At 38.6% G+C, this 57,671-nt stretch carries 49 protein-coding genes, 2 rRNA genes and 1 pseudogene (2 of these 52 only partly in view); 19 read left to right on the top strand and 33 right to left on the bottom strand.

Features of this window, described 5'->3' with window-relative positions; translation table 11 throughout:
• Both RCC89_02955 and RCC89_02950 read right to left on the bottom strand, forming a co-directional pair.
• Positions 1–653 carry the 5' portion of an AAA family ATPase gene (locus RCC89_02955; GenBank protein WMJ72132.1) on the bottom strand. It extends 457 nt beyond the left edge of the window, so 653 of the gene's 1,110 nt are visible here — the first part of the coding sequence; it begins with the start codon at positions 651–653; the stop codon falls past the left edge of the window.
• A gap of 170 nt (positions 654–823) precedes the next feature.
• Entirely contained in the window at positions 824–1,912 is a 1,089-nt protein-coding gene (locus RCC89_02950; protein ID WMJ72131.1) for a hypothetical protein, read from the bottom strand.
• Positions 1,913–2,154: 242 nt separating this feature from the next.
• Between RCC89_02950 and RCC89_02945 the strand changes: the two genes are divergently transcribed.
• The 4 genes from RCC89_02945 to RCC89_02930 all read left to right on the top strand — a co-directional run bounded on the left by RCC89_02945 (position 2,155) and on the right by RCC89_02930 (position 4,612).
• Positions 2,155–2,442 carry an STAS-like domain-containing protein gene (locus RCC89_02945; protein ID WMJ72130.1) on the top strand — a complete coding sequence of 96 codons (288 nt, stop codon included), beginning with the start codon at positions 2,155–2,157 and terminating at the stop codon, positions 2,440–2,442.
• Between the two features lie 310 nt (positions 2,443–2,752).
• Entirely contained in the window at positions 2,753–3,364 is a 612-nt protein-coding gene (locus tag RCC89_02940) for a M23 family metallopeptidase (GenBank protein ID WMJ72129.1), read from the top strand.
• A 66-nt stretch (positions 3,365–3,430) separates the two neighbouring features.
• On the top strand, positions 3,431–3,907 hold the full coding sequence (locus RCC89_02935) for a hypothetical protein (GenBank protein WMJ72128.1): 477 nt from the start codon (positions 3,431–3,433) through the stop codon (positions 3,905–3,907).
• A gap of 3 nt (positions 3,908–3,910) precedes the next feature.
• The gene (locus tag RCC89_02930) at positions 3,911–4,612 is read left to right on the top strand and encodes a hypothetical protein (protein WMJ72127.1); all 702 of its coding nucleotides are present in this window, start codon (positions 3,911–3,913) and stop codon (positions 4,610–4,612) included.
• A 109-nt stretch (positions 4,613–4,721) separates the two neighbouring features.
• Here the strand turns inward: RCC89_02930 and RCC89_02925 are convergent, their stop codons facing one another.
• Positions 4,722–5,156: a hypothetical protein gene (locus tag RCC89_02925; GenBank protein ID WMJ72126.1), complete on the bottom strand. Its 435-nt coding sequence runs from the start codon at positions 5,154–5,156 to the stop codon at positions 4,722–4,724.
• Positions 5,157–5,265: 109 nt separating this feature from the next.
• Between RCC89_02925 and RCC89_02920 the strand changes: the two genes are divergently transcribed.
• Entirely contained in the window at positions 5,266–7,323 is a 2,058-nt protein-coding gene (locus tag RCC89_02920) for a M48 family metallopeptidase (GenBank protein ID WMJ72125.1), read from the top strand.
• Between the two features lie 348 nt (positions 7,324–7,671).
• Here the strand turns inward: RCC89_02920 and RCC89_02915 are convergent.
• From RCC89_02915 to RCC89_02890, 6 genes and pseudogenes are all read right to left on the bottom strand, one after another.
• Positions 7,672–7,985: pseudogene (locus RCC89_02915) on the bottom strand (PDDEXK nuclease domain-containing protein).
• A 158-nt stretch (positions 7,986–8,143) separates the two neighbouring features.
• A complete protein-coding gene (locus RCC89_02910) occupies positions 8,144–8,950 on the bottom strand; it encodes an IS3 family transposase (GenBank protein WMJ72124.1) in 807 nt (268 codons plus the stop codon).
• A gap of 14 nt (positions 8,951–8,964) precedes the next feature.
• Positions 8,965–9,258: a transposase gene (locus RCC89_02905; GenBank protein WMJ72123.1), complete on the bottom strand. Its 294-nt coding sequence runs from the start codon at positions 9,256–9,258 to the stop codon at positions 8,965–8,967.
• Between the two features lie 59 nt (positions 9,259–9,317).
• Positions 9,318–10,367, bottom strand: a complete 1,050-nt coding sequence (locus tag RCC89_02900) for a PDDEXK nuclease domain-containing protein (GenBank protein ID WMJ72122.1) — start codon at positions 10,365–10,367, stop codon at positions 9,318–9,320.
• Between the two features lie 457 nt (positions 10,368–10,824).
• Complete coding sequence (locus tag RCC89_02895) at positions 10,825–11,463, bottom strand: hypothetical protein (protein WMJ72121.1); 639 nt, start codon at positions 11,461–11,463, stop codon at positions 10,825–10,827.
• Between the two features lie 151 nt (positions 11,464–11,614).
• A complete protein-coding gene (locus RCC89_02890) occupies positions 11,615–11,884 on the bottom strand; it encodes a hypothetical protein (GenBank protein WMJ72120.1) in 270 nt (89 codons plus the stop codon).
• A 32-nt stretch (positions 11,885–11,916) separates the two neighbouring features.
• Between RCC89_02890 and RCC89_02885 the strand changes: the two genes are divergently transcribed.
• Genes RCC89_02885 through RCC89_02875 form a run of 3 tightly spaced genes read left to right on the top strand, consistent with a single transcriptional unit; the run spans position 11,917 to position 14,089 of the window.
• Positions 11,917–12,216 (top strand): hypothetical protein, encoded by a 300-nt coding sequence (locus tag RCC89_02885; GenBank protein WMJ72119.1) that lies wholly within the window; start codon positions 11,917–11,919, stop codon positions 12,214–12,216.
• A gap of 2 nt (positions 12,217–12,218) precedes the next feature.
• Positions 12,219–12,578, top strand: a complete 360-nt coding sequence (gene tnpB / locus RCC89_02880) for an IS66 family insertion sequence element accessory protein TnpB (protein ID WMJ72118.1) — start codon at positions 12,219–12,221, stop codon at positions 12,576–12,578.
• 56 nt (positions 12,579–12,634) lie between these two features.
• Entirely contained in the window at positions 12,635–14,089 is a 1,455-nt protein-coding gene (locus RCC89_02875; protein ID WMJ72117.1) for an IS66 family transposase, read from the top strand.
• Here RCC89_02875 and RCC89_02870 read toward each other — a convergent pair.
• The 6 genes from RCC89_02870 to RCC89_02845 form a co-directional block, all read right to left on the bottom strand.
• Positions 14,084–14,572, bottom strand: coding sequence for a tetratricopeptide repeat protein (locus RCC89_02870; protein ID WMJ72116.1), 489 nt, complete (start codon positions 14,570–14,572; stop codon positions 14,084–14,086). The genes RCC89_02875 and RCC89_02870 overlap by 6 nt on opposite strands.
• Before the next feature lie 357 nt (positions 14,573–14,929).
• Positions 14,930–15,655, bottom strand: coding sequence for a PspA/IM30 family protein (locus RCC89_02865; GenBank protein ID WMJ72115.1), 726 nt, complete (start codon positions 15,653–15,655; stop codon positions 14,930–14,932).
• 50 nt (positions 15,656–15,705) lie between these two features.
• The gene (locus RCC89_02860; protein ID WMJ72114.1) at positions 15,706–16,059 is read right to left on the bottom strand and encodes a J domain-containing protein; all 354 of its coding nucleotides are present in this window, start codon (positions 16,057–16,059) and stop codon (positions 15,706–15,708) included.
• Positions 16,060–16,172: 113 nt separating this feature from the next.
• Positions 16,173–21,089, bottom strand: coding sequence for a DNA repair ATPase (locus RCC89_02855; GenBank protein ID WMJ72113.1), 4,917 nt, complete (start codon positions 21,087–21,089; stop codon positions 16,173–16,175).
• A 452-nt stretch (positions 21,090–21,541) separates the two neighbouring features.
• On the bottom strand, positions 21,542–23,635 hold the full coding sequence (locus tag RCC89_02850) for a flotillin family protein (GenBank protein WMJ72112.1): 2,094 nt from the start codon (positions 23,633–23,635) through the stop codon (positions 21,542–21,544).
• Positions 23,636–23,670: 35 nt separating this feature from the next.
• Positions 23,671–24,306 (bottom strand): DUF1449 family protein, encoded by a 636-nt coding sequence (locus RCC89_02845; GenBank protein WMJ72111.1) that lies wholly within the window; start codon positions 24,304–24,306, stop codon positions 23,671–23,673.
• 942 nt (positions 24,307–25,248) lie between these two features.
• Here RCC89_02845 and RCC89_02840 point away from each other — a divergent pair.
• Together RCC89_02840 and RCC89_02835 are read left to right on the top strand one after the other, a co-directional pair.
• The gene (locus RCC89_02840; protein WMJ72110.1) at positions 25,249–25,488 is read left to right on the top strand and encodes a copper chaperone; all 240 of its coding nucleotides are present in this window, start codon (positions 25,249–25,251) and stop codon (positions 25,486–25,488) included.
• Between the two features lie 443 nt (positions 25,489–25,931).
• Complete coding sequence (locus tag RCC89_02835; protein WMJ72109.1) at positions 25,932–26,843, top strand: HAEPLYID family protein; 912 nt, start codon at positions 25,932–25,934, stop codon at positions 26,841–26,843.
• A 200-nt stretch (positions 26,844–27,043) separates the two neighbouring features.
• Here the strand turns inward: RCC89_02835 and RCC89_02830 are convergent, their stop codons facing one another.
• A complete protein-coding gene (locus RCC89_02830) occupies positions 27,044–28,561 on the bottom strand; it encodes a PAS domain S-box protein (GenBank protein WMJ72108.1) in 1,518 nt (505 codons plus the stop codon).
• Between the two features lie 405 nt (positions 28,562–28,966).
• On the opposite strand from RCC89_02830, the gene RCC89_02825 reads away from it, so the two are divergent.
• Positions 28,967–29,971, top strand: a complete 1,005-nt coding sequence (locus RCC89_02825; protein ID WMJ72107.1) for an NAD(P)/FAD-dependent oxidoreductase — start codon at positions 28,967–28,969, stop codon at positions 29,969–29,971.
• A gap of 11 nt (positions 29,972–29,982) precedes the next feature.
• A complete protein-coding gene (locus RCC89_02820) occupies positions 29,983–30,303 on the top strand; it encodes a 2Fe-2S iron-sulfur cluster-binding protein (GenBank protein WMJ72106.1) in 321 nt (106 codons plus the stop codon).
• Positions 30,304–30,497: 194 nt separating this feature from the next.
• On the opposite strand, the gene RCC89_02815 is transcribed toward RCC89_02820, so the two are convergent.
• The 3 genes from RCC89_02815 to RCC89_02805 form a co-directional block, all read right to left on the bottom strand.
• Positions 30,498–30,848 carry a hypothetical protein gene (locus RCC89_02815; protein ID WMJ72105.1) on the bottom strand — a complete coding sequence of 117 codons (351 nt, stop codon included), beginning with the start codon at positions 30,846–30,848 and terminating at the stop codon, positions 30,498–30,500.
• A gap of 164 nt (positions 30,849–31,012) precedes the next feature.
• Entirely contained in the window at positions 31,013–32,506 is a 1,494-nt protein-coding gene (locus RCC89_02810; protein ID WMJ72104.1) for an IMP dehydrogenase, read from the bottom strand.
• Positions 32,507–32,833: 327 nt separating this feature from the next.
• Positions 32,834–33,448 carry a hypothetical protein gene (locus tag RCC89_02805; protein ID WMJ72103.1) on the bottom strand — a complete coding sequence of 205 codons (615 nt, stop codon included), beginning with the start codon at positions 33,446–33,448 and terminating at the stop codon, positions 32,834–32,836.
• A 140-nt stretch (positions 33,449–33,588) separates the two neighbouring features.
• Between RCC89_02805 and RCC89_02800 the strand changes: the two genes are divergently transcribed.
• Positions 33,589–33,813, top strand: a complete 225-nt coding sequence (locus RCC89_02800; protein WMJ72102.1) for a hypothetical protein — start codon at positions 33,589–33,591, stop codon at positions 33,811–33,813.
• A gap of 353 nt (positions 33,814–34,166) precedes the next feature.
• Positions 34,167–34,715, top strand: coding sequence for a DUF4136 domain-containing protein (locus RCC89_02795; protein WMJ72101.1), 549 nt, complete (start codon positions 34,167–34,169; stop codon positions 34,713–34,715).
• A gap of 58 nt (positions 34,716–34,773) precedes the next feature.
• Here the strand turns inward: RCC89_02795 and RCC89_02790 are convergent, their stop codons facing one another.
• From RCC89_02790 to RCC89_02775, 4 genes are all read right to left on the bottom strand, one after another.
• Entirely contained in the window at positions 34,774–35,073 is a 300-nt protein-coding gene (locus tag RCC89_02790) for a hypothetical protein (GenBank protein ID WMJ72100.1), read from the bottom strand.
• A gap of 32 nt (positions 35,074–35,105) precedes the next feature.
• A complete protein-coding gene (locus tag RCC89_02785) occupies positions 35,106–36,074 on the bottom strand; it encodes a TIGR03885 family FMN-dependent LLM class oxidoreductase (protein ID WMJ72099.1) in 969 nt (322 codons plus the stop codon).
• A gap of 3 nt (positions 36,075–36,077) precedes the next feature.
• Positions 36,078–37,733, bottom strand: a complete 1,656-nt coding sequence (locus RCC89_02780) for an alpha-amylase family protein (protein WMJ72098.1) — start codon at positions 37,731–37,733, stop codon at positions 36,078–36,080.
• A gap of 63 nt (positions 37,734–37,796) precedes the next feature.
• Positions 37,797–38,174, bottom strand: a complete 378-nt coding sequence (locus tag RCC89_02775; protein WMJ72097.1) for a sensory rhodopsin transducer — start codon at positions 38,172–38,174, stop codon at positions 37,797–37,799.
• A gap of 310 nt (positions 38,175–38,484) precedes the next feature.
• Here RCC89_02775 and RCC89_02770 point away from each other — a divergent pair, with 310 nt between their 5' ends.
• Positions 38,485–39,462 (top strand): deoxyhypusine synthase family protein, encoded by a 978-nt coding sequence (locus RCC89_02770; GenBank protein WMJ72096.1) that lies wholly within the window; start codon positions 38,485–38,487, stop codon positions 39,460–39,462.
• Between the two features lie 337 nt (positions 39,463–39,799).
• Positions 39,800–40,300 (top strand): hypothetical protein, encoded by a 501-nt coding sequence (locus RCC89_02765; protein ID WMJ72095.1) that lies wholly within the window; start codon positions 39,800–39,802, stop codon positions 40,298–40,300.
• Between the two features lie 94 nt (positions 40,301–40,394).
• Here RCC89_02765 and RCC89_02760 read toward each other — a convergent pair whose 3' ends face one another.
• Positions 40,395–41,801: an Nramp family divalent metal transporter gene (locus tag RCC89_02760; protein ID WMJ72094.1), complete on the bottom strand. Its 1,407-nt coding sequence runs from the start codon at positions 41,799–41,801 to the stop codon at positions 40,395–40,397.
• Positions 41,802–41,989: 188 nt separating this feature from the next.
• Here RCC89_02760 and RCC89_02755 point away from each other — a divergent pair, with 188 nt between their 5' ends.
• Positions 41,990–42,973: an SDR family oxidoreductase gene (locus tag RCC89_02755; protein ID WMJ72093.1), complete on the top strand. Its 984-nt coding sequence runs from the start codon at positions 41,990–41,992 to the stop codon at positions 42,971–42,973.
• A 47-nt stretch (positions 42,974–43,020) separates the two neighbouring features.
• Here the strand turns inward: RCC89_02755 and RCC89_02750 are convergent, their stop codons facing one another.
• The gene (locus RCC89_02750) at positions 43,021–44,133 is read right to left on the bottom strand and encodes a hypothetical protein (protein WMJ72092.1); all 1,113 of its coding nucleotides are present in this window, start codon (positions 44,131–44,133) and stop codon (positions 43,021–43,023) included.
• A 782-nt stretch (positions 44,134–44,915) separates the two neighbouring features.
• On the opposite strand from RCC89_02750, the gene RCC89_02745 reads away from it, so the two are divergent.
• Both RCC89_02745 and RCC89_02740 read left to right on the top strand, forming a co-directional pair.
• Positions 44,916–48,893 (top strand): glycosyltransferase, encoded by a 3,978-nt coding sequence (locus tag RCC89_02745; protein ID WMJ72091.1) that lies wholly within the window; start codon positions 44,916–44,918, stop codon positions 48,891–48,893.
• A gap of 28 nt (positions 48,894–48,921) precedes the next feature.
• Positions 48,922–49,656, top strand: a complete 735-nt coding sequence (locus RCC89_02740; GenBank protein ID WMJ75628.1) for a methyltransferase domain-containing protein — start codon at positions 48,922–48,924, stop codon at positions 49,654–49,656.
• An 11-nt stretch (positions 49,657–49,667) separates the two neighbouring features.
• Here RCC89_02740 and RCC89_02735 read toward each other — a convergent pair whose 3' ends face one another.
• From RCC89_02735 to RCC89_02700, 8 genes are all read right to left on the bottom strand, one after another.
• On the bottom strand, positions 49,668–50,471 hold the full coding sequence (locus tag RCC89_02735; protein ID WMJ72090.1) for a glycosyltransferase family 2 protein: 804 nt from the start codon (positions 50,469–50,471) through the stop codon (positions 49,668–49,670).
• Positions 50,458–52,665 (bottom strand): glycosyltransferase, encoded by a 2,208-nt coding sequence (locus RCC89_02730; GenBank protein WMJ72089.1) that lies wholly within the window; start codon positions 52,663–52,665, stop codon positions 50,458–50,460. The genes RCC89_02735 and RCC89_02730 overlap by 14 nt, the downstream gene beginning before the upstream one ends.
• 281 nt (positions 52,666–52,946) lie before the next feature.
• Positions 52,947–54,695, bottom strand: coding sequence for a hypothetical protein (locus RCC89_02725; GenBank protein WMJ72088.1), 1,749 nt, complete (start codon positions 54,693–54,695; stop codon positions 52,947–52,949).
• The gene (locus RCC89_02720) at positions 54,676–55,416 is read right to left on the bottom strand and encodes a glycosyltransferase family 2 protein (GenBank protein WMJ72087.1); all 741 of its coding nucleotides are present in this window, start codon (positions 55,414–55,416) and stop codon (positions 54,676–54,678) included. Before RCC89_02720 ends, RCC89_02725 begins: the two co-directional genes overlap by 20 nt.
• 2 nt (positions 55,417–55,418) lie before the next feature.
• Entirely contained in the window at positions 55,419–56,153 is a 735-nt protein-coding gene (locus RCC89_02715) for an ABC transporter ATP-binding protein (protein ID WMJ72086.1), read from the bottom strand.
• 7 nt (positions 56,154–56,160) lie between these two features.
• Positions 56,161–56,919, bottom strand: a complete 759-nt coding sequence (locus tag RCC89_02710) for an ABC transporter permease (protein WMJ72085.1) — start codon at positions 56,917–56,919, stop codon at positions 56,161–56,163.
• 271 nt (positions 56,920–57,190) lie between these two features.
• Positions 57,191–57,302, bottom strand: a 5S ribosomal RNA gene (rrf, locus tag RCC89_02705).
• Positions 57,303–57,490: 188 nt separating this feature from the next.
• Positions 57,491–57,671, bottom strand: a 23S ribosomal RNA gene (locus tag RCC89_02700); it runs 2,721 nt beyond the window's last position.

The raw sequence follows: 57,671 nt of genomic DNA, 5'->3' as shown, positions 1-57,671 counted from the left end.
ATCAAATCATATATATAAGGCGCTACAGATTGAACAGTTTTAATAATCCTCTTATAAATAACAGGATGCTTTATCTTAAGGTCGTATAGAAAAGCTGGAAGGTTTCTGCCATCTGGCTTTAAAACTTTATTATCTGTAATATCACAACTCCTTCTTAAATAGGAGGTAGAAGAGGTGTCATGAAAATGATAAACGAGGACATTCTTTACATAGTCAAAAACGAGGGTTCTATCTTTAACAGATGTCGCGTTCTGAATTTTGCTTTCATATCCTGCTTGACTGTGATAAAACCACTTCTTGGGACTTTCACTAGGGTTATAACCGACCCCCTCTTCTTGAATAACCAAACCACCTTCCTTGTCTTGGTCAAGCCTAAATGAGTAAGAAAATGTATTTACCTTACCGTAGCAAAACTCCAATCTGCCAAAAAGGCTTTCAGTAGTCTTTCTCCCAAAATATAAAATATTGTCGGTCTTGTGTTCTATAATAAACCTCTGCAACTGGCCTTTGAAGACTGCAGAAAGGAACTTAAAAAAGGAAATAAAGTTGCTTTTGCCAGATCCATTACTGCCAATAAGAACATTTACTGGTTTTAATTCCAAGCGCATTTCCTTTATCGACTTATAACCTTTTATTTCCAAAGAAGTAATCATGCCAATTATATATTATTTGCTAACGATGCATAGCGCATAAAGATAATGATATTGCCATAGCCTATAAAGTTATTTTTATGTGTTTAATTGTAAGCAAAGCGTGGGCAAGCATACGCAAGGCAACTGGCATAACCCCCTTTTGCAATTTTGACCTTAAACTTCCCAGGCTTTCAATCCACTACTTCCACATCTGTATCATCATAGTGACCGGGTCCTGATGTAAGCTGCTTTAGGCCAGAGCCATCTTTACTAACTTTATAAATCCTGAAACCTGGAGCCCCAAAATTTAATTTATGGAAATATAAGACTTCTGAACTTTTATTCCAGCGAGGAACGGTATTGATATGTCCATCATGCAAAATAACCCTTAAGTTGCTACCATCCGGCTCCACGCTTCTCAATGCCCATTTGCCAACATCAAGATATTCTGGCTCCATCGCAGATTCAAAAGCAATTTCCTTTCCATCTGGGGCCCAATAAGGGTCGTGGTCTCTTATGTCGTCAAAGGTAAGTCTTGTCTCTTCAGAGCCATCTGTGTTCATCGTATAAATCTCAAGCTTTGCCAGGTCTGTACCATTATAACCGAGAGGAAAAGAGGAGAACACTATTTTTGACCCATCAGGCGAAAAGGACGGGTCAAGATAAATACTTGTTCTGGATGATACTTTCTTAGCATTTTTACCATTACTATCTGTTATAAACAAATGCCACCTATTGGAAGCGCCTTCTATTGCTGCCATTACCAGTTGGGTGCCGTCGGGAGACCAGTCGGCAACTCCTTGGGCTTTCCACTGATTGTCGTCCAAAGCAATTAGTTTTTTAGCGTCTGAGCCATCGAGGTTCATGGACCAAAGGGTTGCATCTTCATAGTTATTGTTTTTATTGATTGCACGGGAACGATAGCATATTAAGGTTTTCCCATCCGGCGAAACCCGGAGCCACCAACTGTCCAGGTTTTTATCATCTGTTACCTGTACTAACGAACCATCTTTTTTTACATAAATCTCATAGTTTCCTGTCCTATTAGAAGAAAAAAACAAAGAAACACCCTTATCCCCTTCCAGAGACACTTCTTCCTCTGGCTCCTTCTTACAAGAAAGGAGCACAAAAAAAATAGCTGATAATATTAAAAATTGAGCTTTCATAATCACTGTTCTAAAGTAAATATCAAATCCGGCTTGCAAAAGGCTCCTGTCCCGTGACAAAACACCAGCACTCAGATGCATTGCAAAAGCAGGCAGTTTTACCATATCTCTCATACTAGCTGCCTTTATATAATTAACCATAAATATAATCTAAAACTCAATAAATCAATAAGAAATAAAGCACCTTTGCAATAGATAACACTGGTTACTCTGACCCAAAATATTTCAGCCAGTGTTTTAAAGCATATTGAATACGCAACAACAGAGTACTTGAAGGCCTACTATATTTCTGAAATATAAGCAGATATAGAATTTAATTTATAATTTTCGTAAATTTGAATATAAAGCCCATTCATATGAAAAAGATAAACCTTTACGATATAGTCAAAGGCACATCTACTAACGCTGATGGCCATTTGCTTTATTTAGCTATAGAAAAAGAATTAAGGCAAGGAAGTGACGTCAGATTATCTTTAAGTGGATGCACACCTATGTCTTCATCTTTTCTTAACTCTTCCTTCGGAGAGCTGCTGACGGTATTCGGACATAATGTGGTAAGACAAAAGGTAAAACTGGTAAACTTCAAGCCTTCAGACGCACAAAGGATCAAAGAGTATATTCTGAAAGTGCCCCAAACTGTATAAGCACAAGATATGAACATACATCAAAAACCGCCCTGGTAATACAGGGCTGGTTTTTCCCAAACACCGTATGTTACACAGTAGACACTCCTTTATTCAAGCCTGCATTTACTCCCTACCAAAGAACAAGATCTTCATCCCCCCTGTTTAACGCCCATATATCACAAAAATCATGACGCCCTTTTAAAACACTACCTTTTTCATACACCTGCTGCTGACCTAGATTAAAACTAGTTTTTCTCCCTGTAGTATTTTCTTTACTCTGGATCATGCTTATATTCAAAACAACTTTAGGCAGAGGATCGGAATACAAGTGGAACGAACATTTATTTTAGAAACCGGGGGAAACAGAAATGATCCGGACGAAATAAAACCTGCCAGCACTAATAACAAAATGACTAAAAAGAAAAAAGCTGTAATAACGCTGCTCATTATCATTATAGCAGGGCTGGCCATACCCCAGCACTTACATATGCCCGTAGCCGGTGCAACCAAAGCAGACTATCATCCACAATCATTCTGGTACTACCCATGGGGAAAGTCGGTAACGCACAAGGGGGTAGATATTTTTGCCAGAGAAGGCACTGAAATTTTTTCTGCCACCACTGGCTTAGTGCTCTTTGCCGGAGATGTGCCAATGGGCGGAAAAGTAGTGTTTGTCATTGGTCCTAAATGGCGACTGCACTATTATGCACACCTGAAAGAAATAAGCACTTCTCCGTTCACTTTTGTAAGCCATAAGGCATTGCTAGGAACTGTCGGCACTACGGGAAACGCTAGAGGGAAAGCTCCACATCTACACTATTCTATAGTTACACCTATTCCTTACCCATGGCGGATAGACAGTGACAGGCAAGGCTGGAAAAAGGCTTTCTACCTCAACCCCATAGATTACTTCCAAAAACCCTGCTGCAGCCATACTTAAAGTTAACTATGTCAATTCCGGTATTTAATCATGAAAGGCTTATCTTTAAGGTAAATTGCAGAAAATTTGAAAACCGCAACTTTAACTACCATAAAAAAAGAATTGGCAGGACTGCCTACCGAAGAGCTGCAAAAAATACTGATCAGGCTTGCCCGCTATAAGCAGGAAAATAAAGAACTGCTCAGCTACCTTTTATTTGAATCTGGCGATGAGCATGCTTTCATTCAGTCAGTTAGTGAGCAGATAGAGGCAGAACTAAGCAAGGTAAACAAATCTTCACTTTACCTGGCGAAAAAAACCATCAGAAAGGTTCTGAAAATGACCAAAAAATATATCCGATATTCCGGGAAAAAAGAAACGGAAGTGGAATTGCTGATATTCTTTTGCAAGAAGCTTCAGGAAACGAATCTCCCCTTCCAAGACTCTAAGGTGCTGCTCAACTTATACCAACGGCAGGTTGAAAACATTGAAAAAGCCTTAGCGGGCTTGCATGAAGATTTGCAATATGATTATGAAAGTGAAGTGGATGCGCTAAAAATTTAAACTATGGAACACTCCCATAACTCAAACACGCCCGAACATATACAAGCATTACAAAAAGAAATAGCACTGCTAACACAAGAGTTGAAAAAAGTGCAAAAGCAACTTGCCCCGTTGGAAAACGAAGTCCATAACCGTTTGCACAAAGAAATAGAACGGGTACAGGAGCTTACCAATATCTACAAGAAACAGCAAGAACAAACCAAAACAGAACAGCCTGAACAAGAACAAAACAACCCACAGCCCAACGATAAAAAAGCAAGCAAAAAGGCAACATTCATTCTCAATGAGGAGGAGAAAAAGGTGCTCAAAAGGATTTATAAAGAAGCAATAAGACAGGTACACCCAGATAAGCTGATTCAAACGGGTTGCCAGGATGCAGAAAAAACTGCAACAAAGTTAACCGCAGAACTCAACCGAATCTATAAGCACGAAGACCTTGAAGAGCTCATAAAGTTTTATGAAAGGGTAATTGCTTCTACCTTCATAGGCGGCACTTCGGCAAAAGTTGACATTGACCCTGAACTTAGACGAGGGTTCCTTGAAAAGAAAAAACAGGTTATAGCCTCAGGCATAAAAGAACTGAAAAGTTCTTATTTATATACGGTCATGGCTACCTATAAAAACCCGCTTTCCTTTGTTGATGAACTGAGAAAACACTTTACCAGAAAAATAGAAGTGCTGGAAAAAAGGACAGGGGGAAAATGAAATAAGGTTACCCAATGTTATAATAGCTTACATAGGCTCGCTTAGTTATTTTTTGCCTCGCCGGCAGGGCCTTACTTTTTTTCTTGGACAAAAAAAGTAAGCAAAAAAGTCAAGGCCTGTTTTTAACCATAGAACCACTATGCTTTGCAAACCAAATACGATGATTTTTTGTTCTTTTACCCCTCATAACAAATTCTAATCCATAATCCAGGTTTAAGGTCGTACTTACAAAATAGCCACAGGCTATTTCTCCTTTTCCAGGTACATCTGTATGTCCTTCAAAATCCCACTTTGTGCCGTACCAGTAAGGAATGAGTTTATTGACAAGGTAATCTGAAAAAACTCTTCCAACAGAATCCTCCGAAATCCTTCCGCTGTCATATTTTTCCTTAAGGGAAACCTGAAGCTTATAAGCATCTTCTTTTCGGACACGATAGGGAGCATCTCTGGTAGGTTTAACAAAAGGTAACTGACCATTCTGTGCATAGCCGAGGGAGCAGGGTATGATTAAAAGTATAAGAAGGGAAGCGAAAAAGGCTTTCATAACATTAATTTACTAAAGCATGACTAAACATGGCATCAAGTTATTGAAAAACCCAATATCTTTATCACAATTCTTACGTATTTTATCTTCACTAGAAACAAAACATCACATGAATATAAAAGTATCTAATACCTTTAAGAAAAAGGCAACTCAGGCAATTGCAGCAATTTTGATTTTTACCGTCACCTATATTATTATGGCAGGACTTGCTGTTGCCCTGACACTAGCTTGTGCGGCGGCTGGAATAGTTATAATAGCAGCAAAACCCAATTTCCTTACCGTTGGCGTCGGTGCCGGACTAATAAGCCTGGGCTTTCTGATACTTATATTTCTAATAAAGTTCATTTTCAAAAAACACAAAACCGACCGCACGCATCTGACAGAAATTACACGGGAAGAGGAACCCCGCCTTTTTTCTTTTATAGAGGAAATAGTTCGCGAAACCAATACAACCTTCCCTAAAAAAGTATATCTATCACCTGAAGTAAATGCAAGTGTTTTCTACGACTCTGGTTTCTGGAGTATGTTTCTTCCCGTCAAAAAGAACCTGCAAATCGGGATGGGTCTTGTTAATACGGTATCTGAAAATGAGCTTAAAGCAATCATCGCCCATGAGTTGGGGCATTTTTCGCAGAAAAGCATGAAGGTAGGAAGCTATGTATATAATGTGAATCAGGTAATTTATAACATGCTCTATGAAAATGAATCGTTTGAAAAAATGATTGAGAAATGGGCCAACTTCATCGGATACTTTGCAATTTTTGTTTACATCTCGGTTCAAATCATTAAGGGTATTCAGTGGATACTGAAAAAACTATACGACTTCATTAACTTGAGTTATATGGGGCTATCGAGGGAAATGGAGTTTCATGCAGATGAAGTTGCAGCCAATGTTGCAGGTTCAGAAGCATTGAAAACAGCTTTACTAAGATTAGACCTTGCAGATTATTCTTACAGCGCTGTCTTATCCTTTTATGATCAAAAAGTACCTTCATGTATCAGAAGCCAAAATATCTTCAAAGAGCAAACACTGGTAATGAACTTCCAAGCAAAAGAAAGCAATCTAAAGTTCAATGTGGGCTTCCCCACTGTAAAACCTGAAGACCTAAGTAGGTACAACAAATCCAAGCTTTCAATAAAAGACCAGTGGGCTTCACACCCTCCTGTGGAGGAACGAGCTTTAGCGCTGGACAAGCTGAACATTCAGAAAAAAGGCAGCAACTCTCCTGCTAACAACCTTTTGACAAATCCTGAAAAAGTTCAGGTACTGCAAACCGAAAAAATATTCGCTAATGTAGAATATGAAAAAGAGCCTGAAAGTTATAGCACCGAGGACTTCTTTAAAGCGTACCATCAAGAGGTTCTAGCCTTAAGTTTCGACAAGACATTTAACGGGTATTATGACAATAAAAACCCTGTTTACTATGAGCCATCCGTCTGCAATGAACCATTCCAAGAAGATTCGGAAAAGTTTTTCAGTCCGGCCAGAACAGATATGGTATACGTCTCCATTGCCCTTGAGAATGACCTAGCTGTTATCAAACAAATTGCCTCCAAAAAAATCAAGATAAAGAGTTTTGCCTATGACGGACAAAAATACAAGTCCCAGGAAGCCCCAAAGCTAATCCCGAAACTCACAGAAAACCTGATGAAACTGCAAGCCAATATTGCCGAAAATGACAAAGCCATTTATTGCCATTTCCTTAATCTTGCCAGACAAGCAGGCTCAGCAACAACATATACAGAGCTGTTCAGATCATTTAAAGAAAGAGACGAAGATTATTTACGAAAAACAGAACTATATAATAAAATAACAGAAGCAACGGAATTCATTAACTTTACAACTCCTTTTGAGGTCATTCAGAAAAACCTCAAGGCACTGGCTTTGCTTGAGGTGGAATTAAAAAACCATATATCGGACATACTTAACAACGAATCATATTCACCAGAGGTAAATGAAGACGCCCGCAAAGCCTTTGAGGAATACTTGTCTCGAAACCTGACTTACTTTTATGAAACAGAATATAATGAACTGGCCCTCCACACCTTGTTTTCTGCGCTCGGCAATTTTATTTTTGTAGCAAACCAAGTCCACTTTTCTAAAAAACAGGTGCTGCTGAATTATATGCTATCACTGAAAGTACCAAAAAACACACATCTTTGTTAATGAACTAAGGAAACACTTTACTATTCTTTGGCTTGTAATAACCCTCAGTCTCTCTGGATGTATCTCAGCTTTTGCGCTACCATAGATTTGCCATTCAAATAAACAGCAACAGCAGTGGCTGGTCGGTAAAGAGACACGACCAGGGTGAGGTTAATTTTTACCAGCCAAGGAGGAAAATAATAAAGATTTATTACAGCTTAATTACTTGATTTGTAAAGCTTCAACTGCACCCTCGCAAAAACCATAGCTTGTTGGCAGCTGCGACTCTTTTATTCATAGGTTTGATTGATTATTAAATAGTTCGTGTAGTTTTTTCTGTAAAAGCTTTTTATCAGGTAACTGTGTTTTTTATTCTGATACCATTGTAGGAGATAGGCTTCTACTTAATGCATACTCAACTACTTCACTGTCTTTGTCTTTGCACAACAATACCCCCATACTTGGATTTTCATTTTGTTTACATCTCGGTCTAAAGCTTCCAAATAAAAGTTTAGTTGTCCTAAATGGTCAGGTTTAAACTTATCTGCCTTAAGTTCAAAAGCCACTAAGCATTGTAAACCACGATGGTAAAATAGCAAGTCTATGTAAAAATCGCTATTTCCAACTTGTAATTTGTATTCTTCTCCTATGAACAGTATAATACTACCTATCCATAGGACCACTACACTTCATTTCTAAGTTAATATTTTTTTTCCTTTCAATTGCATATTAGCAATGGAGATTTAATCTGTCAAGGCTTCCGACCGGAGGGAGGAATTCACTTGGCCTTGACAGGTTAAATAACCATGCTACCTTTGCTATTGTAAGGAAAAACAGTATCTCATGCTGCTAAATAAACATCTGATGGCACCTGTCGCTCTATTCCCTGATGGTGTTTTTCATAATTGTAAAACTCAAAGAATATAGCAAGCCCTTGGTAAAGTTCCAAACCGTCTTTAGCAGGATGTAGGTATACATAGTCTTGCTTTACAGTTCGCCAGAGCCTTTCTATATAAATATTGTCAATGGCTCTTCCCTTGCCGTCCATGCTGATTTTAATTCTCATTTCTTGTAACAGGTTTACCCATTCTCCACAGGTAAACTGGCTGCCTTGGTCAGAGTTTATTATCTCTGGCTTCCCATACCTGCTTACTGCTTCTTTCAGCACCGATAGGCTCGACTGAGCGCTGAGTGTGTTTGATACTCCCCAGCCAACTACATATCTGCTATGGACATCGATAATGGCTGTCAAGTACATAAAACCTTTTTTCATCGGGATATATGTTATATCAATCTCCCAAACCTGATTTGTACGTTCAACATCCAGGTTTCTCAGTAAATAGGGATAAATATACTTAGCTTTGCCTAACTTGCTGAGGTTTTTTTTAGGGTAAATGGCCATAAGTCCCATAAGCCTCAATAGGCGACGAACTCGCTTATGGTTTACTGTAAAACCAAGATCTCTCAGGTGGTCCTGCATTTGCAAAACACCATGTGTAGGTTTATGAAGGTACCGTTCATCTAAAACCCTCATTATTTTAAGGTTTTCTTCAGTTTCTCCAACAGGAGAGTAGTAAAACCTGCTACGGTTTATATTTAAAATCTCACATTGGGAGCGAATACTTAGCTTGTGATCAGTATCTACCATAGAACAAAGAGATTTTACTTCCCCAACTTTCCTAAGCTTTTTTTTAAAAAGTCATTCTCCAGTTCAAGCTTGCCAATTTTTGCATAAAGCTTTTCAGGATCAATAGAAGGCTCCTGATTTTGCTCTGAACTGTCTTTCTCAAAGACTGCTGAGGACCTTTCAAGAAACTCTTGCTTCCACTTACTGATCATATTAGGGTGAACCTCAAAACGACTTGCCAAATCTGCCAAACTATCTCTTTCTTTTAAAGCTTCAACAGCAACTTGTGCTTTAAATGCGGCAGTAAACTTTCTTCTTTTTCCTTTCATATTTCACTAATTTAACGATTATAAATCAATTAAAGTAGTGGTCTGAAAATTGGGGAGTATTATATTCCTTTAGCTGAACCGCCTGCATTACTAATAGCTATTGTTAGCATTTGTTTTAATTCTTTCGAAGTAGGAACTTTTCCTTTTAGATTTTCAGGAAGTTCATGAGTTAATTTATATTCAGATACACCAATGGGTTTATTACTAGACCTCAGAGCAAATTCAACCTCAATATCGTCTTTTGTCGGGCATAGAATAATCCCAATTGAAGGATTGTCATCTGCTTGCTTTTCCTTACTGTCGAGAAGTTCAAGATAAAAATTCATTTTTCCTGCAAATTCAGGCTCAAATTCAACAGTTTTTAATTCAATTGCAACCAAGCATTTCAAAAACCGGTGATAAAAAAGCAAGTCAATAAAATACTCTTTGTTGTTCAATGTTAACCGATACTGATTTCCTATAAAACTAAATCCATATCCTAACTCAAGTAATAAATCGCGAATATTTTCAATTAGTCTATTTTCAATTTCTCGTTCATGGACAGGTTTGGTAATTCCGAGAAAATCAAGATTATATTCACTTTTTAAAGCTTCATTTGCTTGTTCTGATAGATGTGACGGTAACGCAGCTTCAAAATTGCTTAACTTCTTATCTAACACATGATGCTTATAAGCATCTGCTTTAATTTGATTTAACAAAACAGCTCGACTCCACCCCAACCTTGCTGTTGCTTCTAAATAGTACCTTCGTTCATTGTCGTCTTTTACCTGATGGAGAACTAGCATATTTTGTCCCCACGGAATTTGTTTGGCTAATTCATACAGTACAGTTTTCTCTCTATATTCAAGATAAAATTGACGCATTTTCCATAGATTCTGAGGCGAATAACCTGTTAGTCCATCAATTTGCTTGGTAATATCTTTAGAAAGTTTCTCAACTATTGATTGTCCCCACTTTTGTTTTTCCTGATGTTTTACAATTATTTCACCAAGTTCAAAATTGTGTTCTATGTGATGCCTGTTCAACGATTTATATGCCTTATATCTTCTGGCATTAATCGTATCAATTATTTCTTTATAAAAATCTTTATAGGCTACTATTTCGCTCATTTACAATACAATGAAATTCTATCGCAATTGTTATAGATTTCAAAGATAATATTTTCTATAACACCTGTGAGAGAATTTCTGGGCTCCTTTTTACATAAATATTACCGTTGATAGTCGAGTAGGCAAGGGGAATTTCACCCCAAGCCTCTCACAGAACCGTACTTGATAGTCTCCCATCATACGGCTCTTGTTATACAATCTTAAGCGTTAGCCTATTCAAATCCTAATTACCAATGTTAGAACAGGAGTGAGAACTGCCTCCTTATCCTTTTAAGCCAACCATAGACCCTGTTCTGACTTGTTATACTTTGCAAAAAGCTGCATTAGTTCCCAATTCTAACCTACAGAAAACCCCAACCCAGAATAGCACCCCCCATAGCGTTACCCCCGGTTTCGTACAACACTGGCTTCATTGTGGGCATTACATACCTAACGAAGCCATAGTTGTTATAGGGCGTTAATCATTTCTTACGGGTTTTAGGCAATAGTTTAAGTCGGAATTAGTCGTATCTATGGGGCACAATTCGTCATTAATTATTCTCCATTGTTTGGGTATATCAACTTTCAAAGACTTTTCTATGATTTTTATTTTATACAAAACAATATCCCCCTCCTTAACTTTCCACTTGCCTTCCATTATGAATACACCTTGACTTCCTATGGTTTGTTGATTCACAAGTTCAAATTGTTCATTATTAATAAATTTAATCTCAATAAAATTTGACCAATCTGCATACACTCCATATTTCCCTGAATCCATTATTTGTTTTACAAATTGATTTAAGGAATCTTTTTTAGTCAATTCAATAATTTTGCCTTTACCTGATGGAATTTTAGTTTCAAAATAATTGTAACTAGAGTCTTCAATTATCACTGTCATTGGTGGACAACGAAATCCGCCAGAAACATTTGATAATATAAATTTTCCAGTAGAATCAGTATTGGTCACATTCCATCTTTTATTTTTATTATACACACTAATTCCCTCAAGAGGTTTTCTTGTTTTTTTATCTATTACAGTTCCTAAAACCCTTTGATTACAGTCACAGGAAGTAAAAATAATTGAAAATAAAAGTATTAGATGGAAGGTTTTCATTTTTATAATGCCCTATAACGTTAAGCTTGAAGCAGTGGGGGATTTTATAGCAGTCCAGTATCCTCCGAAGCCGAAGTAAGATAATTAGAAACAGCCTGACTTACAACGCCCACCCCCTCTGAGGTATATATGCTGTTATGGCCAGTTTGTATTAAATTCCCTGACAATTTATTTTAAAATATTCTTTAGCTTCTTCATGGTTTGATATAAGCCAATCCTTGCAAGCATCTTTTTTAAATCCTGTATTATAATAACATACACCTCTCCATAACAAAGCTATATCTATGTCAAATTTATTTGCTACGCAGAAGTCAAAGTCGTGAAATGCCATTTCATAATTATTTAATTCTCCATAGGCAAATCCCCTTTGTAATGTATACCTACGGCCAAGTACATCTTTATTCCCAAAAAATAACGCCATAAGTTTGCATTACAAACTATAACAGCAAAATAATGGCAACAAACACAAAAGTATCTGACCAGATGCGTGAGCTTTATCAGCTCTGGCAACAAAGCGGTATCAGTAAAAAAGAATTTAGCCTTCGGCAGAACATCAATTATCAAAAATTCATCTATTGGTGCGGCAAATATAGAACAGAGGAGCCCGGTACCGGATTTGTCCCTCTGAAAGTAAGCAGCCCTGATGAAATTAACCCTGCGGCCGGCAACATGGAAGTTGTCTTTCCTTCCGGTGCCAAGGTCATATTCCACGGCATGGCAGATCCATCATTTGTTAAACAATTAGTCAGCTAGCCATGCTTTCATTGTCTCACCAGTGCAGGTACTTTCTCTATTCGGGCAAAACCGACATGCGGAAAGGGTTTGACAGCCTATCAGGTATTGTAAGGAGCAAACTTAACGAAAACCCCATGAACGGGGACATTTTTATTTTCCTGAACCGAAACCGAAACCATGTCAAGCTCCTTTTATGGGAAGGCGACGGTTTCAGTATGTATCACAAACGCCTTGAAAGAGGGACTTATGAAATACCTGTCCATTGCAAAAATGTGACCAAATCTGAAATATCCGCCTCGGTATTGCAACTGGTCTTACAAGGGATTTCCCTTGAGTCGGTCAGGCACCGCAAAAGATATAAAAGTCCTGGAAATCTTTAAACTTATTCTTTTTTTCCTAATACCACCTACATAGGTATATTATTTATCTTTGCAACATGCTTGCCGAAGGTATAGACTATAAAGAAAAATATGAGGAGGCGATGTCCGAGATCGCACTTTTGAAGTTTGAGCTCAAAGAGCTGAAGCGCCTCATATATGGCACCAAAAGCGAGCGTTTTGTGCCTTCGTCCGCACCGGAACAGTTAAACCTGGGACTTGGTGAAGAGCAGGCAACTGCCCCTGAAAAAGAGGAGGTCGTCAGGTTTAAGCGTGTCAAAAAAGAAACAGCCCGCAAGCACCCGGGCCGCCTCCCTATACCGGCACATGTACCAAGGGTGGAAGAGGTTGTTGAGCCTGAAGAAGATACCTCAGGCATGAAAAAAATTGGGGAAGAGGTGACAGAGGTTCTTGAATATACCACCGGAAAGTTTCATGTGCGCAAAATTGTACGCCCGAAATACGCAAAACCTGAAGGGGAGGGTGTTGCCATTGGAGAATTGCCATACAGGGCGATAGAGAAAGGGATAGCCGGAGCAAGCCTTGTCGCTTTCCTTGTTGTCAGCAAGTATGTTGACCACCTTCCTTTATACCGCCAGATACAGATATTTAAGAGAGAAGGCCTTAATTTTCCTTCTTCCACAATGTCAGACTGGGTAAAACAAGGGGTAAACAAGCTTAAAATCTTATACGAACTGCATAAAAAGAGGACACTGCAAGCCGGTTACCTGATGGCAGACGAGACACCCATAAAAGTTCTCGACAAGGATAAAAAAAGTAAAATCCACCGGGGGTATTACTGGGTATATTATGACCCTGTCGGGAAACAGGTGCTGTTCGACTATCGTCCCGGGCGCGGGAGCGAAGGGCCATCAGATATACTGAAGGGTTTTCAGGGATACCTGCAATGTGACGGGTATAACGTATATGATATGTTTGCCAACATCAAGGGCATAACATTGTTCCATTGTATGGCACATGCCAGAAGGATGTTTGAGAAAGCATTGGACAATGACAAAGAAAATGCAGAACATGCCTTGAAAGAATTTCAGAAGTTATATGATATTGAGCGTAAAGCAAGGGAGGCCGGGATGTCTTTTGAAGAAAGAAAGGAATCAAGGCTTGATGCAAAAACAACATTGGACGACCTGGAAGAATGGATGAAAAACCTGTACCCTAATATTGCCCCTAGGAGTCCTATTGGAAAGGCGCTCGAATACTCCTTGAGCAGATGGGAAAGGCTCTCCATATATCTTGAGGATGGCAAGCTGGAGATAGATAACAATCTGGTGGAAAACTCAATAAGGCCAGTAGCCATAGGAAGGAAAAATTATCTGTTTGCCGGTTCACATGATGCTGCCCAGAGAGCCGCCCAAATATACTCGCTTGTGGCAAGCTGCAAAATCAACGGTGTAAACCCATTGGAATGGATGAAAGATGTTCTGGAAAGAATAGACAATCACCCGGTAAACAGGCTGGAAGAACTGCTACCCGGGAAGTGGGTAAAATTATAAAATCAACATGCACTTGCCCGAAGGCTTACTTTGTAATCTGATATTTTCCATTCTTACGTCAGTTGAGCGAATACCTAAGAAATCATTATCATGAATTTCCACATAAAGGTTTTCTCCCCCCTTAAGTTTAATTGCCTGATTATAATCTTCAATTGCACCATTAAAATCATTTAATTTTGATTTTAAATTACCTCTATTGAAGTATGCCATTATGTTGCTGGGATTTAATTCTACAGCTTTATTATAATCACTTATTGCTTCTTTATACCTTCCAATTGCTGCATAATCAGCTCCTCTATTAGTATATGATTCATAGTCATTAGGATTTTTATTAATTGCCAAAGTAAAATCTTTTATAGCACCTTCATAATCTCCATTATTTGACTTCATATTTCCATCATTAAAATATTCGCTGGATGTTTTAAAATCACATCCAATTAATATCAGCAACAGAAAGATAATATGTAAAAGTCTGTATTTCATAAATTGGCCATAACGATTGTATATCCCCAAAATTCAGGATATATCTCCTTTATAATTTCTTATTGTCCAAAACAGCAATACGTTGATTTCCAACAACAAAACCGTTTGCAAACTTTTATCAAACGTTTGTAAACGTTTAAATACAGATATTAAATTATCTAAAAATAACTTAGTTTCAAAGAGTTTATTCGATTATCTAAAACCTCGTTAGGTGTGGCAAATTCATCAATTCTTACAAGTAGAAGTGCTGAAAAAAAGGACAGGGGAAAGTTCTATTGCATACTACAGAATAATCAAAAAACGCAGGAAAACCAACAGCCTCCCTGCGTTAAACTACACTATTATAAAGTTACGTCTCTACTCCTCAAGCTTTTTATCCATACCCAGTTTTGCTTTTAGTTCAGCTAAAGAATCCTTCACCTCAGGGTTTACGGTAGCTCCTTCTAAAGCACGGTTTATCTGATCGTCTATAGAAGTTTTGCTTTCGGCAATAGCGCCATAGGATTGGGCAAGGGCTTCTTCGTGAGATATTTTGTCCTTCATTCTCTCTAACATCCGAAGGGTTTCATTAGAGTCAAGGCCGGCCATGGATTTGTTAAAGTCTTTTGTACTTTTAGCCACTTTAACACGTGCTTTTAAAGACCCCAGTTCGGATTCATAGTTGTCAATCTTCTTTTTGAGAAGGTTATTGTTACTTTCTATTTGTGCAGCCATCTCCTGGTACTGCTTAATGGTCGCATTTTGCGCCTCAACCTGTTTGGCAATAGCCTGCTGCTTCATAAGGGCTTCGCTCGCCAACCTGTCAGCTTCTGTAGGGTCTAGTCCACCGGTTTGGGCTTTCTTCAACAACAAAACCGCTTTCTCTTCATATTCCCTGGCAGAATTGGTTTGAGACTTTTGGTCATTTTGAGCTTTAATAGCAAGGGCTTTCACTTCCGCAAGGCTCTTAAGTCCTTTGTTCAGGTCTTCTTTCAGATCACGAATGCCTTGCTCTATCATATTGACAGGGTCTTCAAGTTTGTCCAGTGCTTTATGTGCTTCGGCTCCACCTATCATAAAAAGCCTTTTTAACCAATTAAACATATTTGCTCAAATTTAAATACTTAGTAAATTTCCTCTTTTCCTTTAAAATATCAAGTTTTTTTTGAGAATTTATCCTCAAAATAAGTGTATGCCTCGATTAACAACCTGCTTACCTCTTCTGCATAAGCTTTCCTTCCCGAATCATTATGAAACTTGTCAGGATGATATTGCTTCATTAAACGCCTATAGTTTTTCCTAATTTCATCAAATCCCGCTCCATAAGGCAACTCAAGATTGGAATAATAGCCCGCCTCCTTCACATCCACAGGATTTTCATTGCTCACGGTTTTGGGCTCATAAAAGCTCTTTTCCTTAGGAGGCTCCTCTGGAGGAATGTAGGTATACCCTTCCTTTCCTTGGTTGAGGTTGGCCTGCAATATTTTGAAAAACCTTTTAATAGGCATGTCCAAATGTGTTTTTTGTTCCTGACTATCTGAATATAATAAATAGTTCCAGTTTATAAAAAACAATAACCGGAACAGGATACCACCTCAGTCTCTCTCCTAACACATCAGTATTATTCACCCTTTCCTCTATATTCAATCGCCTTTCGAATACCGTCCACACCGTCGCCGAGAACACTAAGCTGCGAAACAAGCAGGCCTACCTGATTGTCTCCTGCGCCTCTAAACTTCTGGTTTTTCTGGAACGTTTGTTTTATGACATTCCACCGCGCCTCTTCTTCTTCCGTTAACCAATTATTAATAGCCTTAAACTTAAGAAGGTTGGCTTCAGCGTCAGTGGTAAGGGTTTGCGACTCGTTGTTATAGTGCGTCCGGATCAAAGTTACTAGCTCCTCGTCATTCATAACCGGAACTACCTGTTCTGCCATTTTATTCATGTTCCGGTATGAACCTTGCATCTTAAAGGCTGGCTCCTCACGGTAATCGTCAGACTGAGAGGCAGAATAAATATATTGAAGGTTTACTTTCAACACAGCCTCCCTTACAGCAAACAGCTTTTTAAGGACAGAAACAATTTCACTAATTTCTTCTGGAGAATAGTTTCCTTCAAAGCTTAGGTCGTCCCGGTCACCGTTTTCGGCTAGTTGCATAAAGGTATAAATATCCTTCGCACTACGATTTGACAGTTTATTCAGCGTAGTGTTAGAGGTCATACTATTTTCAATATAACTCAACCTGAATGCTTCAGCTTTATCGCCAATAATATCACCAAGGTTATATGTATCAGCCCTGTTGGCAAGCATGTCAGGGATACGGAACTTCTCACCCGTTTCAGTATATGGGTTACCCGCCATTACCACACAGACCTTCTTACCCCTAAAATCATAAGTTTTTGACCTACCTTTGTACACGCCTTCAATCCTACGTTGGGCATCGCAAAGGGAAATGAACTTTTGCAGGAACTCAGCACTACAATGCTGAATGTCATCAACATAAATCATGACATTATCGCCCATTTCAAAAGCTAAATTAAGCTTTTCTATTTCCTCACGTGCTCCTGCATTTGGAGCTTCGACTGGATCGAGGGAGGTAACCCTATTGCCAAGAGCCGGTCCGTTTATTTTCATGAAAATAATACCCAATCGACTGGCAATGTACTCCATAAGCGTGGTCTTTCCATAACCCGGAGGCGATACCAGCAAAAGCATACCGGAATTGTCTGTACGTTTGTTATCGCCGGCGGCACCCAATTGTTTAGCAAAATTAGCCCCTATTAAAGGAAGGTATACTTCATCAATAAGTCTGTTACGCACAAAAGAACTCATGACTTTTGGCAGGAACTCCTGCAACCTTAGGCTGGCTTTCTTTTCATCAACCGCCTTGTTCTTGGCCTTAATATACCTTTCGAAAAGCGGCACAGTATGAGATTCATAATGCCGCATTTTATTAAGGAACTTGTTATAATGTAAGTGGTATTTTCCGTCTTCCACTACAGCGTGGTTACCGGAGAAACCTTCAAGGGTTACCTGTAGAGAAGCCTTAACAATATTCCATTGCTCATCTTTATTTAGCAACAACAAAGTAGCTTCGTCCGCAAATTCTTTAAGCTGCTCCTGACCTTCTTTGTTCTTTATAAAAGCATGTAACCAGTTACGGGCTAGTATGAACTGCTCTTCACAATTGTCTTTCAGCATTTCCAAAGACGACTCCAGCAATTCTTTGGTCCGGCTTTTTTCGAGATACTGGGTAAAGTTTTTATAAAGTACCTCGGCCTCATGGCTAAGTATAAAGGTATTGCTTCGTACCAATTCATCAAAAAGATAAGCCGCCACCTGAGCACATGAAACTTCTGCAAAAAGCTCGTTTTTAGCAAGTACAGCTTTCACCTCCGCTTCAAGGTCTGCACGGACCTCGCTGAAAGAACCAGGGTCAGGGAAGACTTTCAATATGATACCTGTTCCTTTAAGTCGTTTATCCAAAATTGCACGCCTCTCTACACCAAAGGCATAATTCCAACAGAAATATCCACAAGCCCTGGTAAGTGGATCATAGCGAAGCAAGTCAGAATTGTGGTCCAGCTCAAGAAGTGACTTTAGCAGAAGGGCAGCATCTTTGTCATGCACCCCTTTTACATACGCTTCTGCATATCTTGGTGCCATATACTGCTGCACATAAGCCTGTAGGTCAGGAATGGTCAGCATATATAAATGATCTTTACTTTCCCCTCTTCCAGCCACTGCGTCTGTATAGATTTTATAGGCAAGATACTCTCCTCTATAAACTTGTTGATTCTCTGAAACAACGGTTTGCTCCCAAACTTCTCTGGTACCAGCCAGTCTTTCATCTTCCACTTTTTCAAAAAAGCCCGTTCCGGTTAAGTGATAAAACAATTCCTGGTTACGGTTGACAATGGTTAAATCGAGTGCTTGGGTATTAACAGAGAAATGATGATCTCCAAACTTAACCAAGTTGGCCCCTGCCACAAAAATATCCTGCTTATCCCGCAGTTGCCTTAAGGCTTCTTCTCTTAAATTTTTCAGCTTACCCTGAAGTTCATCCGCTTTTACAGAGTCATTCAGTTGCTGAAGCTCTTTTATGATATCTCGCACTTTGTCGATCATCATATCAGAGGCAAAGTAACCATTGATATCTTTGGTATCCTCAAAACGGGCCACCCGGTTCTGAATACCTTTCAAAATCCGGTCAGCAGAGGACATTAACGTGTTGGCCCTATTGTTTCGGGCTTCAACAATGTTGAGTTTCCGGTTTTCAAATGCCTCGTATACTTCTTCCCGCTTTTCAGTAATGTTAGTAATGAATTCATCAAAGTCAGAAAACTTTGCTTCTAATTCTTCCAACTGGACCATTAAGCGGGTAAGGTATTCCTCGCATTTTTCGGGTGTGTCGCACAGATCAAGATAGTTTACGATGGCCTGCTCAACCAAGCGTATTTGCGCATGAAACTCTGCGGTGCTTTCCCCTTTCCTAAAACCAGACCTAATATTTCCTGCCCTTGATTTGAGTTGGTTTAAGTCTGAGAAAATAAGGGAAATATTGTCAATAATACGGGTTGTTTCTGTGGCGTCCTCAATTTTAAGGTTAGAAACGGTATCTATAAGCATTTCCAACCCGGCAGAAATATCATTAAGTTCTTCAATCCTTTCAGAAACCTCTGCAACCCTAGTGGCCTTTTCAATGCCTTCCTTCTGCTCTTCCAGCTTGGTATGATAAGGCGTAAGCGATGATTCGTCGAGCAAGAACCGTACGCACCTTTCAGAAACCTTTTCAGCTTCTTTCTCCAGCTCTTTTTCCAGCCCTTCTATAAATTTAGTATCGGCATACCTCAGGTCTTTCAAAGAAATAACCTCTCCCCGTAGCCCCCTAATTTTTGACAGAACCCCCACAAATGCATCAATATCTTCAAAACGTTCCCTACTAATAACCCGCAGCACTTCTTTAACCTCTACAGCATATTTCTCTGTCTGTTGTCGGGTGTTTTGCTTAATCCGCTGGACTTTCTGAAATTCATCGATAGCAGAGGAGGCAGTATTTCGGACAACAGTTAAAGCTGCTGCCAAATTAAAGGCCGCTTCTTCCCTGATCCAAAAATAAGAATCTGTAATATCGCCCGCCAGTTTAACTATATCATAATACAAGTTTGCATAAGATTCATCATCTTTCTGCAAAAGGTTGAGAAGCTCGGTACATTCCGCCATAGCGCGGACAATATCCTTATTGCCAATCTTGAACAGGTAACAGTCCGACTGAACAGGAGGAACATAATCTGGGCTTACAAACGGTGTCTGCCATATTTGAATGGTATGATGTTTTGTAGCATTGCTTTGGTCTGTAAAATAAATCAGCTCGCCATCAGGAAAAAATGAATAACCGTGACATACAATTAGGTTTTCCACATGCTGATTTATAAGGTTGTACGGCAGCATAATATAAGCGCCGTAATCCATGCTATAAAACACATACATAAAATCCTCTCCATTGGGAGAAGCTATCATTTTTTCGAAAAGAAGCCCCTGAACTTCGTTCTCGAACAGCTTATATTCACCTGTCTGGAGATAGTATCCCTTAGAAAATATAATACCATGGTTGTCCGGTAGCAGCACGCAGGAATCCTTTATAGCGTCTATCCTTTTTGCCTGCTTGATTCTATGGTTATATACTATATACCGGAATTCTTTTTCCCTAAAAGGTTTAATTTTTAGAAGAATAATGTTGTCAAGATCAGCATAGTAAATTTCAGCATCATCAAGTTTCTGGTCCCTATCCTCTACTGGCTCGGAAAGAATACCTTCGCCATTGTCGGTATTATCTTCAACCTTAATAGTCAAATCGCCACCCACCGTTTCTATAAATACCTTGTCCAACACAGAAACATGCGGATGTTTTCCACTCCTATGGCTGTCCCTGGTAGTCCTTACCCATTCAAACTCAAACTGAGGAGGAAATTTAAACTCATGATCGCTGCGGTTGCCCTGGTATTGAAAGGCATTTTCAGCAATAAGCCATTTAAAAGTTTTTATGTCCCCTTTATTTTTCCCTACACGAAAAACCATGTACAGAAAAGGTCCTATGACAGCAAACTTCTCAAAAACGGTATTTTTATAATATTTATAAAGGTCTCTGAAGTCGCTTTCAAATGTGCTATCATTGATCAGTTCAAGCCCTGCATCATGAAAAGAATTGTCATTAAACTCATACACATTAAAAACATCGCTTACCTCCATTTCAGATTTAAGTCCCAAGTGGACATTATATCCAAAAAGCAAGTGATGCCCCACAGAAATCATGTCGCGGGCAACGCAGTTGTTTTCGGTAGTAACTCTTTCATTTCCGATGATACGGCTTTCGACTGAACCGAAAACAGATTTCCGCTCTTCGTTCAGCTTGCCAAGCCTTGACTTCAAGTCGTTCGCAGCCGTATCCAATCGGTTTCTGAGGATCCGGTAAGCTCCGGCGTCTATATTGTTATTGTTCTTTTCTGCTTCTGCTGAAGGGTTTTTATCTTCTGCCATGGAAGGGTGAAAGTTTAATTCCGGAAAATATTTATGATCAGGGACAATTAACCTGGATATGTATTAGATTTCGTTATGAGGGCAAAAGAACAAAAAATCAGCGTATTTTATTTGCAAAGCATAGTGGTTCTATGGTTAAAAACCAAATACGAGCTAAGCGTCTGATTTGAAGTTATTTTGACACGAAACAGAAAGTTCTAATGCATATTTCAGGATTAATATACACTCCGGCACTAAAAGCCCCGGAGTGTCTTTGATCCGGAAGGAGCAATAAAGCTATTACAATGACAAAAGCTTTTACATCAAAACATCAGCATTACCGCAATAATACGCTGGATTACTGTGTTTTTGCCCCATAGTAAGGCTTATCGCACCATTCGGACCAAATAATTTTTTATGCAAACCTGAAATACGTAATAGAACTTTCTATTAGGTATTTCAGGTTAGAGCTACTAGTTTTCTTTGGCAACAGAAGCTCCGTTAAGCCCAAGAGATGAAACTGTTTTGTTGGCCAGTCCAGCTTTCTGCGCATCACCGAGCAAGGCAGACAGAGAAGCTTTAAAGTCAGGGTCAACAGTCTGAGCCATCAGCTTTCCGAAGAATGCGGTAATAGTCAGGTTTTTCACATCTTCTATGGAAATAGCATTGGAAGTCATAAACTCCTGGATCCTCTGAATGATATTTCCTTTACTTCCATCGCCCAACAATGCCTTCTTCACATCTCCGGCAACGATGCTGTTTTGAACAAATGAATCTACAGATTTACCAGAAGTAATAGAGCCAATGATCTTGTCAAAGAACATAGTCTCACCACCAACGATATCAATTTTGGCAGCCCTAAGCGCCTCTCCGATAACCTTAGCCTGAGCATCAGCAATATCCTTATTGATACTGATCTGAGCCAATTCGATTTCTTTTTGTTTTTCAAGGTTAAGCCTGAATTCTTCGTGCTCTTTGCCAACACCGTCTAGCTTCTTCATAGCACTTGCTTTCTCTTCGATACCTTTGGCTTCGGCCACCATTTTCTTGTTTAGCACACTTGCTTCTGCCATACCCTTCTTCTCTTCTGCCGTAGCTTTTGCTTCGATGCCCCTTGCTTCTGCCAAAGCTTTCTTTTCCATAATATTGGCTTCAGCAGCACCTTGTTTCTCAATAGCGTTAGCTTTCGCCTCAATTACTTTCACTTCTGCCATTCCAGCAGTTGATTCTTCCACGATAGTCGCTTCTGCCAATTGTCTTCTAGCTTCAGCTTGTTTCTCAGAAGCTTTCTGATCTGCTTCTGCTTCTATCAGTTGTTGCTGAGACTTAAGTTCAGCAGATAGCTTGTGCGCTTCGGCTTGCTTGATCTCTTTCAACTTCTGCTCCTCAGCCTCTGTCAATGCAAGTGTAAGGGCAACTTCTTTCTGCCTAGTTGCTTCAGCAAGCGCTTTAGTGTCTTTAATTTTCTCTTCTTGTTCTACCACTGTCTTCTCAAGCATAACACGCTCGCGGATCACATCCTGCATGTTTTTCTTCTCTTCTTCCAGCGTTTTGTCTTTTTCTATCTGAGCTAGAGACACCAGTTTTTCTCTTTCGGTTGCTTCCAACATCTTATCTTTCTCTACCCTTTCGGTCTCAATAGCCTCTGTTCTTTCTTTGCTCTTAGCTGCCACAATCACCTGTCTCTTCTTATTCTCCTCGGCAATGGCCACTTCTTCTTCAGACCTGATCCTTGCAAGTTCAGATTTTTGCTTTTCTTCAGACTGTACTTTATCAGCTTCTGCTCTTTCACGAGACTTTATGATAGAGATTTCACGCTGTTGCCTTTCTTCACTTTCAGTCAGCTGTCTGTTAAGTTCAAGAATAGCTTCCTGTGCCTCTACATCTTGCTTTTTAATAACCTTCTCTTCGTCCCTCTTAATCTGGTTTGCCAGCACTTTCTGCTCAGCAGTTATCTCTGTAATTTTTTTGATACCGCGAGAGTCAAGAACATTATCTGCTTTCAAGAACTCCATAGACGTCTGCTCCAAATAGTCAATGGCGCAATCATCTAGATGATATCCGTTAAGTTCAGTACCTATGATATCAAGTATTTCCTGCTTAAACCTATCACGGTCAGAATAAAGGTCCACAAAATCAAACCTTCTTCCGACAGTTTTAAGTGCCTCAGAAAACTTAGCATCAAAAATTGCAATTAGCGTTTCCCTGTGCGAAGCCCTGTCACAACCAATGGTTTGCGCTACTTTAATAACGTCTTCCACCGCCTTATTTACCCTTACAAAAAAGGCCACTTTAATGTCTGCCCTTATGTTGTCTTTACAGATAAGGCCGTCTTTGCCCATCCTGCCAATTTCCAGCATTTTCAACGAAACATCCATAATTTCCTTCTTATGAAGGACAGGGATGACGAACATGGCCGTAAAGCTGACCTTTGTACCACCAGCCCCAGTACGGACAATAGCTTTGCCCTGAGGCATTTTGTGGTACCATTTTACGGCAAGTGCTACTGCCATAAAAAAGAAAAACACCACCGCCAGTATGGTGGTTAGAATTACACTTTCAAACATAACTTTAGTAATTGATTAGTAAATATGTTGCGGTTTTAAGATTGCATTGTTTCAACATAAGGTTCGGCCAAGTAAACCCCGTTTTCTCCTACCTCAATAAGCAAAGCTGTATCGCCCCTAGACAAGGAATTTCCAGCAGTAGCCCTGATATTCACCCTGAAGCTATTACCGTTTTCGTTTATCTCTCCCTGCCCCATGCGCCCCTCTGACGAACCAATAATTACGGTACAAACAGATCCAGAAAAGTCTACCACCTGCGCCTCTTGACTTTTCAGTTTACTGTAAAGCTTTGATACAGGCTTGACGAAAATTTTAGTTAATAAAAGGCTGACAATAATATTAGGCACATATACCAAAAGTGCGATCAGCATAAATTCATTGTGCAAGTAATGGTTTGTCAGCAATGAGCCTGCCCAGAAGAAAAGGGCAAAAAAACTGATGACAATTGTCACAGGAGCATCTCCGAAATGAAAAAATTCAGCGGCAGATGAAACCATTCCACCAGAGCCGGTATCTGTACCTCCTTTGCCTGATTCGATATCTCCAGTATCAAACATTTCGAGATCAAAAAGTCCTAAAAAATTAACAATCCAATAGCAGAGGACGATTATGAGTATAAATGTACCCGGCAAATTGACCGGTTTAAGTGATTCTGAGAATATTTCTAACATCGCTAAATAAAGAAGCCCTAAATTAATAAAAAGCAAAATATGCGCAAACAGAACGAGGATTTTTATTTGTTGACCTACTGTAACGCAAGGCAAATCGAACTTTTGAGCGATGATTTATACGGCAACCAAAACCTTTTGTTCAAAAAATTTAACAGGAATAGAAAATATTTTTTTGAGCTAAAAAACTTTTTTCAACCCCTCCAAGGGTTGATAACCACTTGAAGGGGGGAGTGGAGCTTAAATGCCCTTTTAGGGACAATATAATTATAGACAAAATAGGTGTTGCCAAGAAAATTCTTAAAGAAAATAATATCCCCATTTTTACCTATAAGGTACCGTTTTCTTATTGCGCCCCTTCGGGGTTTTAAAAAGGCTGTTGTCTATTGCCCATTGTTATATATTGCGCACCGTTGGCGCTATAATTGATTTTAAATGACAGAAAATGTTTCCTTTTTTTGCTGCTCGGCTTAATATGTTGCCCATCTTAATTAGCTAAAATGTTGGGTGCTGCCTAGGCGGGATGGTTTGTTGGTGAAAACACCAACAAGAGGGAGGAGGGAAATTAAACAACTTTTACCAGTCCCGATAGGGACGGAATATCGGTAGAAAGAGTCTGAAATCAGCATTTAGCCCCGATAGGGGCGGAACAAAAACACCTCAATAGATAGGCAAAAAGGCCACAGTATACAATGAGGTTATGGAATATTATATATGGCTGCACCGTTGGCGTTAATGGCTTTAAATGCAAGAAATCATTCCCCTCTTTTTGCTCGGGCTTTATATGCTGCCCATCTTTTCATAGCTAAAATGTTGGGTGCAGCCTTTGCGGGAAGGTTTGTTGGTGAAAACACCAACAAGAGGTGGGGTGGGGGCTGTTAATAATACCACAATAACGTTAACATTTGCCTCACGCAAAGGGTTAATATAAAAAGACTAATCACTATGAATATATTGAAATTCAAGACCAATATAGACAATGAAAAAGACCTTGCAAAAGTATCAACAGCGCTAGACAAAGAGGAGTTGATAAGCAAGTGGAAGCTCGATTTGGAAAGTGAAGAAAACATCCTTAGTGTATCAGGAGAAGAAATTACTCCTGATGTGATTATAAAAATATTTCGTGAAACAGGGTACGAAGCTGAAAACTTACGCATTATAGCCATAGGCGGCCATGACCTATAAGTCCACTAGGTAACGAGAGGGCTCTTTAGCCAAACTTTACGCATAAAACTAATAAAAACATGTTATCGGAGTCCGTATATAAACGGGCTCTACTTTTTTAAAACTATAGCAACAACTACCCCATATTAATCCTAAAAGTAGCCATTCATTAACAGCAACGCTCTTCCTTGCAATCCACTGACGATAAACAAAGTATAGAAATTAAAATTCTATTAAAACCGTCTATCCAACTATACAATTTCAATAAAAAAATAAATATTTACTAGCTTAACAAAATTATCAAACAACGGCGTTAGCATTTAAAAAAAACACCATCTCAAAATAAAATGAAACCGTATATGCGGGCATACAAAGGCAGTCGCCTCCTTGCCCAAAAGCTTTCTGCTTTACTACAAAAAAGTATTTTTAACAAACCATAGCACCATAGATACGCAACCAACACAATGAGGGGCAACAATGTAAAAAAGTGCATCCTAGGCACTTTGCTAAGCTTATGCAGTGCAGCAGCTATAGCCCAATCCGATACTGTTTATTTGGACAGTAGAATAGTAGACAGTCTATACATTTACGAAGTAGAAGAAAGAAAAGAACCGGCCAAAATACTGCATGCCGAGCCTCTTTACATAGACCTTATTCGTGACCTGGGCGCACGCAAAGGTGAAAAGGAATGGAACGTGGCCTTTGGTATGACAGATAATGTTTCTTACGACGAATATGAAGCACTCGTAGAATATGAATGGGCGCCTTTTGACCGAGTGGGTTTTGAAATAGAAGTGCCATTTACCATTATCGGCTCATACAAAAACGGGCAAAGGGCAAGTGACGCCCCTGGGTCCAAAATCAACGGGCTTAAAACGGCTGTTCAATGGACTTTTTTAGTGAATGAAAAATGGAAGACCTCAATGGCTTTAGGGTATATTAACGAGGTCGAATTTAACACATTTCGTGAGTTTGGCAATCCACTGCTCACCGGCAATGTTTATAACCCGTTTTTCATTGCAGCAAAACGTTGGGGCATGAATTACCATACGCTTGTGTACACAGGCCCAATGGTCTATCAACACTTTGGCGACCCGCACCTACATGCTCATTATCATGTAAATACGAACTTACATTATATGTTGCCTGGAACTAGAAACTTTATTGGTATAGAGTTTAATAAGATTTGGCAACCAGGCGACTTTGATATGACCATAAGGCCACAAATGAGGTTGGGAATTACGGACAACTTCCTAATAGGTATCGTTGCTGGCATTCCTGCTTTCAGAGAAAACGAACGAATGAGTATGTTTACCCGTATAATATGGGAACCTGGGCACAAGCACCGCCATCACAAGGTGATCAAGCATGGGTAGACAAAGCAGATAAAGGAGCTAATCACTGGCTCCTTTTTTATTCCTTTAGCCTAAGTTGTGCCGATAAATTTCATCATTAGGAGCAAAACAACAAGAGGTCAGCACTTTGAGGTCGCAAAGCATAGCAACGCTATGGTTAAGATAAAATGTGAAAGACGCGACTGATTTGAAGTTATTCAGGTTAACATACCCAGCCTTATCTACCTTTTAGGAATTGAAAAATGAAACTTTGTTTCATTCCCATAAACACTTTCTACCCAAACTTCTCCCCCATTTTGCTCCACAAGCTGTTTTACAATCGACAGGCCAATACCATGACTATCCTTCACCTGACCTTCATGCGCTTTCTCAAAAAGTTCAAAGACTTTAGGAAGTTTGTCCTCGGGAATCCCTGACCCATTATCAGTCACGCATATCATATAATAAGCTTCAGCTTCTTTACAAGAGACAGTAATTAAAGGAGACTTCTTGTCCATGTATTTTATAGAATTACCAATAAGATTCTGAAAAATTTGAACAATAGAACTCTTCTGGTACTTTACAACAGGCAAGTTATGCTGAATAAAAATATGGAAATGAGGTGGAGGGTCAAGCGTCCGTACAGCCTTTTGCGCTTCTTGATACAAGTCTACCAGCTCTTTGTCCTTAATCTCATCCTTCGCCGCCTGAAGCAGGTTAGTTATAATGTCTTTCATATCATGAACCTTAGCTTCCATCATTCCTAGCATCTCTACCCCTTCTTGGTCGAGTGCTTTTCCTTGATAGTCTGCTTTGACCATACTTGCCAAACCTTCTATATTACTTAAAGGAGCTTTTAGATCGTGAGAAATAAGGTAGGCATATTTGTCAAGTTTTTGATTCACATAAATAAGTTTTTCGTTCGTTTTGGAAAGCTCCTTTGTCCTATCTTTTACCCTTTCCTCAAGTTCATGGTTTATTTTTTCAAGATTCTGCTGATACTCCTTTCTTGCTGTTACATCATCAAATGAAGCAATAACCCCATCACCTTCTTTAATGATATTTGATTTAAACCATGCATTGATTTCATTTTTATCATACAAAAACTCGACAGTGCGGGATACACCAGTCTTAACGGTTTCAACATAAGCATCAAAAACCCCATTTTCTTTTAATAAAGGGAAGAGTTCACCAATCTTCTTCCCTAAAACATCTTCTCTTTTCCTCTTTATATGCGCTTCAGAGGCTTTATTAACCAACTGATAAGTAAAATCAACTATATTCCCATCCTGATCACGGACACTTTTAAGTTTTATAATACCATGAAGAGAAGATTCAAATATCTTTTCAAACATATTTTGCGCTTCTACCAGCTTTTTTTCCATCTTAAACCTTTCAGACACATCCCGAATGGTAGAAATTATAAAAAGTGCGCCCCCCTTAACATGTACTGGACTCAAACTAATTTCAACCTTCACCTCTGAGCCATCTTTTTTCCTGCCGACCAGATTACGACCAGGATGTCCCATCGGCCTTATTACTGGGTTATTTATGTATACATTTCTCTCTTCTACGTGTTTCTCATGGACATTTTTGGGAATAAGGGTTTCAATTTTTTGCCCAAGCAGCTCTTCTCTCGAGTACTGAAAAAGGTTTTCAGTTTGTTGATTAACCAATACTATTTCACCACTACCGTCAATAATTATTATTGCATCAGGGCCAAATTCTAAAAAATGCTTAAAATTTTCTTCAGAATACATAAAAATCTGTTTTTCCTCATTCCTGTCGAAGACAATAACTTCATAACCGCAACGCCCACAAATAGTTTTTCCAAACCACTCCAAAAAAATTGCCCAATCAAGACAAATGGATCAAATAAAATCACCGGAACCTCATAGGCGAAATTTTATTTTGAACAATGTGGAATATTATTGCATATACAAAACATTATTTGTAAATTTACACATCAACAAAACAAAATTCCGAACATGAAAGATTTGCCACTAACAAAAGCAGGGAGCCTCAAATCCCGCTACCCTGCAGGTATATTCATTAACGAGTATAGGAATCTATTCGGCTATTGTTGTTGTTCTATATGTTGAGACCCTAAGGTATAGCGTCAATTTTTAAACACTTTCTTTTTTTAGAACAAACTCCTATAAAAAATGATAACTACAGATATATGCATAATAGGGGCTGGCCCCGTTGGTTTATTTGCCGTGTTTGAAGCAGGGCTTCTGAAAATGCGCTGCCATTTGGTAGATGTCCTTCCACAAGTGGGTGGTCAGCTTTCTGAAATATACCCTAAAAAGCCTATCTACGACATCCCTGGTTTTCCAGAAGTAAAGGCGCAGGAGTTAGTAGACAATCTGATGAAACAGATCGAACCATTTAAACCGACTTTCACCCTAGGAGAAAGGGTAAACGCGCTGGAAAAGCAAGAAGATGGTTCCTTCATACTAACTACTTCTGACAATACCACTATCCATACAAAAGTAGTGGTAATAGCCGCAGGGCTTGGGTGCTTTGAACCAAGAAAGCCAGCCATTGAAAACTTGGACAGGTTTGAAGGCAAAGGTGTTTCGTACATGGTTAAAGATCCGGAGCAGTACAGAAACAAAAAGCTAGTAATCGCAGGAGGCGGCGACTCTGCACTAGACTGGACAATTTTCCTTTCTGATGTGGCAGAAAAAGTAACGCTTATTCACAGAAACGAAACCTTCCGTGGCGCACCAGACTCTGCTGAAAAAGTATTTGAGTTAGCAAAATCAGGAAAAATTGACCTGCTGCTAAGCAGCAACCTAAAAGCGTTGGACGGTAACGGTGTTTTGAGCTCTGTTTCAGTGGTAGGCAAAGACAAAGCGATAAAAGAATTGCAGGCAGACCACCTCATCCCGCTGTTTGGTTTAAGCCCTAAATTAGGCCCTATGGCCGACTGGGGGCTGAACATTGACAAGTGCGCCATTGAGGTAGACACTTTTGACTATAGCACCAACATTCCTGGCGTGTTTGCCATTGGTGACATCAACACCTATCCGGGCAAACTGAAATTGATCCTATGTGGTTTCCATGAGGCGGCTCTAATGGCTCAGAGTGCCTTTAAATTTGTTTACCCTGACAAAAAACTGAGTTTTAAATACACAACAGTAAACGGTGTCAATACATTCTAAAACCAGGCAATATGATCACTTTTGAAGTAGAAGACAGAGACGGAAACGTCCAGAATGTAGAAGTCCCAGAAGATATAAACCTGAGCCTGATGGAAGTATTAAAGGCCTCAGAATATAATATTTTGGCCACCTGCGGAGGCATGGCTTTGTGTGCCACTTGTCATGTGGAGGCACAGGGCGCAGGGGACTTAGGAGAACCTGGCGATGAGGAGCTGGACATGTTGGACACTTTGCCTGATGCAAGTCCTGATAGCCGCCTGTCCTGTCAAATCCGCATATCTCCAGAACTGAACGGCATGCGCTTTAAGCTTATGGCCGAACAGGAAGAGTAAAAAGGTTTATTTTTTCAACAGTTTACCTATCAAAAAAAGGCTTCTTATACTAAAGAAGCCTTTTTTTAAGCCCCAGAATTAATCTAGAGGCTTATAGAACCTACTACTAATACATTTTCAATAAACCAGATCACATAAAGCCTCAAAACAAAATCAACTTTAGTAAACCAGTATTGCCATATATACCATATACATTAGTCTTCCTCTTCTTTAACTTCTATGGTAATAAAAAAGCTGTGATAGATCTTAGTAGAGCCTTCCCATCTAATAACTTCGAACACCATTTTCTCTTCGCCAGAAAATCCCGCAGCCGGTTTATAATAATATACGGCTTCATTGTCCTCTATTCTAACTTCACTGATCTCATAATGCTCTGCCTGCTCTACAATACGCATAGCATCACCTTCCCCTACAACTCCTGTGGCATAACGATATGTTTCTCCTGCATAAACAACGGCATGGCCACCAGTGCCCCTTTCCACTACACCTTCTTTCTTACAGCTTACTAGGACAAACACAAAAAATAGAATTATTAAATGCTTCATATGGCTATATGAATTGTTACAAAAAAATACCTTTACAAGAAAAGTAAACTCTCCACCATACCGCAAGCAATATCAAATTGTTACTCCACCGCATTTTTTATCGTAACAAAAAAGCCCCTGAATACTTCCAGAGGCTTTTAAATCACTTATAGTAATAAACTCTATCAAATATTATCCTTCAAAATCACATCATGTGCCCCGCCTTCAATAATAGATGTAGACGAAACTAAGGTTATTTTTGCTTTTTCCTGCAGTTCGGGAATTGTGATAGCACCGCAACTGCACATAGTAGATTTAATTTTTCCTAAGGTAATATCAAGGTTATCTTTAAGTTTACCTGCGTAAGGTACGTAGCTATCCACGCCCTCCTCAAATTTAAGACCTTCTTTTCCCCCTGCATCATAGCGCTGCCAGTTACGGGCACGGTTCGATCCCTCACCCCAGTATTCTTTTACATAATTATTACCGACTTTTAATTTTTTAGTTGGGCTCTCGTCAAAACGCGCAAAATAGCGGCCCATCATTAAGAAATCAGCACCCATAGCAAGGGCAAGCACCATGTGGTAGTCCTGAACAATACCCCCATCACTACAAAGTGGAACATAGATACCTGTTTCCTTGAAATACTCATCCCTTGCTTGAGCAACTTCCACAATAGCCGTAGCCTGCCCTCTTCCAATACCTTTTTGTTCCCTTGTAATACATATGGACCCCCCTCCGATACCAACTTTTATAAAATCCGCACCAGCTTCTACCAGATAAAGAAAACCTTCTTTGTCTACTACATTACCACCGCCTATCTTTACCTCTTCGCCATATTTTTCTTTAATATACTTTATGGTTTCACTCTGATATTCCGAAAACCCATCAGAAGAATCAACACACAGCACATCGGCTCCCGCCTCTATTAAAGCAGCAACCCTTTCTTCATAATCTCTGGTATTGATACCAGCACCAACCATCAGTTTCTTATTGCTATCAGAAAGCTCAAGAGGGTGTTCTTTATGATTTTCATAGTCCTTTCTGAACACCAAGTACCTTAAATTTTGTTTATCATCAATAATAGGTATACTGTTCAGTTTATTATCCCAGATCAAGTCATTTGCTTCACGAAGCGTCATACCCAACTTGCCGTAAACCAGACGTGAAAAAGGCGTCATAAAATCTTTGATTTTCTTATCTGGCTTGTCCCGTCCCTCTCTATAGTCTCTGCTCGTAACAATACCCAGCAGCTTTCCATGCGAGGATCCGTCTTCCGTAATACCTACCGTAGAGTAGCCGGTTTTCGCTTTCAGCGCCACCACATCCTTTAGTGTATGCTCAGGGGTCAAATTGGCATCACTAATTACAAATCCTGCCTTAAACTTTTTGACCCTCCTAACCATTTCTGCCTGCCGCTCTATGGTTTGTGAGCCATACACAAACGACATCCCCCCGTTCCTTGCTAGCGCAATGGCCATTTGGTCATCAGACACCGATTGCATGATGGCCGACACAAATGGAATATTTAACTGAATCGGAGGTTCTTCTCCCTTCTTATACTTCACTACAGGTGTTTTCAGAGACACATTATCTGGAATACATTCCTTTGTGGTCAAACCAGGTATCAACAAATATTCGCTAAACGTTCTGGAAATATCATTTAAGAAGCGGGCCATTTTTATCTTGTTTTGATGAATAGCATTTAATATTCAAAATTATGAGTTTTTCTGTTAACAGAATAGTCCCAGTAGGATATTTCTGCAATTAAAGACAAATATTCTCCAAAGTACTATAAAAAGAATAGATTTAGGGGCTTCCCTTCGGTCGGGCTATCCGCTATACTCCTCGCCCTCCTATCGTCGGGACTGCGGGGTGCCGCTTCTATCCCTAAGCCAAAAAGCAAGTGTCCATTAACCTCTATTGGCGTAAACAACTCTTTACACAAAAACACATTAAAAAAAGAGGGAAATCCCCTCCTCATGCTACACAAGTTTAAGGTTTTATTAAGATTCTCCTACCAAATAATCCGTTAAGCTCTGCCATTGAATTTTCTGGAAAGCCATCCAGCCACCCTCAGAAATAAGTGTATTGGTAACTTTCCTGTCTCCGGACTCTTCGTCACGGTTGTTGATATATTCGTCCCTTCCAATTTCATAGGCAGAAAGTAGCTTCTCTTTCAATGTAACACGAAAAGAACTGCTTGCATCACTCGTAAAAAAATGATCTACCACTTCCTGATGCTCTTTATTTAGAGGACTGTGCGAAGGGTGTACTTTAAACTCTGCGACAAAATCCTCTTCGTAAACCTCATTTACCCTAACCCAGTTTTCAGGAAAAGGGCCAGGCAGTTCAACTTTAACAAAACATCCTAGCTCTAAATGATCTGTAGGTTTACCATCTGGGTCATACAAAGAAAATTTGGCCGTAGTAAGTCCACCTATATCACTCCAACCGTTAACATCAAATAACTTATCAACGGCTTGCCTATAGGCTTCTTCCGCCTCTTCTGCATAATCAAAGGCTTTCCTGCTATAATATATAGCGCTTCTCCCTTCTTCCCCCTGTAAAACCTGGCTTTCCCTTTCTACAACTTCTTTCAACTTTTCATCCACCTTCATAGTCTTCCGCTTTTAAATAAAAACAACAAGAGAAGCTTTTGCGTTCTCTTAACGACCTCCTAACCATACCTACAGCAGCCTATGAACAATAAGACAAAAAATTCATGTTTATGAAATAAAGATTAAAAAACCGATATATTATGGGAACTAAAAATAAAGAAAACCAGAACCGTCCGTCACATGCACCGGGAGCAGGCATGGAAAAAATAGACATGGTCAAAAAGAAAAAATATAGAGAAGAAGCTGGCAACCCAGGAGATGTGTCAAACGCAGCCGGTGCCAAAAATAAGAACAAAGGAGGAGGTGATCATTATAAATATGGTTCAGGCCCTGTTTCTGACAAGAAGATAAATAAGGGGGATTAAACAACAACAATCATCTCTTAGAACATAACCCACAGCCTTGACATGCTTTATGTCAAGGCTATTTCAATTAAAAAAAAACTTGCCCCAGCGTAGGCACTTCTTTTTTACCCCGCTTTCCCCTCCCCCTCTTGTTGGTGTTTTTCACCAACAAGTAATATAAACCCCGGCCACTTATTTTAATGCATTTTTAATGAGCATAAAGCCCCCCCCCTTGTTGGTGTTTTTCACCAACAAGTAATACCCTAGAGAACATAAACCCCTAAACCCGCTTATTTTAATGCATTTTTAATGCGCTTAAAGAACCAATCCCACACCCATTAACGTTAATTCTCAAAAGTCAACAACTGCATCAAATGAAAAAGCTATATTTTTTACTGCTACTGATCCCAATATTAGGAGCATGTAACAGAAACATCTATTCCGACAAAGTTGCTGGAGCAGATTTTACAAACTATCGTACTTACGCATGGATCAAACATGAAGATGACGGGGAACCTCGTTCGATACTTCACGGAAACATACACCATGCCGCTAATAGGGAAATGCATAACCGCGGATTTAGGGGCGACAGCATAAATCCAGATCTTTTGTTGGACTTCAAGGTAAAAGTCAACAAAAGAAGAACCGTAGGCATGCAACCTATATGGGGAATGTCTCCATGGTGGGGTTGGGGCTGGGGGCCTCATTGGGGAGTCGCAGGTTATCACACATACCCTATACATTATCAACATGCGACTATCACTATCAATGCTATAGACCAGAAAACAAATAAAATTGTTTGGAGCGGCACCTATTCAGATGTAGTAGACAGCAGAACGTTTACAGGAAGAAATATTTCTAAAACCGTTCATAAGATTTTCAAAAGATTTCCTATCAGACAGACAGTACAGTATGTAAGTTAATGGCCTGCCTTAGTAAAAGCAAAATAAACAAAAGAGCCTTTGTCGGCTCTTTTGTTGTTTATAAATCATAGCCTCCTGTACAAGAAAGGCATTCATTGGCAAACCCATCATACTTATCAAAAGCAGGCCCCGGCTTGCCAAACAAGGTAATCACCAAATCCATACGGACAAGCTTTCCCGAATCCATTACCAAAAACTCCCCTTCACCAGGGATTTCCTGTTGTTCTTCAACTGCCCCCATTACCGAAAGTATGGCATCGTTTTCTCCAAAATAATTGATAGTTCCCGAGGCTTCCTGCTTAATTGCCTCTTCTACCATTTCCCTAAAGTCCCAAGGCACTGGCATGTAGCTCTCCATAGTTATATGTTTATCATAATTGAAATTCTACATTAGTGCGTCACCATCAACTCTGGGATGATTTTCTCGCCAAAAGCATCAATAAACTGCTCTTGCTTCTTATTGACATTATGAATAGAAAGTTCATAAAAGCCCATCTCCATATACTGATTTAACCAATCGATATGTCGCCCTGGGTCACTGGACATATTTACGTGTCCATGAAGCTCTTCCGGCTTCACATGCATGGCAGCCTGCTCAAATTGAAGAGGTGTCCTTAGTTCCGCAAGCATGTCACTCCCAAAAACATTTGTTTTCCATTGTTCATGTGCTCCTTTTACAGCCTCCTCGTCAGACTTGTCATAAGAGACCTGCACCTTTAGGACCATCGGCTTATTTTCTCCGCCATTGTTTTTCCACGCATCTACCACTTTTTGCAATTGCTGGACAGGTTGTGAAATGGTGATCATGCCATCAGCCCAGGTAGCCAGCCAAGCAGCTGTGTCCGGCGTAATGGCTGCCCCAATCAATGGAATTTTTCTTTGTGGAAGTGTGTAAAGCTTGGCCTCCTCCACTTTAATCACTCCATGACGCGTAACAGAATCGCCTCTCCATAAAGTTTCCATTATATCCGCTGCCTCTTTAAGCCTGTTGTTACGTTCTTCCCTGGCTGGCCAATGCTCTCCGTTAATAGCTTCATTCAACGCCTGACCGCTACCTATGGCCATCCAAAACCTATCAGGAAACATATTGTCCAGTGTGGCTGCAGCCTGAGCAATAATAGCTGGATGGTATCTGTACGCTGGGCAATTGACTACACCAAAATTCAAATCCGTTTGTGCCATAGCCGCTCCTAACCACGCCCAGGCAAACCCAGAGTGCCCTTGGTCATTGTTCCACGGGTGAAAATGATCAGAAGACAAAGCAAATTGAAAACCTGCTTCCTCAGCTTTCTTCACATACCTTAAAAGGTCTGCTGGCGAAAACTGCTCATGTGATATATGGTAACCTAGTTTCATCATTGTCTAATTATTTAAGAATGTTATTTTTTCTTTGTCCAGCACCTGGATCCAGCGATAGCCGTAACCGTTTAACTTTAGCTTGTTAAATAGAATTTCCTTGTCATATTTTTCATCAGAAAAAATTTCTACTGCCGATTTTAGCAGAAACCCGGTATCCACACTTACCTCAACCGGTTCTGGAGAAAGGTTATGGGCTACAACCACAGTAGCCTCTGGCATTTCGTAGATCAAAGCAACTGCACAGGAATCACTTACATTTAATATATCCCACGCACCCATTCCAATTACAGGGTTCTGCCGTCGCACTTTAACTAAGGAACAGAACCAGTTTAACAAAGAGCTTGGATCATTCTGTTGGTCATTGACGTTGATCTTCTCTGTACTATAATCACCAGACTCAATCACTGGCCGGTACAAGTCTTCAGGGTCAGCAGTTGAGAAGCCGCCACCTTTTACAGGAGACCACTGCATAGGAGTCCTTACACTTTCTCGCCCTTCAAGGCTGAGATTGTCGCCCATACCTATTTCTTCCCCATAACTTATCAATGGAGTACCAGGCATGCTGAACATAAGACTGTAAATTTGTCGGATCCTCGCATGATTGTTTTTTAGCATGGGAGGCAACCTTCTCCTAATACCATGCCCAAAAAGGCGCATATCTTCTTCCGGGGCAAAAGCATTCCAAACCTCCATTCGTTCATCATCGCTTAGAAGCTCCAGGTTAAGCTCGTCATGATGGCGAACAAAGTTTAACCAATGGGATTGTGCTATATCTTTGTATAGCTTTAAACCTTTAGCAACAGTTGCCCCTTCTTGTCTCGCAAAGGACAACATGATATGCTTATTAATGAGAAAGTTAAAAAGCATGTGTATTCGTTCTTTCCCCGACTCATTGTTGCCAAAGTATTTAGGAAGTTCATCAGGTCCCACACTCGCTTCACCAAGTAAAACAGCATTGGGATTACGGATATCAAGGAAAGCCCGCATCTCATCAAATAAAGTGTGGAGGTTTCCGAAATCGATATGGTCCACATCAGCGGGGTCTGTGACCACATGTGCCGCATCTATCCTGAAACCAGAAACGCCTAGCTTAAGCCAAAAATCCATAATCTTAAGGACTTCTTTTCGAACCCTTGGGTTGGCCAAATTTAAATCTGCCTGGTCTTTAAAATACCTGTGTAGGTAATAGGAATCCGTTGCCTCTGAATACTCCCAGATACTTTCTTGTATCCCTTTGAGCATTACTTTTTCTTTATTTTCCTTCGGCTCGTCTTCCCATATATAATAGTCTCTATACCGTGACTCCCTGGTGGCACTGGCATCTTTAAACCACGAATTTTCTACAGAAGTGTGGTTAATAACCAAATCCATAATAACCCTAATGCCTCTTTGGTCAGCTTCATGAATAAACTGAACAAAGTCCCCAAGGTTTCCCAGCGCCGGATCTACATTATAATAATCTGCTACATCATATCCATTGTCTATTTTAGGTGACGGGTGGAATGGCAACAACCATAAGCAATTTACCCCTAAGGAAGAAAGATAGTCGAGTTTACTGATAAGCCCTTGAAAATCTCCCATTCCATCCCCATCCGAATCACTGAAAACCTTTACATCAATGCCATAGACAACAGCACTTTTATACCATTGATTTACCATAAAACCTATTTTACATGCAACCCATGAATTAAATTAACTTTAATTAGTCTTGCCCAACCGAATTTAAGTAGCGGCATAAGCCATGGTTGTCATCAATGCATTTTCAGATTGGCGTGAATCTAACCGGGAGTGCTGCACAACTATTGGAACATCTGAAATAATAGTGCTTGCATAATCTTCGCCCCGAGGAATTGGCTCCGGATCATTTAAGTTGTTAAAACGAATATGCTCAACCCTTTTTGCCGGGACCGTATATTTATATGGCCCTACAGGGTCTTTACCTTTAAAGTATATCATGATTTCTACATGTGCATCTTGGTCACTGGTATTTAAGATGCAAGCCGTCTCATGACTTTCCATTTCTGGCTCCGGCCCTGTACTTTCATCAGGAATAAGCCCTTCTGCAATTGCCCAATGCGTTTTTCCCATTATATATTCCATAGTCTGTCGATCATCTGGTTTCTCATTAAAAAATAACCTGCCACCAATGACTATGTTTGATTTAAGAAAGCACTCTGATCATTCTAATCTTGTGAACTGCTAACCTAACTCATGTGTTTTTGCAGATAATTAAAGCAATAGATTTCGTCAATAGGGGCAATAGCAAATTCTCGTGCATATTCCAGGTTTAGAAATTAATGCTAGAATAATTTTTTAATTTTTTGTTACAAAATTCAGTTAAATAGTAAAATTTGTGAAAGTTTTAAGCAAAAGGCCAAATTCAGTTAAAAAAGCATAAAAATTAAAAAAGATGACAACACAAGGACCCATTTCCCAATTTATGGCGCACCACTACCGCCATTTCAATGCTGCCGCAATGATGGATGCCGCCAAAGGCTATGTAACACACCTGAACGAAGGTGGCAAAATGATGATTACCCTTGCCGGAGCTATGAGCACCGCAGAGCTCGGGCTTTCCCTTGCCGAAATGATTCGCCAGGACAAGGTATCAATTATTTCCTGTACCGGGGCAAACCTTGAGGAAGATATCATGAACCTGGTGGCGCACACACACTATAAGCGCGTACCACATTATAGAGACCTTAGCCCTCAAGAGGAATGGGAGTTATTGGAAAATGGCTATAATAGGGTTACCGACACCTGCATTCCCGAAGAAGAAGCCTTCAGAAGGATTCAAAAGCATATTTTTAAAATTTGGAAAGAGGCAGAAGAAAAAGGCGAGCGGTATTTACCACATGAATATATGTATAAACTGCTGCTTTCTGGTGCAATGAAAGAGCACTATGAAATAGACACGAAAGACAGCTGGATGTTGGCTGCAGCGGAGAAAAACCTTCCAATCATAGTTCCAGGGTGGGAAGATAGCACCATGGGGAATATTTTTGCATCATACTGCATAAAAGGGGAACTTAAGCCCTCTACGATGAAAAGTGGCATCGAATACATGACATACCTTACCCAATGGTACAAAGAAAACTCAGGAGGCAAAGGGGTTGGTTTCTTCCAAATTGGTGGTGGTATAGCCGGAGATTTTCCGATTTGTGTTGTGCCGATGATGTATCAGGATCTCGAGTGGCATGACGTCCCATTTTGGAGCTACTTCTGTCAAATTTCTGACTCTACCACTTCCTATGGCTCTTATTCAGGTGCTGTGCCTAATGAAAAAATTACTTGGGGAAAACTTGATATTAATACCCCTAAGTTTATAGTGGAAAGCGACGCGACCATAGTAGCGCCATTAATGTTTGCCCATATTTTAGGGTGGTAACTTTAAACCTGAAACATGCATTAGAACTTTCTATTGCGTGGCAAAATAACTCCAAATCAGACGCTTCGCTCGCATTTGGTTTTTAACCATAGAACCACTATGCTTTGCAAACCAAATACGCTGATTTTTTGTTATTTTGCCCCTCATAACGAAATCTAACGAATAATCCAGGTTAAAAAGTAGAGGGGCCATAAAGCGATACCTCTACTTTTTACTTTTTCACACTTACTTTTTTAGGTACATTAGTATTTTTTTATTAGGAATATTTTTATTTCAACACAATTCACTAAATTACGTTGATTTTGCGTTTCTTAGTTTCTAATAATTTAATCTTACCATGAAAATAATTTTACCGTTTACATTATTGCTTCTGGTAATAATGTCTTCTTGCCAAAAAGAAGAAGAGCGTGCAGACCCTCCATGCAGAGTAAGCTACTCAGTGAAGCAAGGTGAGGAAAAAGAGTTTAACGGGAGCTGGAAGTTCATTGGATTCCAAACAAAAGGCGGCGACCAGCTTGAATACCCCCCATGTATTGCCTACGACAACAATCCTAACTACCGAATTATTATAACTTTTGATGGAGGCGTATATACCGGAGCCGTTTTAAACAGGTTCGAAGGCTTCTATACAGTCAACAATGATCAAATCAGCACAGGTGAAGCAGAAGTTTCTTCATCTCTATTAGAGCCGTCAGAGCTTTTAAGCTACGAAAGCAGGCTTATAAAAGCTATTGAGACAGCAACGGAGTTTAGCATGTATTACAATATCATGACTGTCTACTACGGCGACTCAGGCGAATCCCTTTTGTTTGAAGCAATAGAGACGGGAGAGGAATGACTTCTTTACAACTTAAAACAAAAAAGCCGCCCCTGTGCGGCTTTTTTGTTTTAACCCTTAATCGTCCAAGAGGTCATGTATCGTATATAAATTACTAAAATTCAATGCCGAACAGTTCAACAACCTGCTGAAAAGCTAGTAGACTAAAAAAAATACCTGCCAGCCAAAGCAAGGCAACAGAAAAACGTCCTGGCCTGAGGTTCACAGGAATGAACCTATTGTTAATATACAATGTCCCAAAAACGATAAAAGGAATATGAATAGCAGAAATAATTCCTGATGCCGAAAGAATAGTTACAGGATCTTCCAGCCAAAAATAAAGCATCATAGGAATGAAAGCTGAAAATATGGTACTATAAACAGCGGCAATGTTTGACTTTTTTGAGACCCATTTACCATAGCCTGTTTTTGACTTTCTCTTTAATTTATGACCAAACAACAACAAGGTTGTATCAGAAAACATTCTACCATAGCCATCTTGGTTACTCATAATGCTACCAGTCAAAGCAATAAAAACACTGATGAGCAAAAACCACCTTCCTGTTTCGCCCCACACTCCTGAAAGAAGTAGGGTTAAATCTTCAGCAACCTCTACACCTTCAGGTATAACACCCTCGGGCGCAAGCAATTCTGTGCCTAAAACAAGAAACGCAAAATTGATCAAAGCACCGGTGACAATTCCCAGTAAGCATGCTGCATTCAGAACCTTCATCCATTTGCCAAACTTAATTAAACGCTCATCACTTTTTTGCAACCCTTCCTCATGGTTTAGCACCTGAATGCCATCCTCTCCTAAAAGAGAGCCTCCAAACCCTTTACTTGCTACCCAGTAAGAAAACCACAATAGGCCAGCTGCACCGGCCAGAAAAAAGCCCACCCAAGGAAGTACAAAGGTTATATCAAAGTCATAAGGGATTTGGGGAACTGTCCCACGAATCAGCGCCCCTGTTCCAGGCAACACCCGAATAGCTGTAATTAAGGCAATAACAACTAATAGCCCACCCAGGACAGATGTAGCCTTCTCAAAACCTTTATATTTTCCAGAAAGCACCAAAGCCAAACAAGCAATGATCAAGACTACTGCATAGACCACCGGACTGCCCCCAAATGTTGTTATAGCCGTACTCCCCGCAAGTAAGGCAAGACCACTGGCCATAATAATAGCAGCAAATAAGTGTGGGAGAAACAAAAACCAAACGCCCCAGTTGATAGGGCCGGGAAGCATACTAAAACCTTCTATAATAGATTTGCCTGTAACCACTGTAAAGCGCGCCACCTCTTTAATGACAAAAAATATAAGCGCACTGATCGCAATAGCCATCCACACTAATTCATATTCATAGCGAGCTCCAATCCTAGGGGTAAACAAAATTGTCCCTGACCCTATAGAAGAAACCATCCAAATCAGTCCAGGAGCTAGATACTTCACCCACTTAATGCCTGTAGGAGCCTCTTTAACTTCTTTTCTGACCAGTCGCATATTGCCACTACTTTCACCCATAGATAAACCCAACCTCTAAAACCATAAATAGTTATGTGGGCAAACTGCTAAACTTATATACATTAGGTAACTGTGTCACTTGGTGTATTTGTAATTTAAATAGATAAACATATAAGCAAAAAAATAGTCTTAAAACTAATAGCCGATAATAAAACTCATTTAACCCCACATTTTTAAAAAAGGAAAAAATGAAAGGAAAGGAAAAAGTAATTGTAATTACAGGAGCGTCAAGCGGAATAGGACGTGCAACGGCTCTGGAATTTGCTAAACAAGGCCAAACCGTAATTTTAGCTGCAAGAAAAAAAGAAGCTCTGGACGAGCTGGCCCAAGAATGCAAAGAAGCTGGTGGCGAAGCCATGGTATATGCTTTAGACGTATCAAACCAAGACCAAGTGAAAGACCTGGCCCGAAAAGCATATGAAACCTATGGAAGAATTGATGTATGGGTAAACAATGCTGCCGTAGCCATGATGGGGAAGTTTGACGACTCTCCAATAGAAGATATTGAGAGGGTCATTAAAGTAAACCTATTTGGATACATTTATGGAGCAAAAGCCGTAATAAAATACTTCAGAGAGCAAGGACATGGCGTGCTTATCAACCTATCCTCCATCGTAGGGATGACGGGGCAAGCTTATTCATTTGCTTATACCACCAGCAAAGCAGGCATTCGCGGTATGAGCTTGGCTCTACAGCATGAACTGTCTGACGAAAAAAACATCCATGTTTGCTCTGTACTGCCAGCAACCATCGACACACCACTGTTCAGACAGCTAAGCAACTATATGGGGCGTGAGGTAAAACCTATGAACCCGGTGTTAGAAGCCAAAGAAGTAGCTGAAACCATTGTAAAATTAGCAGAAAAACCGCAACCCGAAGTAATCATAGGAGGCATGGGTGTAATGAACGGCATTGTCAAAGCATTTGCGCCAGAGACTTTTGCAAAACTATACAGAAAAGGCGTTTATAAGAAGCACTTTAGCCAAGAGTCCTCAGAACCCTCAAAAGGCAACCTTTACGAGCCCAATCCTAACTTTAAATCAGTCAGTGGAGGATATGAAAATACCAGAGGTATGAGAACACCTGTCAAAAACTTGGCCCTTGCAGGAACCGCCGTGCTAGCCACCGCCGCAGGTGTGGCTTTTTTGGCAGGGAAGAAGGGGAAGAAGTAAAAAATATTTTTATACCAGTAGGCAGCAAATTACCTAAATTGAATCGCCTACTGGTTAACTTTTCTTTCACCAGTAACCTCTGGAAATTTGCTAAATACGTCTTCATACCTATCATCTATGTATTTAAGGTGTCCTTTTCTGATCATGTCTTTGATTCTAAAGATTAATGAACGTTTATAACTTAAATGTCGGCCATGGAAGATTCTTATTGAATCCAGCAGAAACTTCACTTCTAACCTATGTGATTTCCTAAATTTTGCAAACGCTTCTTTTGATTCTTTAAGATCCTTACGCTGACTATTTATAATTGCTTTCTGTTGAAGATACTCCTCCATCAATTCTTGATGAGTCTCGAGAACGACTTCCATCAGAGGGTTTTCAGGTGAACGCAAAGTTTTGCTTTGATCGAAGTTTTTCAACTGATTCCATATATACTTTTGACTATCAGTCAAATAACCTACACCATATTTCTTGTATTTATTGCTCCTGTACAATTCAGGGCAGATAAAATCTAGCGCACCCTGTTCAAGCGCAATGTCATCCCCTGACAAACTATTAATACTGTTGACCAAATTTTGAACCTCGGCCTTTGGGTCATTAAGCAATTTATTATAGTTTACTAGAATCAAATGGTCGTTAGAGAGGGAGTTAAATAAAGCTTTATGGTACTTCTCCCACAAAGCAAGGCCAAAATGCAAAGGGAACTTATTCCTCTTAAGCAAAGATTCTGCTGACTCTATTGGATCCCGATAGACCAATAGCTTTATATCATCCCTAACCATTTCTTTAAAAATTAGATATAACAGACATAGCCGTGGCTCTTTTATTGCAAAAGGCCCCTTTTTTCTAAGAAGGTTAAAAACACCTGAAATTTCTTCTTTATATTTATGAACAGAAGAATCAGTCAAAGAGTCCGTTGTAAAGCCCGCAACTTTATACCAGTCAAAATCATTACCTATCAATAATTCGTCGTTGATATTTCTTACATCTTTTCTTTCAAAAAAACCCTTAGGATTTTCCTCGCTCGTATTAGTTAATTCTTCAGGAGCCCCAACATAATATCCTAGTTTAGATAGCAAACCTGTAACCATAGAGGTGCCTGAACGGTGCATACCAAGTACAATAATGTTTTTCATAAGTCTATCTATTATTCTACCCATTTTTCCAATAGTCTTTCCGTAAATTCTCGTTTAAGTATCCAGCTGTGGTTATATGGGCTATATCCTTTTTAAGGTAGTAACTAACTAGTACTGCGGGAACAGACATAGGATCATTTTACACGTAAATATTAAAATTAAATCCCATTCAACCAAACGCTTTAAAGTTTCATCAAAGCCACCTTTTTTTCACGAATCTCTTTTAAATGCACAAATGGATTTAAATCCAAAAAAAATTTTATAATAACTTATCCAGTCAGAGCTTGTATTGAACATGGTAATACCATTCCCATTTATTGTAACCCTTTATAGCACAATATGCACATAATTAATCTGTTCTCTCTCTCAAGCTCGCTTAGCCATTTTCTCCCACGATCTTCAGAGACCACGATCTTTCTAGAACCTAAACCAAGGCGATCCAATATTACCACTAGTTAGTCGGAATAAATCCAATGTAAACGTTCTAGCACCTTTTAGGAGCTGGGACAAAAGAGAAAAAGCAAAGTAATATTCCATACCAATAGTCAGCAAATTACCTAATATGATATTGTCTACGACTTATTTTTATACCCCCAACATCTTCTGAAAACTTTATAATCCTCAACCTAAATGCTCAAAAAACTTTTAACAAAATATATTTCTGAACACTATCATCAGAAAAACCGCACAGCTCTTTCAATTTTTTAATTTTGTTTTTTGTATTTTGCAGTCATTTGTCAATACTTCCATCGAAAAGTATATAATGGTAAGAGGTTTTGACAGCCCATATTAGAAAATAGCAATTCATGAGTGATAAAAAAACGGTAATTGTTCTTGGCATGCACCGTTCAGGAACTTTAGCAATTTCAACTGTATTAGAAAAACTAGGGATCCATCCTAGCTTAAAGAATCAAATATCAGAATCAAATGACAATACTTTAAATAGTTTTGAGAAGAGAGATGATATAGGAAAAATTAATGATCTCATTCTTGAAGAGATAAACTGCAACTGGTTTTCGATTTCTAATTACAGTCCAGAAAAATTTGATTCTGAAATATCAGAAAAAACAAAGGGCTATATTAAAAACCTTGTTAAGAAAACTTACAGCGAAACCCATACAGATTTTTACCTGAGCGATCCAAGGTTTTGTTTAACTGGAAAAGTTTGGGAAAAGTACCTTAGTTTTACTGCTTACATTTTTGTATATAGGAACCCAATAGAAGTTGCTCAATTACTGAGGGAAAAAAATAGGTTTTCTTTAGATTTCTCACTTGCTTTATGGGAAAAGTATGTAAAATCCGGCGTCACACAAATAGATAACCAACCTTACTTACTCGTTGATTACAATAGTCTTACAAAAGAACCAGAATTAATTTATGAGCAGATAATTTTATTCTTGAGCGCCCACGGATTTACATTTAAAAGCAGGAATCCTAAAGAGATGGCTATAACTCTTGATTCTGACTTAAGTGACAACAGCCAATTAGAGCAAATATATCTGACAGGTGAGATCAAAGAGATATATCAAAACTTGAAAAACAAGTTCCTTCAAAAAATTAATAAAAATGTTTCTTTAAAATCTGCCTTAACATTAAAAAATACAGAAGGTATATACAAGGAATTTATTGATCTTAAAAGCCTAGCAGACAAAAAGAATGCTGAAAACTCTAAATTTTCAGAAGCCAATAGCAAGATCAAATTTGAGAAAGAAAAAGCCGAAGCAGAGCTGGAAAAACTTTCACATTGGATAGAAGACCTTCAAAAAGCACAGCAGGAAATCCTAAGATCCTACAGGTGGAAACTCGGCAATAAGTTCATTAATGCATACAAAAATCTTTTACTGAAAAACAACCAAGGAAATGTAGGGATTGAAAACTTTGAAAACACTATACAGAAATATAACATATGGAAAAAAAGTAAATTATCCGAACGACCAAGGCCTAAACAAGGAAAGCTTATAATAAGTATACTAACCCCTTCTACAAATATTCACGGAGGCACAAAAAGGCTAATGATGATTGCTAAGTTACTGCAAGAGAAAGGACATGTAGTAAACTTTATTCGTCAGTATTCAGGTAGCAAATCAGACTGGTTCAATTTTTCTGTTCCAGTGATAGACTTATATTTTGAAAGGCCTGGCTCTATAGACTCCCTAGAAGAAAGGCTTCCTGATGCAGATATTTTTATCACTTACGGCAATAATAAATCAGCAGAGATCTTCAGCAAACTTCCCGAGTCAAAAGGTTTAAAATTTTTGTTGTTTATGCATTTCGGGGTTCACGACTTAGACTTGGATATCAAAAATGCTTCTATTAAAGACTTTCACCTTCTTGCCACTACCTCCTGGATAGCAGAGCAGATACACAAACATACCGGAAGAAACGCTAAAACGATTTCTTTCGGAATACACGCTGATCAGTTTGTTGAGACCCCACAAGACCGCAGCAACAGAATTGGCTCCCTTTATCATAAAGATGAATGGAAAAGATCAAGAGATGTAATAAAGTCTTTTCAGATCCTAAAGAAAGACATAAAAGACCTAACTATGGTCATGTTCGGCCAGGAAAAGAGCCCTGAGTTGCCTGAGGGCATAGAGTATCACTATAACCCAGACCAATCGGAGTTGCGGGAAATATACTCTTCCTGTTCTGCATGGATAACAGCTAGCTTGTACGAGGGTGTAGGTATGTGTAGTGTAGAAGCCATGTTATGCAAGACTCCTTTAATTACAACCGATACTGGAGGATCCAGAGATTTCTGCACAAATAAAAACTCTTTACTTGTTGAAAAGAAAAATCCATCCTCTATTGCGGAAGCGGTAAAAAAAATCCTCTCTGATCCTGCGCTTGCTAGAAAAATTGCCAATCAAGCATATAAAGACATAAATGATTTTACATGGGAAAAATCAATAACAAAGCTTGAAACAGAGTTATTAAAAAGATTCTCCATAAAGAACCCTGAGATCAACTTCACCACTGATGTAGAATTAACAATAGGAATCCCGATTCACAATCAGGTGGACTATGTCCGCGACTGTATCAAAAGTATTCAGGAAAATACCTCGGGAGAATATGAGGTTATCCTCATTGATGATGTAAGTGACGAAGAAACCAAAAGCTATTTAAAAGAGCTAGAGTTGAATCATCATAATGTGAAATACCTGAGGAATACTGAAAGGAAAGGATTTCCTTACAATTGCAACTTAATAATAACCAACTCACGTGGCCGTTACATATGCCTCCTCAACTCGGATACAATAGTTACCAAAAACTGGAATAAATTTCTTGCGGACGGAATCAGTAAAAATGCAAACTGTGTAATCACCGGCCCGTCTACCTCTTATGGCATTGCCAAGAATTTTGATGGGGTGGTTCAACAGCTAGATGAAGTTCATACACAGAGGTTTGATATGACTTACGAGCAAATTCAAGATTTCGGAAAAGATCTTTATGAAAGAGAAAAAGAACAGTATCAAGAAACAGAGTACTTGAATGGATTTTGCTTATTCTTTAAACGTGAATTAATTAATGAAATAGGCTTTTTTGATACGAGTTTTGGACTTGGGTCAAGGGAGGAGGTTCAGTTTATAGACCGCATAAGACTTTCTGGATCAAAGCCGGTATGGGTAAAACATGCGTATGTGCATCATTATGGACACCGTTCCTTTAACTCTTATGCAGAAGAAAGCAAACTTTTATGGGAAAAGAACAAAGAGCTATATTTCAAAAATAAAAACCAAAAAATCTTAGTTAATACTACAAACAAAAGAGTTCTGTTCGTGTATAATGCCAAGTACTCAAGCTCAACACGAAAAAGAACTTTTGAAATTATAAAAGAACTTAGCCGTTATGTGAAGGTAAAGGCCAAAAAGTGGCATAAAATCAGAGACACTCATTTTGACAATTACGATATATTTGTATTTCAAAGAATAGGAGCTTTAAATGAAAAAATCTCTCCGAGCTTTCTAAAAACTGTTTTAAAAAAGAAAAAAAAGGGCGGCAACAAAAAAACATTCATTTATGATATTGATGATTACATTATTCATAGTCAAAATGATATGCCTCTTAAATTCATTAAGAACTGTGACTATGTGACCACCTCAACGAATCATTTACAAAAGCTTCTCTTAAAGTTTAACCCAAATACAGTTTGCCTTAGAAATGGCATAGACACAGACAGATTTTTAAGGGCAGAGCCAAAAGACTTAAACTCAGAATACGTTCATATCATCTGCTTTTCTATAGGCGCTGCCGGATTAGAAGCAATGAACGAACTTTCAGAGAAACTGGAAGGGCAAAAAGTTAAAATACATTTCTTCTCTTCAGAAAAGTATGAATTCCCAGTACATCACAATCTTAACATCTATGACAGTGTTGACTTAGATGAACTTTTCGGTTTCATTAAAGGAGCAGATTATGTTATAAACTGGGGAGATCATCCTGTATCCTATATCAAATCTCTGGCTCAGCAATATAACTTCAAACCTGAAGATGTAGATAATTTTATTAATGCGAAAAGTGGTTTAAAATACTATAATGCCGGAATAGCGAAGAAAGTTTTTATAACTACACCTTATCCGGTGGCTTATTCTGAAATGATTTGTCACAATCAAAACGGTTTTCTAGTAAACACTATTGATGAGATTGTACCGATTATCGCAGAACTTGAAAAAAACATAGAAAAGAAAAAAGAAATTGGATATAATGCATATCTTGATGTAAACACTAACTATTCTACAAAAACAACAGTTTTAGATTATTTATCATTTTTAGAAAAATTTTAATTAATTAAATGGGAAGCATAAAAGAAACATTATAGAGGCTAAAACAGATATAAGAAAAGCACGTCTACTAGAAATTGGCCCTTTAGACAATCCGACATATTTAAAATCTGAGGCTAATATTAAATACTTGGATTATACCTCTGAAACAATCCTTTCTGCCAAGAGCAAGAACAATCCACGTTATGCACTTGAAAGGCTGGTCAAAGTTGATTTTATTTCCCCTACGCCGGCATATTCAGAGGTTATAAATGAAAAATTTGATGTGGTTATAGCAAATCATGTCATTGAGCACATACCAGATACTATAAGTTGGTTGCAGGAAATTGAAAAGATACTTGAAACTAACGGAATTTTGTTCCTGTCCGTACCGGACAAGCGCTATACTTTTGACATTACAAGAAGAAATACAACTTTTATAGACCTTTTATACAACTATAATAACAAGGTTAAAAAACCGAGCTTCTATAACATTCTTGAACACTTCTTTTACCATAAAGCGGTTGATGCAAAAATGGTTTGGAGAAACGAACATCTGCAAAAAATACAGCAGCAACGATTTTCCCCTCAGGAAGCCCTAAAAGTTGCACAAAGACTTTCAAAAGAAGAATATGCAGATGTACACTGCCATGTTTACACCATGGATTCATTTAAAGAATTGGTAAGTGTGTTAACAGAAATGAATTATATACCACTCCAACTGGAAGAGGTGTTTGATACACAACCAATGACCAATGAATTTCAGGCAGTTTTTAGAAAGTTTTAAGATTTAGAACATTAAGACCACTTAGACAATATCTTCTTTTCATTCTCTTCAAGAGGTTTTGATGTTGTGATGTGTTGTATTGATTTTCTGATTTTGTACCTGACCAATAGCGCAGGAACAGGTAAAACTCCTGTTCCTGACGTATATTTAAGTATCAGATCCCAGTCAAGCAAACGAGTAAGGGTTTCATCAAAACCTCCTTTTATTAGATATAACTCACGCTTATGAACAAAACAATTCAGGTCAATGAAATTTGTTTTTAGCAACTTCTTCCTATTGAACGGAGAGTTAAATAATGTAAAAACCATTTTATCAACCTCATTAAAGACACTCATTGCACAATAAGCACAATCCACACTACCGGTTTTTAGTGCATTATACATTATAGATAAAAAGTTTTTATGCCAGATATTATCTGAGTCAAGGTAGGCAATAAAATCACCCTGAGCGATTTCTAACCCTTTATTTCTAGCATAACCTACACCCTTATGGGGGTGATTTACATACCTAATTTTTTTGTTTAACAGATCTTCAGAAAAAACCTTATAAACCATATCTTGAGTTCCGTCATTGCTACCATCGTCAATTATTAATATTTCATAGTGCGGATAAGTTTGAGAAAGCACAGAATCAACTGCTTTTTTTAATAGCTTGGCACGGTTGTATGTAGGTATAATAATAGAAAAAAAAAGAACGCTGTCCGTTCCTCTATTCTCTTTTAGAGAATTACGGAAAAGCTTATAATTTAACGTCCACGGAAACAAAAATGAAAAATAATATAGACACTTTTTTATTTGATACTTAATTGCTTTCATACTTTTGAAATTTTTCAACATAGGCCAATATTTGTTTAGCGCGGCGCTCGAAAGTGTGTTCTGAAATTACTTGTTTATACAAAGCCTCCCTTTTTTCCTCTATTTCATCAGCACCACCAACACATCTATCAACCCAATTGTAAAGTTCTTTTCTTGAACTATAGACCATTAGCTTATTATCAAAAAGCTTATCCATTCCATAAACGATGTCTGAAACTAAATTAGCCTTACAAGCTAAGGCATCAAAAACCCTATTAGAAATAAAGCCCTCTTCTTTCATATCAGACCAATGGTCGTTAAGAAGCACCCTTGCATTAGAATAATAATGCTTTAATTGATCATTATCAATATATCGCCCTTTTATATATCTAGTAGGTATTAACCCTTCCCAACGACTACCATAAACCTGTAGTTCTTTATCCGTAGGCAAAAGTAAGCGCAGGCTTTCACGAAGAACGTTTCTTGAGTTTCCGACATACAATACCTCAACATTAACCCTGTCATCCTTAACAGGAAAAAAGACTTCAGTGTCTGTACACTGATGAAGAACGCTAATTGACAACCCCTGACTTCCTGAAAACTTTTGTACGAACAATTCAGATGCAACAAATATATGATCATACATGTATAGCTCTTCCATAGAAACATCTGCAGGATGAGAAATTAACCACATAAAATTAATTTGGGTAGCAGCTGGATGATATTTATGTATTCCTCGAAGAACAACCACAACATCATTATCAAGAACCTCATGGCTGTACCACTTTTCCCGGGTATAGATGCGTACTTGAACATTCCCTACCCTTTCCATATTTTTTCTCAAAGCTAAGGCAAAGTGGTAATCACCCCATTCATGAGCAAACTCTAAGTCTGGAGCCGCAATTAAAACAGCAACACGTTTAGATCTCTCGGAGGATTGAATAATATCCAAAAAAGCATATACTTTCTTGTGAAAAAATTCATTGATTTCAATATTGTATGACTTATCATATTCTAAAGAAAACTCCACTACGCTTCTTCTAACCTTAGAAAAAGCTGAAGAAGATAAACATGGAGAAATAAAAAGATCATAAGCCCCTCCATACGACATGTCAAAACGCTCTGTTTTGCTGATGGCCCAAAAAATTTTTAAAACAAAAACATTCCCTATTATTAAAGTTGGGTCGTATTCGGAAACGGTAACAATAAGAACATCAACTTCATATGAAATATTATACCAATCGGAACCACTCTTGTAGTATTTAACATTTGCTCCTTTATCATAAAGTGTTTGAAGAAACATTTTAAAAGATCCATAAGGAGCCTCTTCTGAAACCACAACTCCAATAGTTAAATTTTTCTGTGTCCAAAAGCCAGGTAAAAAAGAAAACCTTTCAGCATTTACTTTTTCTTTTAAGAAACCTTGCCATTCACGTTTGAAAGATATTAACTCTCCACGTTCAAAATGCTTTTCTTTATTAAAATTAAAGCTAAGGCTAACGCTGTCAGCACAATAATAATTTACATACCCAGTACTGATAAGTTTCAAAAAAAGATCTGTACTCGCTAAATAAGGAGTGTATTTATGACTAAAACCTCCGACCTTTAGAAAAGCCTCCTTGCTAATTAAAAATAATCCATGATTGACAGCTGGGCGTTCAACTGACGCGCAAACACATGCTGAACTATAATCAGCCCCTTCATATAGCTTATATGGCTTTATGGCACCGTCTTCTTGTCTATAGGCAATACCGGCCTGTTCAACTTTAAAACTATTAGCAAAACGATGAAAAAAGGAAAATACTGTTTTACCTCCTATAGCACCAGGCTTATTAATTTTAGAATGAGCTATGACTAAATTAATAAGCCAGCCTCTTAATGGTTGGACATATGGTTCACAAAACACAAGATAAAAGCCTGTAGACATATTAACTGCACGGTTCTTTGCCTCTACTTCAGAAAGATGTTTTCCTTTAACAAACAAAAGCTTGCTACTTGTAAAAAAAAAATTCAATACATTCTTAGAGATTGAAGATATGTGCCCAACTACTACCACCTCATAGTTTGGATAAATAGTGTTGTTTAAAATATTCCTTACAATTCGTATTGTTTTAAAAATGTTACGATCATAAGAAACAATGATACTAACTCTCAAAGGTTCCGTTTGCAAATCACCAGCACTAGAGTGATAAGACCTAATTTCTCGTTTAAACATCCGAATTCGATGAAACCATATACAGAAAGCTACAAGAGTAAAAAAGTAAGTATTAATAATGCTAACATATATTGTCACTTTTTTAAGAATAAACCAAAGTACAATAACAGTAAATTTAATCCCCGACTTTAAGAAGTTAGGGAGAAAAGACCTTAACTGCTTGCCCATTCCTGCAGTACATGACTTATTAATATGCCGATTTAACCTCTCAAGCAGCGGAGAGTGTTGATACTTGTGGAGTAAATGTTGAAACATGCCCATTAATACTAACTTTTCTATTCCTAAAAACCGTTGCTTGTGCGATTGGGCGCCTTATAAATGAAACAAGAATCAACTATTATCATCCCTTCTAAAGGGGCACTTCCTTTGACCCTGAAAACAACCTTATGAACTTTAGAGGGATCTAGCTCAGAATGATGTTCAGACCAAAATACATACTTAAAAAAATTATCAATATTTTTGTATAAAAGAAGTTCACCTTTTTCATCATAAAATAACACATGCTTATGACCTTTTATAGAAGTCTCCGAGCTAGAATAGAATTGAAGAATAAAGTTGCCATCACAGCTAATATCATAGGAAACACCTTCATAACGATTCTGTAGAATTCTTATAGAATCAATGCTTCCAACCTTAACCTTATTAAGAGGCTCGCTCAAATAGTTTTCAGGAAGATAAATCACCTGTTTATCACCCCTAATTTGAGGTACGGCAATTGGATAACTATTAGAAAGATTAACACCTAAACCATCTTTACTTAAAAAGTCTCCATCAACTACAGTTTGCTTACCAATAGAAATTAGGCTATCATTAGGCTCAGTAACTATAGGATAGCTTTCAGGTAAATAAGCTTTAAGAAGAATGCTTCTGAAAGGGCAATAAACTTCTGTTCCCTCTGGGACGTTTTGTTCAATAAAGCTGGCCACTCCTTTCCAGTTCTCATATGGAGTATACTGATAAGCTCTAATAGAGTATATAGAATGGATGAAAGAAAAGGCAAAGATTAAAAGTAAAGAAAAAAGTCTAAGTTTTGGAAATAATGATAATTTATTGATGGCGTGTAAAGCCACAAAGAAAAGTACAATCAAAACAAAAGCAACCGTACGTGGTATGGGTGTCTCAAGAAGCCTGAAAACTAATAAAGACAATAGAACAGAAAAAAATAGAGTTAGTGCAGGCTTTGAAAAAGTTGAAGATTTACTAAAACTTGCAACAACACAGCAAACTAAAACTATAAATACATCTAGATAACTTTTTAAAAATGAAAACTTAAAAATAGTTTCCTTAATAGCGCTCAAACTTCCAAACTGCCTTCCCCAGCCATCTGCATAAGTAGATGAGACTTCCAACAGCTGTCCCAAAACAGGAATATGTACTAAAGCCACAACAAAACCAGAAATGGCTGCAGATATGAAAACTCCTTTTCGTTTTTCTGCAAAGGTTAACAGCAAAACCCACAGAAAGAAATAAAAAACTACACTTGTAGGAATGGTATAAACGGCCAATACACATGATATACATAGCAACAGTAAGTTCAACCTTCCCCCATCACGAAAATACTTATAAACACAAATACAACTCACCAAAATAAAAAAAGAAAGTAGCCCGTAGCCCCTAGCCTGCAATACCAAATCTAGAAGCAAACTATTGGAATATAAAAAGAACAAAAAGACAGGGGCTAATAAATACTGTTTCAAATTATAGAAATAGCTATATGCAAAAAAAATAAAAGCTAATAGGGATATAAATGAAAACATTCTAGCTCTAGCTGGCTCTACGGAATCATATCCTGGAATTATGCTATTTATAAGGGAAAAAAAAATATGATTATTAGGCACATGATAATCAGTAACAGCATTTAAAGCCCCTTTAGAAGTAAAATGCAATACTGTATATAACTCATCACACCATAAAGATGAAAAAAGAAAAGAGTTAATATTCTGTCCTATAAAAAAAAGCAAAACACCACTGAGTACGAAACTCAATGTCAACTCAACTTTTTTTAATTTACTATCTTTTAAAAAGTCCATATTTTAAAATGCAATAAATAGCTCTTACGCCATCCTTCCAACCTATTTTTTTCCCCTCTTCATATGTCCTTCCGTAATAAGAGATTCCGACCTCATATATTCTTATGCCGGGAACCCTTGCGATTTTTGCAGTTATTTCTGGCTCAAAACCAAAACGGTTTTCTTTTAATTTTATTTGCTGGATAACCTTAGTATCAAAAAGTTTATAACATGTTTCCATATCCGTTAAATTAAGGTTAGTAAACATGTTACTGATAAAAGTCAAAAACTTGTTCCCTATCGTATGCCAGAAAAATAAGATTCGGTGTGGATTATTCCCCATAAACCTGGACCCATAGACAACATCTGCAAAGCCTTCTAGAACAGGCTTAAGCAGATGGTTATACTCCCTAGGGTCATATTCAAGGTCGGCATCTTGAATAATTAAATACTCACCGCTAGCATGCTTAATGCCTGTATGCAATGCCGCACCTTTGCCTTTATTCTTTTCATGCTCCAGATACTTGATGTTCAATGAAGGATTATTGTCAATATAACGGCATATAGCTTCCCTGGTATTATCTTTTGAGCAATCGTTAACAATAACCAATTCTTTCTCTATGTCACATATAAGCTTGATGTCTTTTATCCTATCCAGAATTAAATGAATAGTTCTCTCTTCATTATATGCAGGAATAACTATTGAAAGTTTATTGATCTCTTTACATTTCCTGAATGACATAATCAGCTATTGTTGTATTTATTTATAATGTCTTTTGTCAGCCCTTGAGCTATAAGCTTCCCTTTGTGGAGCAGAATTGCTTTATTGCATATCCGTTGTACTTCGCCTAGGCTATGCGAAACAAATAAAATGGTAGACCCTTTTTCTCTAATCTCATCTATCCTTTTGTTGCACTTTTCTTTAAAAGCTTGGTCTCCCACAGACAAAGCCTCATCAACAATAAGGATTTCTGGCTGCTCTGAAACTGCCATAGAAAAACCCAGCCTTGCTTTCATGCCAGAAGAATACCTTTTTACCTGCATTTTCAAATCTTCGTTGCTCAATTCAGAAAACTCCACAATAGAGTCCATCAAAGATCCAATCTTTGAGCGTCCCATGCCCATTAAAGAACACCCAATTTTTATATTCTCATAACCTGAAAGTTCTGGTTCTAAACCAACCCCAATCGCAAGCATGGGAGCCACCTTTCCATGTACTTCCACCTTTCCTTTCTCGGGAGGAATGATTCCTGCGATAGTTTTTAAAATAGTACTCTTTCCGCTTCCATTCTTTCCAAGAAAACCTACACAGTCCCCTTCATTAATCTCGAATGAGATACCCTCCAAAACCTTTTTCTTTTGGAACAGCTTTTTTGTACCAAAAGAAAAAAGCCATTGCTTGAACGAATTAACCCCTTGCGCATGCACGTAGAAGCTAACATCAACATCTTGAACTTTTATTATTGTTTTTTTATCCACTTAATGATTAATAATGAGAATAAAAACCTTTTTCTAGTTTATGAAATACTGAATAGCCAATATACAGGAAACCGAATCCCAAGGCCGTAATAGTTCCATAAGAACCTAACGACATCCAAGCCATATCAGGTGTGTAAAGTGCCATCCTAAAAGCAGAAAGAAACTGATGAATGGGATTGAACTGCATTACCAGTTGCATTCTCTCAGGCAGCAGTTCTATCATATAAACAATAGGCGTAAAATAAAACAAAGCCGGTATAATGGTTGTCCACAGCAAGCCGACATCCCTAAAGTACACATTCAAAGCGCTGAGAATAAGCCCGAACCCTAAAGTAAACATGCAAAACATGACCAGTATATATATTATCTGTATACTTTCTAGCGATGGGCGAAAACCGAAAAACAACATGAGAACAAAGAAGGGTATTAAAGAAAGTGCCAAGTTGATAACAGAAGACACCAATGCTGATATAGGAAATATCAAGGTAGGGACATTTATTGATTTTAAGACGCCTGCACTACTTATAATTGACGTTAAAATTTGGTTAGAAGTAGTATTAAAAAAATTCCAAAATATAAGGCCAGTCAGTGCGTAAAGAGGATAGTTTTCTATTTCAGGAAACCTGGACTTGAAAATAGTTACAAAAATGCCAAGGTAAATAAGTGGGGTCAATAGACTCCAAAAATAACCTAATAGAGAATTTTTATACCTGATTTTAACATTTTTTATAGCCAGAACAAAGGCTAGTTCAAGCTTATTTTTCAATTGAGGTGCCAAAATACTTTGTTAATTAAACACAAAGATAATAAATAAGAAGCTCATTAGCCTATAATCATCCATTAATCTGACAAAGAATGTAGGGGTGAAACATGTAAGATTTGTTCATTTATACCTAAACGACCCTATTCTTTTACAATAAGGAAAAGTGCGTTATAGTTATCTCTTTGATTTATACGCTTGCCATTTATGCGAGCCGATTGAAAATCGGCACTACATAAAAAAAAGCCTTGCCGTTTACACGACAAGGCTTGTACAAAACTGGCAACGACTTACTCTTCCACGTTTTACCGCAGTACCATCAGCGCGACGGGGCTTAACTTCTCTGTTCGGAATGGGAAGAGGTGGACACCCGTGCAATAGTCACCATTAAGATCTTTAAGGTTACCACCCTTTTGGCGGACACCTGTGCTACCCCGATAGCTATCGGGATCACCATTAAGTTTTTTTTCGGTGTACCGCTATACTTGCGGTCACCTTGTTGGCCGTCCCCTACATTTGGGGAAGCTCTAATATTTTTAACATGTGAAAAGCAGACTAATAGAAATTGGCAGCGCAAAAAAGAAAGTCTCCGGGTAATTAGTATTGCTCAGCTTTGACATTTCTGCCTTTACACTTGCAACCTATCGACGTCATAGTCTCTGACGACCCTGTATAGAAGCCTCATCTTGAGGCGAGTTTCGCACTTAGATGCTTTCAGTGCTTATCTCGTCCGAACGTAGCTACTCTGCAATGCACCT

This window comes from Cytophagaceae bacterium ABcell3 (genome assembly GCA_030913385.1).
Lineage (GTDB): Bacteria > Bacteroidota > Bacteroidia > Cytophagales > Cytophagaceae > ABcell3.
The sequence above is the reverse complement of the archived record's forward strand: the minus strand, read 5'-3'. Positions and strand labels throughout refer to the sequence as shown.

Coding starts and splice junctions, on each gene's coding strand:
- RCC89_02750 (WMJ72092.1), bottom strand. CDS start 44,133: ATGGGTAGAATAATAGATAGACTTATGAAAAACATTATTGTACTTGGT.
- RCC89_02730 (WMJ72089.1), bottom strand. CDS start 52,665: ATGTTTAAACGAGAAATTAGGTCTTATCACTCTAGTGCTGGTGATTTG.
- RCC89_02895 (WMJ72121.1), bottom strand. CDS start 11,463: ATGAAAACCTTCCATCTAATACTTTTATTTTCAATTATTTTTACTTCC.
- RCC89_02795 (WMJ72101.1), top strand. CDS start 34,167: ATGAAAAAGCTATATTTTTTACTGCTACTGATCCCAATATTAGGAGCA.
- RCC89_02945 (WMJ72130.1), top strand. CDS start 2,155: ATGAAAAAGATAAACCTTTACGATATAGTCAAAGGCACATCTACTAAC.
- RCC89_02720 (WMJ72087.1), bottom strand. CDS start 55,416: ATGTCATTCAGGAAATGTAAAGAGATCAATAAACTTTCAATAGTTATT.
- RCC89_02890 (WMJ72120.1), bottom strand. CDS start 11,884: ATGGCGTTATTTTTTGGGAATAAAGATGTACTTGGCCGTAGGTATACA.
- RCC89_02925 (WMJ72126.1), bottom strand. CDS start 5,156: ATGAAAGCCTTTTTCGCTTCCCTTCTTATACTTTTAATCATACCCTGC.
- RCC89_02860 (WMJ72114.1), bottom strand. CDS start 16,059: ATGCCTATTAAAAGGTTTTTCAAAATATTGCAGGCCAACCTCAACCAA.
- RCC89_02855 (WMJ72113.1), bottom strand. CDS start 21,089: ATGGCAGAAGATAAAAACCCTTCAGCAGAAGCAGAAAAGAACAATAAC.
- RCC89_02785 (WMJ72099.1), bottom strand. CDS start 36,074: ATGATGAAACTAGGTTACCATATATCACATGAGCAGTTTTCGCCAGCA.
- RCC89_02745 (WMJ72091.1), top strand. CDS start 44,916: ATGAGTGATAAAAAAACGGTAATTGTTCTTGGCATGCACCGTTCAGGA.
- RCC89_02770 (WMJ72096.1), top strand. CDS start 38,485: ATGACAACACAAGGACCCATTTCCCAATTTATGGCGCACCACTACCGC.
- RCC89_02875 (WMJ72117.1), top strand. CDS start 12,635: ATGCTTGCCGAAGGTATAGACTATAAAGAAAAATATGAGGAGGCGATG.
- RCC89_02790 (WMJ72100.1), bottom strand. CDS start 35,073: ATGGAGAGCTACATGCCAGTGCCTTGGGACTTTAGGGAAATGGTAGAA.
- RCC89_02805 (WMJ72103.1), bottom strand. CDS start 33,448: ATGAAGGTGGATGAAAAGTTGAAAGAAGTTGTAGAAAGGGAAAGCCAG.
- RCC89_02845 (WMJ72111.1), bottom strand. CDS start 24,306: ATGTTAGAAATATTCTCAGAATCACTTAAACCGGTCAATTTGCCGGGT.
- RCC89_02735 (WMJ72090.1), bottom strand. CDS start 50,471: ATGAAAGCAATTAAGTATCAAATAAAAAAGTGTCTATATTATTTTTCA.
- RCC89_02870 (WMJ72116.1), bottom strand. CDS start 14,572: ATGAAATACAGACTTTTACATATTATCTTTCTGTTGCTGATATTAATT.
- RCC89_02835 (WMJ72109.1), top strand. CDS start 25,932: ATGAGGGGCAACAATGTAAAAAAGTGCATCCTAGGCACTTTGCTAAGC.
- tnpB (WMJ72118.1), top strand. CDS start 12,219: ATGCTTTCATTGTCTCACCAGTGCAGGTACTTTCTCTATTCGGGCAAA.
- RCC89_02910 (WMJ72124.1), bottom strand. CDS start 8,950: ATGGTAGATACTGATCACAAGCTAAGTATTCGCTCCCAATGTGAGATT.
- RCC89_02830 (WMJ72108.1), bottom strand. CDS start 28,561: ATGTATTCTGAAGAAAATTTTAAGCATTTTTTAGAATTTGGCCCTGAT.
- RCC89_02825 (WMJ72107.1), top strand. CDS start 28,967: ATGATAACTACAGATATATGCATAATAGGGGCTGGCCCCGTTGGTTTA.
- RCC89_02755 (WMJ72093.1), top strand. CDS start 41,990: ATGAAAGGAAAGGAAAAAGTAATTGTAATTACAGGAGCGTCAAGCGGA.
- RCC89_02780 (WMJ72098.1), bottom strand. CDS start 37,733: ATGGTAAATCAATGGTATAAAAGTGCTGTTGTCTATGGCATTGATGTA.
- RCC89_02725 (WMJ72088.1), bottom strand. CDS start 54,695: ATGGACTTTTTAAAAGATAGTAAATTAAAAAAAGTTGAGTTGACATTG.
- RCC89_02765 (WMJ72095.1), top strand. CDS start 39,800: ATGAAAATAATTTTACCGTTTACATTATTGCTTCTGGTAATAATGTCT.
- RCC89_02905 (WMJ72123.1), bottom strand. CDS start 9,258: ATGAAAGGAAAAAGAAGAAAGTTTACTGCCGCATTTAAAGCACAAGTT.
- RCC89_02820 (WMJ72106.1), top strand. CDS start 29,983: ATGATCACTTTTGAAGTAGAAGACAGAGACGGAAACGTCCAGAATGTA.
- RCC89_02840 (WMJ72110.1), top strand. CDS start 25,249: ATGAATATATTGAAATTCAAGACCAATATAGACAATGAAAAAGACCTT.
- RCC89_02815 (WMJ72105.1), bottom strand. CDS start 30,848: ATGAAGCATTTAATAATTCTATTTTTTGTGTTTGTCCTAGTAAGCTGT.
- RCC89_02810 (WMJ72104.1), bottom strand. CDS start 32,506: ATGGCCCGCTTCTTAAATGATATTTCCAGAACGTTTAGCGAATATTTG.
- RCC89_02865 (WMJ72115.1), bottom strand. CDS start 15,655: ATGTTTAATTGGTTAAAAAGGCTTTTTATGATAGGTGGAGCCGAAGCA.
- RCC89_02760 (WMJ72094.1), bottom strand. CDS start 41,801: ATGGGTGAAAGTAGTGGCAATATGCGACTGGTCAGAAAAGAAGTTAAA.
- RCC89_02920 (WMJ72125.1), top strand. CDS start 5,266: ATGAATATAAAAGTATCTAATACCTTTAAGAAAAAGGCAACTCAGGCA.
- RCC89_02800 (WMJ72102.1), top strand. CDS start 33,589: ATGGGAACTAAAAATAAAGAAAACCAGAACCGTCCGTCACATGCACCG.
- RCC89_02930 (WMJ72127.1), top strand. CDS start 3,911: ATGGAACACTCCCATAACTCAAACACGCCCGAACATATACAAGCATTA.
- RCC89_02885 (WMJ72119.1), top strand. CDS start 11,917: ATGGCAACAAACACAAAAGTATCTGACCAGATGCGTGAGCTTTATCAG.
- RCC89_02850 (WMJ72112.1), bottom strand. CDS start 23,635: ATGTTTGAAAGTGTAATTCTAACCACCATACTGGCGGTGGTGTTTTTC.
- RCC89_02950 (WMJ72131.1), bottom strand. CDS start 1,912: ATGAGAGATATGGTAAAACTGCCTGCTTTTGCAATGCATCTGAGTGCT.
- RCC89_02900 (WMJ72122.1), bottom strand. CDS start 10,367: ATGAGCGAAATAGTAGCCTATAAAGATTTTTATAAAGAAATAATTGAT.
- RCC89_02775 (WMJ72097.1), bottom strand. CDS start 38,174: ATGGAATATATAATGGGAAAAACGCATTGGGCAATTGCAGAAGGGCTT.